The 51440-nt window shown below is 59.4% G+C and carries 45 protein-coding genes; 16 read left to right on the top strand and 29 right to left on the bottom strand.

The window, feature by feature from the left end; all coding sequences use genetic code 11:
• Window positions 1-257: 257 nt before the first annotated feature.
• From GOB85_RS12090 to GOB85_RS12075, 4 genes are all read right to left on the bottom strand, one after another.
• Window positions 258-860 carry a hypothetical protein gene (locus GOB85_RS12090; protein ID WP_173577670.1) on the bottom strand — a complete coding sequence of 201 codons (603 nt, stop codon included), beginning with the start codon at window positions 858-860 and terminating at the stop codon, window positions 258-260.
• Window positions 861-886: 26 nt separating this feature from the next.
• Window positions 887-1318: a hypothetical protein gene (locus GOB85_RS12085; protein ID WP_173577671.1), complete on the bottom strand. Its 432-nt coding sequence runs from the start codon at window positions 1316-1318 to the stop codon at window positions 887-889.
• 302 nt (window positions 1319-1620) lie between these two features.
• Window positions 1621-2262: an SGNH/GDSL hydrolase family protein gene (locus tag GOB85_RS12080; RefSeq protein WP_173577672.1), complete on the bottom strand. Its 642-nt coding sequence runs from the start codon at window positions 2260-2262 to the stop codon at window positions 1621-1623.
• Between the two features lie 86 nt (window positions 2263-2348).
• A complete protein-coding gene (locus GOB85_RS12075; protein WP_173577673.1) occupies window positions 2349-3566 on the bottom strand; it encodes an OpgC family protein in 1218 nt (405 codons plus the stop codon).
• A 213-nt stretch (window positions 3567-3779) separates the two neighbouring features.
• On the opposite strand from GOB85_RS12075, the gene GOB85_RS12070 reads away from it, so the two are divergent.
• Together GOB85_RS12070 and GOB85_RS12065 are read left to right on the top strand one after the other, a co-directional pair.
• Window positions 3780-4925 (top strand): Mrp/NBP35 family ATP-binding protein, encoded by a 1146-nt coding sequence (locus tag GOB85_RS12070; RefSeq protein ID WP_408737070.1) that lies wholly within the window; start codon window positions 3780-3782, stop codon window positions 4923-4925.
• A gap of 55 nt (window positions 4926-4980) precedes the next feature.
• Window positions 4981-6672, top strand: a complete 1692-nt coding sequence (locus GOB85_RS12065) for an ABC transporter substrate-binding protein (RefSeq protein WP_173577674.1) — start codon at window positions 4981-4983, stop codon at window positions 6670-6672.
• Window positions 6673-6758: 86 nt separating this feature from the next.
• Here the strand turns inward: GOB85_RS12065 and GOB85_RS12060 are convergent, their stop codons facing one another.
• The 3 genes from GOB85_RS12060 to GOB85_RS12050 all read right to left on the bottom strand — a co-directional run bounded on the left by GOB85_RS12060 (window position 6759) and on the right by GOB85_RS12050 (window position 9183).
• The gene (locus tag GOB85_RS12060) at window positions 6759-7052 is read right to left on the bottom strand and encodes a hypothetical protein (protein ID WP_173577675.1); all 294 of its coding nucleotides are present in this window, start codon (window positions 7050-7052) and stop codon (window positions 6759-6761) included.
• A gap of 308 nt (window positions 7053-7360) precedes the next feature.
• Window positions 7361-8335: an NAD(P)H-dependent glycerol-3-phosphate dehydrogenase gene (locus GOB85_RS12055; RefSeq protein WP_173577676.1), complete on the bottom strand. Its 975-nt coding sequence runs from the start codon at window positions 8333-8335 to the stop codon at window positions 7361-7363.
• A complete protein-coding gene (locus GOB85_RS12050; protein ID WP_242011481.1) occupies window positions 8332-9183 on the bottom strand; it encodes a 23S rRNA (adenine(2030)-N(6))-methyltransferase RlmJ in 852 nt (283 codons plus the stop codon). Before GOB85_RS12050 ends, GOB85_RS12055 begins: the two co-directional genes overlap by 4 nt.
• Before the next feature lie 184 nt (window positions 9184-9367).
• Here GOB85_RS12050 and GOB85_RS12045 point away from each other — a divergent pair, with 184 nt between their 5' ends.
• Both GOB85_RS12045 and GOB85_RS12040 read left to right on the top strand, forming a co-directional pair.
• Window positions 9368-9577, top strand: coding sequence for a hypothetical protein (locus GOB85_RS12045; protein WP_242011480.1), 210 nt, complete (start codon window positions 9368-9370; stop codon window positions 9575-9577).
• 1 nt (window position 9578) lies between these two features.
• Window positions 9579-10712 (top strand): nucleoside hydrolase, encoded by a 1134-nt coding sequence (locus GOB85_RS12040; RefSeq protein ID WP_242011479.1) that lies wholly within the window; start codon window positions 9579-9581, stop codon window positions 10710-10712.
• 367 nt (window positions 10713-11079) lie between these two features.
• On the opposite strand, the gene GOB85_RS12035 is transcribed toward GOB85_RS12040, so the two are convergent.
• Window positions 11080-12165, bottom strand: a complete 1086-nt coding sequence (locus GOB85_RS12035; protein WP_173577706.1) for a glycosyltransferase family 4 protein — start codon at window positions 12163-12165, stop codon at window positions 11080-11082.
• A gap of 192 nt (window positions 12166-12357) precedes the next feature.
• Here GOB85_RS12035 and GOB85_RS12030 point away from each other — a divergent pair, with 192 nt between their 5' ends.
• Complete coding sequence (locus tag GOB85_RS12030) at window positions 12358-13980, top strand: S10 family peptidase (protein WP_173577707.1); 1623 nt, start codon at window positions 12358-12360, stop codon at window positions 13978-13980.
• A 290-nt stretch (window positions 13981-14270) separates the two neighbouring features.
• On the opposite strand, the gene GOB85_RS12025 is transcribed toward GOB85_RS12030, so the two are convergent.
• From GOB85_RS12025 to GOB85_RS12010, 4 genes are all read right to left on the bottom strand, one after another.
• Window positions 14271-15656: a glycosyltransferase family 4 protein gene (locus GOB85_RS12025; RefSeq protein WP_173577677.1), complete on the bottom strand. Its 1386-nt coding sequence runs from the start codon at window positions 15654-15656 to the stop codon at window positions 14271-14273.
• 2 nt (window positions 15657-15658) lie between these two features.
• Complete coding sequence (locus GOB85_RS12020) at window positions 15659-16603, bottom strand: GDP-mannose 4,6-dehydratase (protein WP_242011478.1); 945 nt, start codon at window positions 16601-16603, stop codon at window positions 15659-15661.
• An 8-nt stretch (window positions 16604-16611) separates the two neighbouring features.
• Window positions 16612-17595, bottom strand: coding sequence for a GDP-mannose 4,6-dehydratase (gene gmd, locus GOB85_RS12015; protein ID WP_173577678.1), 984 nt, complete (start codon window positions 17593-17595; stop codon window positions 16612-16614).
• Window positions 17596-17722: 127 nt separating this feature from the next.
• Window positions 17723-18250, bottom strand: coding sequence for a hypothetical protein (locus GOB85_RS12010; protein WP_173577679.1), 528 nt, complete (start codon window positions 18248-18250; stop codon window positions 17723-17725).
• Window positions 18251-18528: 278 nt separating this feature from the next.
• On the opposite strand from GOB85_RS12010, the gene GOB85_RS12005 reads away from it, so the two are divergent.
• Window positions 18529-18918, top strand: coding sequence for a hypothetical protein (locus GOB85_RS12005; RefSeq protein WP_173577680.1), 390 nt, complete (start codon window positions 18529-18531; stop codon window positions 18916-18918).
• A gap of 59 nt (window positions 18919-18977) precedes the next feature.
• Here the strand turns inward: GOB85_RS12005 and GOB85_RS12000 are convergent, their stop codons facing one another.
• The 6 genes from GOB85_RS12000 to GOB85_RS11975 form a co-directional block, all read right to left on the bottom strand.
• Window positions 18978-19595: an O-methyltransferase gene (locus GOB85_RS12000; RefSeq protein ID WP_173577681.1), complete on the bottom strand. Its 618-nt coding sequence runs from the start codon at window positions 19593-19595 to the stop codon at window positions 18978-18980.
• Between the two features lie 31 nt (window positions 19596-19626).
• Entirely contained in the window at window positions 19627-20226 is a 600-nt protein-coding gene (locus tag GOB85_RS11995) for a PadR family transcriptional regulator (RefSeq protein WP_173577682.1), read from the bottom strand.
• Between the two features lie 582 nt (window positions 20227-20808).
• Window positions 20809-21342, bottom strand: a complete 534-nt coding sequence (locus GOB85_RS11990; RefSeq protein WP_173577683.1) for a 6-pyruvoyl trahydropterin synthase family protein — start codon at window positions 21340-21342, stop codon at window positions 20809-20811.
• On the bottom strand, window positions 21335-22066 hold the full coding sequence (gene queC / locus GOB85_RS11985; RefSeq protein ID WP_173577684.1) for a 7-cyano-7-deazaguanine synthase QueC: 732 nt from the start codon (window positions 22064-22066) through the stop codon (window positions 21335-21337). The genes GOB85_RS11990 and queC overlap by 8 nt, the downstream gene beginning before the upstream one ends.
• Before the next feature lie 2 nt (window positions 22067-22068).
• Window positions 22069-22704, bottom strand: coding sequence for a 7-carboxy-7-deazaguanine synthase (gene queE, locus GOB85_RS11980; protein ID WP_173577709.1), 636 nt, complete (start codon window positions 22702-22704; stop codon window positions 22069-22071).
• Between the two features lie 90 nt (window positions 22705-22794).
• Window positions 22795-23118, bottom strand: coding sequence for a YnfA family protein (locus tag GOB85_RS11975; protein WP_173577710.1), 324 nt, complete (start codon window positions 23116-23118; stop codon window positions 22795-22797).
• Window positions 23119-23734: 616 nt separating this feature from the next.
• Between GOB85_RS11975 and GOB85_RS11970 the strand changes: the two genes are divergently transcribed.
• Window positions 23735-24154, top strand: a complete 420-nt coding sequence (locus GOB85_RS11970) for a hypothetical protein (RefSeq protein ID WP_173577685.1) — start codon at window positions 23735-23737, stop codon at window positions 24152-24154.
• Window positions 24155-24433: 279 nt separating this feature from the next.
• Window positions 24434-25858 carry a Si-specific NAD(P)(+) transhydrogenase gene (gene sthA / locus GOB85_RS11965; RefSeq protein ID WP_173577686.1) on the top strand — a complete coding sequence of 475 codons (1425 nt, stop codon included), beginning with the start codon at window positions 24434-24436 and terminating at the stop codon, window positions 25856-25858.
• Window positions 25859-26164: 306 nt separating this feature from the next.
• Here the strand turns inward: sthA and GOB85_RS11960 are convergent, their stop codons facing one another.
• Window positions 26165-26518, bottom strand: a complete 354-nt coding sequence (locus GOB85_RS11960) for a carboxymuconolactone decarboxylase family protein (protein WP_173577687.1) — start codon at window positions 26516-26518, stop codon at window positions 26165-26167.
• 245 nt (window positions 26519-26763) lie between these two features.
• Here GOB85_RS11960 and zapE point away from each other — a divergent pair, with 245 nt between their 5' ends.
• From zapE to GOB85_RS11935, 5 genes are all read left to right on the top strand, one after another.
• Entirely contained in the window at window positions 26764-28011 is a 1248-nt protein-coding gene (gene zapE, locus GOB85_RS11955) for a cell division protein ZapE (RefSeq protein ID WP_173577711.1), read from the top strand.
• Window positions 28012-28312: 301 nt separating this feature from the next.
• Window positions 28313-31180 carry a 2-oxoglutarate dehydrogenase E1 component gene (locus tag GOB85_RS11950; RefSeq protein WP_173577688.1) on the top strand — a complete coding sequence of 956 codons (2868 nt, stop codon included), beginning with the start codon at window positions 28313-28315 and terminating at the stop codon, window positions 31178-31180.
• A gap of 223 nt (window positions 31181-31403) precedes the next feature.
• Entirely contained in the window at window positions 31404-32642 is a 1239-nt protein-coding gene (odhB, locus tag GOB85_RS11945; RefSeq protein ID WP_173577689.1) for a 2-oxoglutarate dehydrogenase complex dihydrolipoyllysine-residue succinyltransferase, read from the top strand.
• A gap of 167 nt (window positions 32643-32809) precedes the next feature.
• Window positions 32810-34561 carry a dihydrolipoyl dehydrogenase gene (gene lpdA, locus GOB85_RS11940; protein ID WP_173577690.1) on the top strand — a complete coding sequence of 584 codons (1752 nt, stop codon included), beginning with the start codon at window positions 32810-32812 and terminating at the stop codon, window positions 34559-34561.
• Between the two features lie 597 nt (window positions 34562-35158).
• Window positions 35159-36094, top strand: a complete 936-nt coding sequence (locus GOB85_RS11935) for a L,D-transpeptidase (RefSeq protein ID WP_173577691.1) — start codon at window positions 35159-35161, stop codon at window positions 36092-36094.
• 427 nt (window positions 36095-36521) lie between these two features.
• On the opposite strand, the gene GOB85_RS11930 is transcribed toward GOB85_RS11935, so the two are convergent.
• The 6 genes from GOB85_RS11930 to GOB85_RS11905 all read right to left on the bottom strand — a co-directional run bounded on the left by GOB85_RS11930 (window position 36522) and on the right by GOB85_RS11905 (window position 45602).
• Complete coding sequence (locus GOB85_RS11930) at window positions 36522-38771, bottom strand: beta-N-acetylhexosaminidase (RefSeq protein WP_242011477.1); 2250 nt, start codon at window positions 38769-38771, stop codon at window positions 36522-36524.
• Entirely contained in the window at window positions 38768-39535 is a 768-nt protein-coding gene (locus tag GOB85_RS11925) for a copper homeostasis protein CutC (RefSeq protein WP_173577692.1), read from the bottom strand. The genes GOB85_RS11930 and GOB85_RS11925 overlap by 4 nt, the downstream gene beginning before the upstream one ends.
• The gene (gene nagB / locus GOB85_RS11920; protein ID WP_173577693.1) at window positions 39535-40338 is read right to left on the bottom strand and encodes a glucosamine-6-phosphate deaminase; all 804 of its coding nucleotides are present in this window, start codon (window positions 40336-40338) and stop codon (window positions 39535-39537) included. The genes GOB85_RS11925 and nagB overlap by 1 nt, the downstream gene beginning before the upstream one ends.
• 4 nt (window positions 40339-40342) lie before the next feature.
• Window positions 40343-41650 (bottom strand): glucose/galactose MFS transporter, encoded by a 1308-nt coding sequence (gluP, locus tag GOB85_RS11915; RefSeq protein WP_338421718.1) that lies wholly within the window; start codon window positions 41648-41650, stop codon window positions 40343-40345.
• Between the two features lie 114 nt (window positions 41651-41764).
• Window positions 41765-44236, bottom strand: coding sequence for a TonB-dependent receptor (locus tag GOB85_RS11910; RefSeq protein WP_173577694.1), 2472 nt, complete (start codon window positions 44234-44236; stop codon window positions 41765-41767).
• A 208-nt stretch (window positions 44237-44444) separates the two neighbouring features.
• The gene (locus GOB85_RS11905; RefSeq protein ID WP_173577695.1) at window positions 44445-45602 is read right to left on the bottom strand and encodes an ROK family transcriptional regulator; all 1158 of its coding nucleotides are present in this window, start codon (window positions 45600-45602) and stop codon (window positions 44445-44447) included.
• A 139-nt stretch (window positions 45603-45741) separates the two neighbouring features.
• On the opposite strand from GOB85_RS11905, the gene GOB85_RS11900 reads away from it, so the two are divergent.
• The 3 genes from GOB85_RS11900 to GOB85_RS11890 all read left to right on the top strand — a co-directional run bounded on the left by GOB85_RS11900 (window position 45742) and on the right by GOB85_RS11890 (window position 49169).
• Window positions 45742-46758, top strand: a complete 1017-nt coding sequence (locus GOB85_RS11900; protein ID WP_173577696.1) for an ROK family protein — start codon at window positions 45742-45744, stop codon at window positions 46756-46758.
• Window positions 46759-46933: 175 nt separating this feature from the next.
• The gene (trxA, locus tag GOB85_RS11895) at window positions 46934-47260 is read left to right on the top strand and encodes a thioredoxin TrxA (RefSeq protein WP_173577697.1); all 327 of its coding nucleotides are present in this window, start codon (window positions 46934-46936) and stop codon (window positions 47258-47260) included.
• A 334-nt stretch (window positions 47261-47594) separates the two neighbouring features.
• The gene (locus tag GOB85_RS11890; RefSeq protein ID WP_173577698.1) at window positions 47595-49169 is read left to right on the top strand and encodes a 2-isopropylmalate synthase; all 1575 of its coding nucleotides are present in this window, start codon (window positions 47595-47597) and stop codon (window positions 49167-49169) included.
• Between the two features lie 111 nt (window positions 49170-49280).
• On the opposite strand, the gene GOB85_RS11885 is transcribed toward GOB85_RS11890, so the two are convergent.
• The 4 genes from GOB85_RS11885 to GOB85_RS11870 all read right to left on the bottom strand — a co-directional run.
• Window positions 49281-50039, bottom strand: coding sequence for a GIN domain-containing protein (locus tag GOB85_RS11885; RefSeq protein WP_173577699.1), 759 nt, complete (start codon window positions 50037-50039; stop codon window positions 49281-49283).
• A 3-nt stretch (window positions 50040-50042) separates the two neighbouring features.
• Window positions 50043-50627: a DUF1700 domain-containing protein gene (locus GOB85_RS11880; RefSeq protein ID WP_173577700.1), complete on the bottom strand. Its 585-nt coding sequence runs from the start codon at window positions 50625-50627 to the stop codon at window positions 50043-50045.
• On the bottom strand, window positions 50624-50959 hold the full coding sequence (locus GOB85_RS11875) for a helix-turn-helix transcriptional regulator (RefSeq protein WP_173577701.1): 336 nt from the start codon (window positions 50957-50959) through the stop codon (window positions 50624-50626). Before GOB85_RS11875 ends, GOB85_RS11880 begins: the two co-directional genes overlap by 4 nt.
• A 225-nt stretch (window positions 50960-51184) precedes the next feature.
• The coding region (locus GOB85_RS11870) for a transposase (protein WP_173577377.1) at window positions 51185-51440 on the bottom strand (256 nt) is incomplete at its 5' end.

Below are 51440 nucleotides of genomic sequence, written 5' to 3'. Positions count from 1 at the left end.
AGGGCTCGGGTCATACGGGCCGGCCTCCATACCGGCACATAGTATGAATCAGATTTCGACCAGTATGGGAATCCTTAAAATGAACCTATTAGATCGGATTGTGCTCTAGCGTTCATTGTACGACTTGCGCACGACAAATCTCCCCACCCGTCAAGCACAACGTCTAAGGCAGGCGGAGAAGCCGAGGCTCTTGGAGGCGTTCGAACTAACCGCCGAATGCCTGCCGCAGGGGCTCATACTCTTGCTCAAGCATCATTTTAACCAAAAGATCGGGGGGTATCGACAGATACCAGCTTTGTGACTGACATGTAGGGAAAAAACTCATTCACCGTCGCGAACGTGGGGATGATCTGATTATCGCCCAAGGTCGTTTCCACAGCCGCGCCGATCCAATCTTCGGGCAGAGGGTGGAGCGCATTGGGATTACGGATCAAGTCCGTGCCTTGGCGCCAATCTTCCGGTGGGGCAGTCGGGTCGCCGACCTCATACACGAACGATTTAGGTCTGATCGCCATAGGATCCCAGTCATAGTATGTGCCATATCGGAACATATGAAATTTGTTTGTCGCGTGTCCCCGCAACTGACCCATCCTGTTGAACTTGGCGACTGTTCCGCTATTAACGAAAAGTACAGCCGAAATGTATTCGGCGTTTTCCTGCAAGAAAAATCCCGAAGGAATTTCCTTCGAACCTACATGTTTTTCGACCCGCGACTTCCCGATATCGAGTTTACCGTTATATGCCTTGGACCAAGTTGCCTCCGCGCCGAATAGATAAGTGATAAGAGGAGAAGAGCTGATGGACAGCGACCCGTCAGTATGGAAATCCTCAATTGCGAGAACCAGCGGCTTGTCTTTCACATGGGGCAGTTCCCAGTATCTTTTTTTCAGCTTGGAATAGAGTGGGCACCCAAACGGATCGGGATTTCGTGTTGGTGGTAGAAGATCGCCTCGGTCATTGATCTTGGCTTGGGAAATGCCTGATAAGGTTTGCCACCTATACCGTCGGGAGGGTTGGCAGTGACGGCCTCAACAAAAACCTCGAAGCCATCTTTCTTGAGCAGGAAGTCTGGCCGGTCATAATTCCGGACGAGTTCATGCCCCTGCTCTTCGAACATGGCCGAAAGGAACAGTTCGAATGTACGTGCGTCGAACCCCGTGGACTGGAACTGCTCCACAAAATTACCGTCGACATCTGCGAATAAATTTGCAAGTTCGTCCATCATCGCGCGAGCTGGAGCGTAACCCAGCAAGTCCCGCAGGTTGACGTATTGCGGGTGTAATTTCTTGTCGGCGACGACCTGCCTGAATAGGTCCATACTGAAATCTTTCTGTCTTAACGATCTGCATCCTTACCACAGGGCCGATCATCGTTTTACTTTCCTCGATCATCAGACCGTTTCTGTTGATCTCGCCATTCTAATAAGCGGCAGTAGACCGTCGGCTGTCGGCCCAACTTGGTCAGGAGATCGCGCTGCTCATGTCCGCTATGGCGGCGGCTCTCTGAGGGCACGTATGACCGAGATGAGGCGAAAGCCGACATACTTTCTGAAGGTTTCCAAAGGCGCGCCTTTGGCGGGGTGCGGGGCGGAGCCCCCGCTTTCTTTCTTCCCGCCAGTCCTTAGCTCCCGGTGTCGCTCCCTGGGGCGCCGGTGAGGTCGATGATCCAGCGGGCGGTGGATTCACCGAGGAGTTTGTAGCCGAAATCGCCCATGTGGAGGTTGTCGGGGGAGAGGGTTTCGCGGGTGATGTTATATTCGGCGCACCATGATTTCATGTGGCGGTAGCGGTCGAAGAAGGGGACGCCCATTTCGAGGGCGAGGGCGGGGACGGCATCGCGAAAGGCGGGGAAGGATGGGGCGTCTTCCAGCATTTTGCACCATTGCGGGCCGATCATGGCGAGGTCGCTGCCGTGGCGGCGGAGGGTGCTGAGATCGTCGCGGGACAGGTCGATGAAGGTGGCGACCGGGGCGTTTCGCAGGACGTCGTTTGTGCCGCCCTGCCAGATGACGAGATCGGCTTTGTCGTCGATGACCTGCTGAAGACGGTCGTGCATTTCGTGGGCGCCGTTGCCGCCGATGCCGCGATTGATGACGGTGAGGCCGCCGGGGGCGTAAGGGGCGAAGGTGCGTTCGAAGACCGGGCCGAAGCCGTTTTCGGGGGTGCTGGCGCCGATGCCTTCCACGGTGGAGGAGCCGAACAGACAGATGCGGACGGGTTCTCCGGCTAAGAGCAGGCGTGTGAAGTGGGGAAAATGGGTCATGCTGAGGGGCTCCTCGGAATGGGGCGGGCCTGTTTATTATTAATCAATTTTGCAGGGCGGGCGAAGTTTCTGAGGCCGGAGCGACATCAGGCTGCGGCTCTGGCGCGGGCGCGATCCCGGTTGCGCTTGCGTTCATAGACGACGGTGACGCCGTAGAGGATGGCGAGTCCTGCGATGTTGATGGTGATCTGGAGCAGCCAGGCGTCGCCGAAGGTGGTGAAGATCAGGCGGCCGAACAGATCGAGGATGGTGCCGACGGTGAACACTTCGAGTGAGTGGCGTCCGCAGAGTGCGAGGGCCTGACCGAAGCGGGTTTCCGCGAAACGGCGGGCGAGGGTGGAGGACTGCACGAGGTAGAAGATGGCCATGACATCCAGCAGGCGCAGCGGGGCGAGGGTGCTTTTGTCGGGCGAGGGCAGGGCGAAGGGGGTGAGGGTGGGGAGATCCCATTGTGCCCAGGGGAAGGCTTCGATCAGGGAGAAGGTGAGGTAGAGGCCGCAGAGTGCTTTCAGCCAGGTGAAGGAGGGCAGATCCCCGTTGTGGCGGCTGGCTTCGATGGCGCCGGAGGCGCCGAGGACGAACAGGAACTGCCAGGCGAGCGGGTCAAAATACCAGCCGTCGGGGTCGAGCCAGTTGGGGAAATTGATCCCTGGATCGATGTTGATGAGCGCCCAGAGGGCCATGCTGAGGGCGAGGGCGAGGAAGCGGTTGGCGCGGATGAGCAGGTAGATGAGGGGGAACGCTGCCAGCAGCACCATGTAGAGCGGCAGGATGTTGAGATTGGATGGCAGGGCGTCGAGCACCATGACGCGCCAGAAGCTGTCGAAGCCGTGGGCGAGTTCGGGTTCGAGGAAATCGACGGGGACGGGGGAGTAATTGCGCCAGGTGCGGATGGTGACGACGCAGACGATGAGCATGAGGGTCTGGGCGAGGTAGAGCCGGCCGCATCGTTTTGCGATGCGGATCAGGGTGACGTTCGCGCCGTTTTTGGCGAAGCCGCGTCCGTAGGCGAGCCAGGAGGCGTATCCGGCGAGGAGGACGAAGATTTCGGCGGCGTCGGCGAATCCGAGATTGCGCAGGGTGAACCGGTTGAGGAGGTTCTGCGGCATGTGATCGACGAACATCATGAGCAGGGCGATGCCGCGGAGGGCATCGACCCGATGGTCGCGGGTGTGGGCTTTGCCGGCGGTCTCTGATGTTGCCTGGGTGGCGGTGCGTATGCGCGCGCCTGCTGTCGCATCCGTCTGGCTGCCGGAGCGGTCTGTTTCGAAGGTCTGGGTAGCGGAGGAAGACGTGACTGTCATATCCTGTCCTGCACGGTGCCCTTTCCGGTCGCGGGCGGGGAGGCATGATGTCTATCGGGCTCTGGCTCATGGATAGCCAGCGTAGTTTCGCTTTCTTACACTACGGATCATGCGCTGATGGCCCCATATTGCACGCAGGGCTGTTAAGCGCGGGTGGCAGGCGGCTGTAATTTTCGCCATACACCGCAGATGACACAGAAAAAGGGCAAGGTCATGACGGAGATGCACGGTCCTGCACGGGAAGACGTTGAGCGTGTTCTTGGCGGGATGATCGACGGGGCCATCGGAAAGCGGTTGCCGGATCTTGCCCGGGTTGAGGCCTGTTCTGTTGCGGATGGCCGGCTTCGGGTCACGCTGGCTGTGCCGGCTGATCTGGCGCCGCGGCTTGGCGAGACGGTTGCGCGGGCGGAGGATGCTCTTTCGACGGCATTCGCGCCGCTGACGGCCTCGATTCTGCTGACGGCTCATCGGGAGGCTCCGGGGGCGGCGGCACCGGCGCAAGGTGCGGCACAGGGCGGCGGCGGGCACAGGCCGCTGGGTGGTGTGGGACGCAAGCCGGCGGCGGGCGAGCCGGCGCGGCTTCTGGAGCATGTTGGCGTTGTGATTGCGGTTGCGTCCGGCAAGGGTGGTGTTGGCAAATCCACGACGGCGGTTAATCTGGCTGTCGGGCTGGGGATGGAGGGGTTGTCCGTCGGGCTGATGGATGCGGATGTTCATGGTCCTTCGCTGCCCCGGATGCTGGGCACGGTCGGGCAGCCGGAGGTGCGTGACGGTTTGCTGATTCCGGTTCAGGCCTGGGGGATCAGCGCCATGTCGATCGGCATGCTGGTGGATGAGACGCAGGCCATGATCTGGCGCGGGCCGATGGTGATGGGCGCGATCAGTCAGTTGCTTGGCGATGTGGCGTGGGGGGCGCTGGATGTTCTGGTGATCGACATGCCGCCGGGCACGGGTGACGCGCAGCTGACGCTGGCGCAGAAGGCGGTTCTTACGGGGGCGATCATTGTATCTACCCCGCAGGATATTGCGTTGCTGGATGCGCGGCGCGGCATTGCGATGTTTGAGAAGACCAGGGTGCCGGTGCTCGGTCTTGTCGAGAACATGTCGTATTTCTGCTGCCCGAATTGTGGTCATCGGACGGAGCTGTTTGGTCATGGGGGGGCTCGGGATGAGGCGATGCGGCTGAATGTGCCGTTCCTGGGTGAAATTCCGTTACTGGCCGATATTCGGGCGAGTGCTGACAGTGGTGTGCCGATTACGATCGGGGCGCCGGAGAGTGAGGCGGCGCAGGCTTACCGGATGCTGGCGGCGACGGTTGCCGGCACGATCAGGCGTGTGAGCCGGCTCCCTCCTGTGTGAGGGGGAGGGGCGTTTTGTGGCGGGTGTTGCGGTGATCAGAAAGACGGATTGGTGAATGAGGCGTCGGCCTGACTTCAGAAAGTGCTGTGTCGCGGGGCTGGCTCTGGTTCTTTGCGGGGTTTCTGGCGCGGGGATGGCGCAGGACGCCAGCGGGTCGCATCGCGGGGGGACGCTGAAGCTGGTGGCCTCCGGCTCTGCCGGGACACTTGATCCGCAGATCAACTATTCGGCGCAATATATTGATCTGTTTGCGAATGTTTATGATGGTCTCACCGGATTTCGGAAGGTGCGCGGAAAGGGTGGCAACGATGTCGTGGCGGATCTCGCGGAGGCTCTGCCTGTGCCGCGGGATGGCGGACGGACATGGGTGTTTACGCTGCGCCAGGGGGTACGGTTTTCGAACGGGCGTGAGGTGACGGTTGCGGATGTTGTGGCCTCGATGCGGAGATTGTTTCGTGTCGGGTCGCCGACGGCGGGTGCGTTTTACTCCGCGATTGCCGGTGCTGATCTTTGCATGAAGGAGGCGGCGCGCTGCACGCTTGAGAGGGGTGTGGTCGCGGATACGGAACGGCGCACAGTGACTTTTCATCTGATGCAGCCTGACAATGAATTTTTGCAGAAGCTGGCTTTTATTCATGCCAGTATTCTTCCGGCGGAGACGCCGGATCATGACGTTGGCAATGTGCCGGCGACTGGCACGGGGCCGTACCGGGTTGTCTCCTATGATCCGAATGGCGGCATGAAGCTGGAGCGCAACCCCTGGTTCCGGCTCTGGAGCGAGGATGCGCAGCCGGACGGGTATGCGGATCATATTGACTACAGCTTCGGGCTTCCGGATGAGAGCGCGGTGACGGCGGTTGAGAATGGCCAGTATGACTGGATGTATGATCAGTTGCCGCTGGACCGGCTTGGTGAGCTTGGGTCGCGTTTTACTGCCCAGACCCATGTGAGTCCGCATCCTGTTGCGTATTTCGCACCGCTGAATGTGAATATTCCGCCGTTTTCGGAGGAAAAGGCGCGGCAGGCCGTGAACTATGCGATGGGTCGCAGGGCGATGGTCATTTTCTATGGGGGGACGGCGCTGGCCAGGCCGCTCTGTGACATGATTCCGTCGGCGATCGAGGGGCATACGGACGCCTGTCCGTATTCCCGGGATGCTGATGCGGATCATCCGGCGGCGCGGTGGGAGGCGCCTGATCTGGAGCGGGCCAGGCAGCTTGTGCGGGAAAGTGGCACGGCTGGTCAGAAGGTGACGGTGGTTGTGGCGAATGGCAGTGTGGATCTCGCCATGGGCAATTACATGCGGAATACGCTGGAGGAGATCGGCTATAAGGCTTCGGTCAGGCCGCTCAGTCCCGGGGTGATGTTTCCCTATATTCAGAACAGTTCAAATCATGTTCAGATTTCTCTGAAGAGCTGGGCGGCGGATTATCCTTCGCCGTCGAATTTCCTCGATGCGCTGCTTGGCTGTGAGAATTTTCATCCAGGTTCGGATAGTTCGATCAATATGCCGGGGTTTTGTGACAGGACGATTCAGGCGATCATGGATCGGGCGAAGTCAGATGTGTCGCTTTCACCGGAGCAGACGCTTGCTCTCTGGCGTCAGGCTGATGAGCTGGTGATGCGGCGGTCGCCGATTGCGCCGGTCATTGAGATGAATGTTGTATCGCTGACATCCCGGCGTCTGGGTAATTTCTTCTATACGAATGTTTATGGGTTGTTGTTCTCGAAAGTCTGGGTTCAGTAAAACCCGGCCCTGAAAAAAAGACCGGGCGAACCCGGCCTTTCTTCACAGTCATCCACGTTCAGGACGGGATATCTGTTCTATTGGTATCAGTTGGAAGAAGACGACTCAGGCGTGCTGGTTGCGGCGGCCTTTTCTTTCTTCTTGTGGTGATGGTGCTTGCCGTGATGCTTCTTCTTTTCCGTGGACTTGCCGGTTTCGTCTGTCGCGGCAGGGGCGGTCGTTGCTGTGTCAGGTGCGGCTGCGGTCGGCGCGGCAGGCGGAACGGCCGCGGCGGCTGGTGCAGCGGCCGGGGCCTCTGTGGTCTGCGCGAAAGCCGGAACTGCGGTTGCGCCGGTCAGAGCGATCAGGGACAGCGCCGCAAAAAGGCGAGATGACTTCATGGAACAGTCTCCAGTAAACAAAACCAGGCTCCGATGGTGGTCGCGGAAGCATCCGTGACGGTCCGGAGCCAGTTACAATCGGATTTACCATGCGGATTTGGTTCTGTCTCGAATTAATTTTTCATTATGGGGAGTGTTTTCAGAGGGAAGCGCCTTAATTTCAGCGTAATCATAGTATGGCAAGGTGCGAATTCATTGCAGTGCATATGTGATTATTTTAATTACAGGATGGAAATTAAAAAGAGTGTCATCTGTTGATGAATGAAATCAATGGGTTATTGTTTCGTAACTGGATTGAAGTGCGGGGTTCAGGCTTCTGTGCCAGCCGGGCGGGCGAGCAGGCGCGCGATCGCGTCTTTCACGGTGAGTTCGCCTGCGACGAGGCTGGCCACGCTGTCGATGACGGGGACCGAAACATTTTTCCGGTGTGCGAGTTCGGCCAGGGCGCCGGCTGTGGGGACGCCTTCCGCCACGCCGCCGAGTGTGGCGAGGGTTTCGTTCAGTGTCAGGCCGGAGCCAAGTGCGGCGCCGGTGCGAAAATTGCGTGAGGCTTCTCCTGTGCAGGTCAGCAGAAGATCACCCATGCCGGCCAGTCCTGCGATGGTCGCGGGCAGTCCGCCGGTTGCGGCGGCCAGTCTTCCGATCTCGGTGAGGCCGCGTGTGACGAGCGCGGCGCGGGCGTTCTCACCGAGGCCGGCACCGATGGTGGCGCCTGCGGCGATGGCGATGACGTTTTTGGCTGCACCGCCAAGCTGCACACCTGCTGTATCCGTGCTGTCGTAGAGTCGGAATGTGAGGGTTCCGAGCCTGTCGGCCAGTGTGCGGGCGAGGGCGGGTTCTTTTGAGGCGATGACGGAGGCGGCGGGGAGGCCGGCGGCGATTTCATGGGCGAAATTGGGCCCTGACAGCACGGCGCCGGTGAGATCGGGGCGGATGTCGTGCAGGATATCGAGCGGGAAGCGCAGGCTGTGGGGTTCGATGCCTTTGCAGCAGAGGACGACCGGCGCTGTGGTTTCAAGCTGCGTGAGGGTGCTTCGGAGATACTGCGTGGGGACGGCGACGAGCACCATGCCAGTGTTTTCGGGGCCTGCGTTTTCGGGCATGTCGTTGCTGACCGTCACCTGAGCGGGGAGCGGGTGGGCGGGCAGACGCGGCATGGCGCCGTTCGGGAGGCGTGACGCGGGGTTGCGTGCCCGGAGGTGGACGGGGGCACCGGTTCTCGCGGCCTGGAGTGTCAGCGCCAGCCCCCATGATCCCGCACCGATGACTACGATCTGTTTCATTCCGGCACGACCCATTCGACGGTGGCTCTGGTTTCGGTTTCACCGAGATATGGACACAGGGCGTTGAGAATGGAACGGGCGTCCTCCTCAAACTGGTATGGCGGATTGGCGATGAGCAGGCCGCAGCCATTCAGTCGGGTCGGGTCGAGCGGCGGACGGAGGGTGAGTTCGGCGGTCAGCAGGTTTCGTTGTCCGGCATCCTTCAGGGCGTGGAGGAAGGCTCTCGGAGGTGCGCCGTGTTTGATCGGATACCAGGCGGCGACGATGCCGGCGGGGAAGCGGGTCCGGGCTTCGATCACGGCGTGAGTCAGGCGGGCGAATTCGTCCCGCTGTTCAAAGGGCGGGTCCATCAGCACGAGGCCGCGTTTCGCGGTGCGGGGTGGGAGCAGGGCGGCGATGGCGGCGTAGGCGTCGCGGCCGTGGACGGAGACGGCGGGGTTGTTGCGGAACAGGGATTTCAGGCTGCGCTGGTCTTCCGGGTGCAGTTCACAGCAGGTGAGGGTGTCGCCGGGACGGAGGAGTTTTGCGACCAGTTCGGGGGAGCCGGGATAGAACAGTTTTCCGTCATGCGCCCGGATGATGTCCCGCACGACATTGAGCCAGGGTTGCAGCGACGCCAGAGCCGGTGTGGCGGGGTCGGTGTCGAGCAGGCGGCCGATGCCGTCGCGCCACTCGCCGGTTGACTGAGCCTGCGGGCCGGAGAGGTCGTAGGTGCCGATGCCGGCATGGGTGTCGAGCACGGAGAAGGGCGTGGACTTGCGGCGCAGGGCGCTGATGAGGGCGGTCAGCAGCGCGTGTTTCATGACGTCCGCGAAGTTTCCCGCGTGGTAGGCGTGTCGGTAGTTCAACGTTTTTTATCCGGGCAGGCTTGTCGCAATGGCGTGAGTATACACCCTGTGCGGGGTCATCACGAAACCAGTATGGTTTCGGCTTGTGAACGGCCTGTTCCTCGGGCATCGTCGGGGCCGGATTATGGCCCGAAACGGTGTGTCGCGGGTCTGGACTGATCCTCATGCAAAGAGGCCTGCCGCAATGAAAACAGTGTTTTTCGCCGGATTTATGGTTGTTGTTACTGCGACGGCAGCCGTTGCGCCGTCCATGATTGTGAGCACTGCCGTTGCGGCTTCGTGTCGGGACGACAAGGGCAAATTTATCAAATGTCCGCCGCAGAAGCCGGTGAAGTGTCGTGATGCTAAAGGGCGTTATACGAAATGCACGACAGATGGCGGCAGCGCGGGCTGATATGAAAAAGATGAAACGGCTGGCGCTTGGGCTGGCTCTGGGCGTTTGTTTTTCCGCGTTCGGTGTGGTGACGGCCGATCGGGCCGATGCTGCCGGTCAGGCCCGCAAGGTGATTGTGGATGATGACGGTTTTGGCATCGCGCAATGGCTTCTTTTGCAGTCGCCTGACGTGGATGTGCTGGGTGTTGCCGTGGTCAGCGGTGATTTCTGGCGGGATGAGGGGGTTGCACAGGCTCTGCGTGGTCTGGAGCTTGCGCACCGGACGGATGTTCCGGTTCTGAAAGGGGCGGTTTATCCGCTGCTCAATTCTGAAAAGCTGACGGATCGCTGGGAAGCGCTCTATGGCAAGCTGGTGTGGAAGGGCGCGTGGATGAAGCGCTGGGTTGAGCCGACCGCGCAGGCTGCCCCGCCTTATCATGCGGCTGATGTTGTGCCTGATCTTCCTGAGGGCAACCCGACCACGAAGGCTTCGGGTGAGCCGGCCGTTCTGTTCATGATCCGGAAGGTTCATGAGTTTCCGGGACAGGTCACGATTATTGCGACTGGTCCGATGACCGATCTCGCACTGGCGCAGCGTCTTGATCCGTCTTTTGCCGGGCTGGCGCGGGAGCTGGTTTATATGGGGGGCAGCCTCAATCCGCAGCGGGTGCGCAATGATCTCGATGCCGTGCAGTTTGCGCGCGAATTCTCGAATTCTCCGCGAAGGGAGTTCAATTTTCGTTTCGATCCTGAGGCGGCGAGTATTGTGTTGCGGGCGCCGTGGCGGCGGATTGTCGCCATTCCGGCTGATCCTTCGACGGCCACGGAGCTGACGCCTGAGTTTCTGCGTCGTCTGGCGGCGGCAAATCCGGCGTTTGCGGACGTGCTGAAGAAGCGGGCGCCTGGTTTTCCGCTATGGGATGAGATTGCCGCGGCGGTCTGGCTTGATCCGAAGCTGATCACGAAGAGTGAGGAGCTTTATGTTGATGTGAACAGCCAGTTCGGGGCTGGATATGGGGACACGTTGTCCTGGCAGCCGGGGTATCAGCCGGATCTGGATGAGCAGAAAGAGACGGTTGTGAGGACTGTTGATGTGCGCGGGCTTGAGCAGAAGATTGTTGATATCCTGAGTCGCAGGGTGCCGCCGGCGAAGTGATGCCGGTGGGTGCGGTTCGTCTTCAGTTAAGTGTTGTGATGTGAGGCAAAGCGCGCCTTTGCCCCGAAGCCCGGCAAAGGTCGCAGACCTTTGGAAAGGCGCTGTTGTTGTTACGTGTTGGCTCCCTCCCAGGGCTTTGCCCTGGAACCCACCAAAGGTCACAGACCTTTGGAAACCATTTTATTATTAATCAATCGGGGTGCAGGGGCCTGCGGTCCCTGGCGGGTTCGGGCAGAGCCCGGATTCTGCTAACCCGTTGAAAAATCACAGATCAACACGTAATAACAACAGAGCCTATGCAAACAGTTTGATTTTAACAGACCGGGGTGACGGGGACTGCGGGCCCTGCCGGGTAAATCTGATGCCCTCAGGCTGGTGAGCTTTGTTCAAGCCGCTCAAGCAGCGAGAATCCTGTCTGTCTGAATGTTTCCTCGCCGTAACGCGACAGCACCAGGTTTCGCGCGCTGGTACCCATTTCTGCGAGAGCGTCTGGTCTGCTCAGGGCATGATGTAAGGCTGATGCCAGAGCTTCGGGATTTCGGGGCGGGACATGCCAGCCGGTGACGCCGTTCTCGATGGAATAAGTCATCTCACCGACTCTGGAGCCGATGACGGGAAGGCCGGCAAGCATGGCTTCGTGGGCTGCGATGCAGAAGCCTTCCCAGCGCGACGGTTGCAGGTAGAGATGAAGGCTGGTCAGAAACTGCTCTGTGTGGGCTGTGAAGCCGGGCAGATGAACGCGGTCGCTGAGACCGTGCTGTGTGATGAGGGTTTCAAGCCGGGAGCGTTCCTGGCCTTCTCCGGCGATGATCAGTTCGAAGCGGGGGAGATCGGCGGTTTTCAGCAGGGCAAGGGCCTGGAGCAGTTCGGCATACCCTTTCACCGGGTGCAGGCGCCCGAGGGAGCCAAGGCGCAGGGGCTCGCCCTGTGTCCAGGGAGTGGCTCTGGCCGTGGAGGCTTTCGCGCAGAAAATGGGCCAGCAGGCGAGGCGGGACGGGGGAATGGACAGGGATTGTCTCGTGATTTCGGTGACGTAGCGGGAATCGCCGATCCAGAGGCACGACAGGTTGCGCGTCATGCGGAGGAGCAGGCGGTTGCCGGGTTTGAGGCGTGCGGAGTGCTGCCAGCTAGCAACGGGAACTCTGAGGCGTCGTCCGGCCAGCTGGCCGAAAATTGTGGCGCGGGTCAGCGAGGTCCAGAGATGCGTTGGCTGCCAGGCTTTTAGCGTTTGCATGAGCCAGCGGAAGGCATCGAGGTGGTCGTGCGGACTGGCCTGACACGTGAAGACGTCCAGCCCGGCGGCCCGCATGGGAGGTTCGGCGAGTCCGTCACGTCTGGTGAGGGCAAAGATCGCGACGTCGTGTCCGGCTTCGCGAAAGACGCGGGTGATGGACGGAACGGGGAAGGCTGCGCCCCCGCCTTCAAGCGAGTTGATCACATAAGCGATACGCATGGTCGGGATTGGCACCTTCGGGGGGCGTGAAGTCAAGACCGTGCGGCACCGTATAACATTGCTCTTTCGATTTCATCCTGGCGGCGGGCGGTTTATAGGGTGGGGCAATTACGGGGAGTTCGGTCATTGTCTATACTGCGTTCGCGTCGTTTTCCGGCGGCAGGTTTGTCTGCCTCTTTTCTGTCTCTTCTGATGGCGGGGTTTTCTCTTCCCTGTTTTGCGGCGGAGACAGCGGGGACTGCCGCTCACCAGACGGAGGGTGATCCGGCAACTGATATGGCGCGCGCGATTCCGGCGCGGCATGAGACATCAGGCAGCGTGACGGTCGGGGGGAAAGCGATCAGCTACCGTGCGGTTGCGGGGACTCTGATTGTTCATCCGCAGGGTTGGGACGATTCTGACGGGGTTATTGCAGCGCGAACCGGGGTGAAGCCGGACGTGAAGCCGGATGCGAAGGCTGATGACAGCAATCCCGATGCGACGGCGGCGATCTTCTATGTGGCGTATTTCAAAAAGGATGCGAAGGCGGAGGACCGGCCGATCACGTTTGTTTATAACGGAGGTCCGGGTTCGGCGACTGTCTGGCTGCATATGGGGGCTTTTGGTCCACGCCGGATCGTGACGATGAACGACACGCATGATCCCGCGGCGCCTTATAAGCTGGTGAACAATGACTCCAGTCTTCTGGATGTCAGTGATCTTGTGTTTATTGATGCACCCGGCACCGGGTTTGGCAGGGTCACGGGCAAGGACAGGAAGAAAGCGTTCTGGGGTGTGGACGCTGACGGACGGGCGTTTGCGAATTTCATTACGCAGTTTCTGGCTGTTTACGGACGTTATAATTCACCGAAATTTCTGTTTGGTGAGAGCTATGGCACGATGCGGTCGGCTGTCGTGGTGAATGATCTGCAGAATGACGATAATATTGATTTCAACGGTGTAATCCTGCTTTCGCAGATTCTTAGTTATGACAACGATGTTGACGAACCCAGGATGAATCCTGGCAATGATCAGCCTTATGTTCTGGCGTTGCCGACCTATGCCGCGACGGCCTGGTATCATCATCGTCTGCCGGCTCATACGGGGGCGCTCAGGCCGCTCCTGAACGAGGTCGAAAAATTTGCCAGTACGGATTATCTTCTGGCGTTGCAGCAGGGATCTGATCTGAGCGTGGATCGGCGCAGGGTGATTGCGGAAAAGCTGCACGATTACACGGGGCTTCCCGTGGATTATATTCTGCGGGCTAATCTGCGGATTGATGGTGGTGAGTTCGAGAAGACGTTGCAGGGGGATTCCGACATGACCACGGGCCGCCTCGATACGCGCTTTTCGGGGCCGACGCTTGATCCGATGAGCGAGAGTTCGGAATATGATCCGCAGTCATCAGCGCTCAGTTCAGCCTATGTTTCGGCTTTTAATGATTACTCCCGCAAGGTTCTTGGATTTGGCCAGGGGCAGACCTATGTGCCCGGGATCAATATAGAGTGGGAAACGAAGCATGCGGTTCCTGGCATGGAGCACTCTGATGGCGCACCGAATGTGATGCCGGATCTGGCTTATGCGATGAAGACGAATCCGACGCTCAAGGTTATGCTGAATGCTGGCTTCTATGATCTTGCGACGCCCTATTATGAGGGGATTTACGAGATGAAGCATGTGCCGATTCCGGAAAAGCTGCGGTCGAATATCGAATTTGCGCAGTATGAATCGGGGCATATGGTTTATGCGAACGAGGCGGCGCTGAAGCAGCTTCATGATAACGTGGCGGGGTTTATTCGTCGGTCATCGGGTGGAGTTGAGGCGGGGAGCCACTGAAGCGGGCTCTGTCCGTGCCCGGAAGGGGGCGGACCCCTTCACCCCGATCAGTTGAGTAACAGGCTGGTTTCCAGAGGCTCTGTTGTCATTAAGCGTTGATCTGTGATTTTTCAAAGGGCTGGCGGAATTCGGGCTCTGCCCGAACCCGGCAGGGACCGCAGGCCCCTGCACCCCGATTGATTAATAATAAAATGGTTTCCAAAGGTCTGCGACCTTTGGTGGGTTCCAGGGCAAAGCCCTGAGAAGGCGCCGGCACTTAACGCGAACAGAGCCTTTGCCTGAGCCCGAAATCAGAATGCCGTCAGAATCTGTCGGGCTGCGTCTGACCATGTGATCGGTCTGAAGCCGTCTGTAACCCGGCGTTCCGCTGTTGTCAGTGCGTCAGTGTCAAAAAGAAGTTGGCTGATTTTTTCCAGAGCCTCTGTGGCATTATCCGGATCGAAGCTGTCCACGAGGCCTTGTCCGGCTTCGGGCAGGGATGAACGGTCTGAGATCAGGCAGGGACGGCCGCATGCGAGGCTTTCTGTCACAGGCAGGCCCCAGCCCTCGTAGAATGAGGGAAAGACCGTGAACAGGCAGTGTCGCGAGAGTGCATCGATGACGGCATCGGAGGGAGAGCGGATGAGGACGAGGTGGCCGTCCAGAAAATTGCTGTTACGGATCTGCTGAAGCAGATCGTCCACCAGCCATCCGGGTGAACCGGCGAAGACGAGTTTCGGAATCTCTTTTCCAGGGTTGTCAAGAATCAGACGGCGCCAGACACGAAACAGCAGGGCGTGATTCTTGCGGGCTTCCATGGTGCCGGTCACGAGAACATAGCGCCCGAGATCTGACGCAATCTTTCGGGCTGCGGGATCATCGGCGGGGCGTTGCGTGAAGCCGCTGGCCATGGGGATGACACTGACAGGGTGACGCAGCGTGACGGATGTGCGGGACGCGTAAGCGACGATGTCGCGTTGTGTTGAGTGCGAGACGGCGAAGATCCTGTCACATTCAGGCAGGAGCGCATCCAGCCATCGGCGGAACACGCGTGGCAGGCCGGGCTGGCACCATTCGGGCCAGAGCAGCGGGATCAGGTCGTGGATGAGGAGGCCGGTTTTCATCCCGTGTGTCTCACGGTATTTCTGAAACAGGCTGGCGTAGGATGAATGGGACCAGGGGGCGCCGAGGGAGAGGAGAACATCGCCTGGAGAAGGGGAAAACTCCTGCTGATCCGATGACTTTTCTTTTTCGCGGGCGGCGTCGCGCAGGATTTGTCCGGATGCCCGCAGCATGGCGCTGGCATCTTTCGCGGCCTGGGTCTGGTGTGCGATGAATCGCCCGAGCGGCACGCGCAGCAGGGTTGGCAGGCGAAGGGCGAGACGGCGGAGGCGTCCGGGTTGCTGCTGAACAGCACTGCCTGTTTCGATGACGGGTGGTGTGCTGGTGTCGGCTGTCAGATGGCGATACAGGGCGAGCACATCGTCCCACGGGACGGTGACGAACCCGGTGCCGCTGACGGTGTGACGCAGAAATCCGATGCGATCCCGAAAGTCATCCTGTGCCTGCATGGCGAGATAAATCTCGAATCCGACGCGCTGGATGCCGCTTGGTCGCGCGTTGCCGCGCGCATAGTCGAAGAGATCCTCGACATCGATCCAGAAGCGGGGTGTGCCGGTGATTGTAAGGCTGGCCATTGTCAGGCTTCGTGACGGATGCGGGCGCGCCAGTCATCGAGCACGGCGCGGAGCGTGTCATCCCATGCAGTGGAGGGGTGCCAGTTCAGTGTGGCCGCAGCCTGCTGTGCGGAGCCTGCTGCGCGGGGGAGATCGACGGGGCGCAGTTTTTCCGGGGCGATCCGTACGGTGACGCTGGTTCCTGACAGGCGGATCAGATCGTCCACCACGCTGCGGATCGATCGGGTCTGGCCTGAGCACAGGTTGAAGATCGTTCCTGGTCTGATGTCAGCGGCGTGGCGGGCGCAGGCGAGATAGGCGGCGCAGATGTCCCGGACATCAAGAAAATCGCGTTCGGCGTCGAGATTGCCGACGGAGAGGACGGGGTCCTGGAGTCCGGCTTCGATGCGGGCGATCTGTCGTGCGAAGGCGGGGACGACGAAATCGGCGGTCTGGCCGGGGCCTGTGTGATTGAAGGGGCGCAGCCGGATGGTGCGGAGGTCTTCATGGGCCAGGGCGCCGAGGGCCAGGTCGGCGGCGGCTTTTGTCGCTGAATAGGTGTTGGCGGGGGCGAGAGGGGCGGTTTCATCGAGCGGCAGGCCGCTGCGGAAACTGTCGCCGTAGGCTTCGGCGCTGGAGGCGAAGACGAAGGTCGCGCCGGGATTGATGCGGCGGAGGGCGTTGGCGACCCGCAGCGTGCCGTGCAGATTGACGGTCCATGCTTCATCGGGATCGGCGCGGGCGGCACCGATGCTTGAGATGGCGGCGAGGTGGAAGCAGAGATCCGGGCGGGTGCGGTCAAGCACGGCTGAGACCGCGTCCGGGTCCGTGATGTCGAAGCGGGCGGCCTCGATCACGGTATTGGGCACGGTATCGGGCTGGGCGTTGTGGCTGGTGCTTCTGAGGGCATGGAGCAGGTGGTTGCCGACGAAGCCCTGCGCGCCTGTGACCAGAATCCGCATTGTCATGGCCGCCTTCAGCCGAGGGGCTTCGCGCGATGGCGGGCGAGGTCGGCTTCGACCATCTCCGCGATCATATCTTCCAGCGGGGTTTTTGCGGCCCAGCCGAGAACCTTTTTCGCTTTGGAGGCGTCACCGAGCAGGACATCGACTTCAGCCGGGCGGAAGAAGGCCGGATCGGTTGTGACGTAATCGGTGTATTCGAGGCCGACGTGACTGAAGGCGATGCGGCACAGGTCGCGGATGCTGGTGGTGCGGCCGGTAGCGATCACATAATCGTCCGGCTTGTCCTGTTGCAGCATGAGCCACATGGCTTCGACGTAGTCCCGGGCATGGCCCCAGTCGCGGGTGGCGTCGAGATTGCCTAGGGAGAGGGATTTCGCGAGGCCGAGTTTGATGCGGGCCACGCCGTCGGTGACTTTGCGTGTGACGAACTCGATGCCGCGGAGGGGGCTTTCGTGATTGAAGAGGATGCCTGATGAGGCGTGGAGACCGAAGCTCTCGCGGTAATTCACGGTCATCCAGTGCGCGTAGAGCTTGGCGACGGCGTAGGGGGAGCGCGGATAGAACGGGGTTTTTTCTGACTGTACCTTATCCTGGATCTTGCCGAACATTTCCGAGGAGGAAGCCTGATAGAAGCGGATGCCCGGATTGACGATCCGGACGGCTTCCAGAACGTTGGCAGCGCCCATTCCCGTGACATTTCCTGTCAGGAGGGGCTGCTGCCAGGAGGCGGCGACAAAGCTCTGTGCGGCAAGGTTATAGACTTCATCCGGCTGAACATCCTGCACAATGCGGATCAGGCTGGAGAGGTCGGTGAGGTTGCCGTCAACGAGTTCGACTTTGTCTGCGATGCCCAGCCAGTGCAGGCGCAGACCGACGACATCCGCGCTGGCTGACCGGCGGAGGAGACCGACCACGCGGTAGCCTCTGGAGAGCAGGAACTGGCTGAGATAGGCGCCATCCTGGCCAGTAACGCCGGTGATCAGGGCTGTAGGCATCGGAAACTCCAGGCTGCTTTGGACATCCCTGACAACGGCGAAGTGTGTGCTGTCAGGGATGTTCTGCATAGTCGAGCCGTGGCGACAATGCCAGCCGGGCAGGGGGGTAGTGTGTCCTGGTCCGGTATCAGATGCCTTGCGCGATAACGTTCTGGGCCTGGGACGGTGTCATGGTCGTGGAGACGGAAACGGCGCCGATCAGGGTTTCGAGCGCAGGAAGGAGTGCTGCGACGGCCTGGATGATGAGATTGACCTGCGACGGCAGCAGGCTCTGGAAATCCTGCAGGATTCCGATCGCGACTTCCACGGCGCTTTCGGCTGTTGCGATCCAGTTCTGCGCGACGGTGAGGCTGACGGTGCTGGCGGCCGTGGCGGCGACTTCACCGGTGACCTGGCTGACGGTGTTGATGACGCTGGTGATTTTTGTTGCGTTGGCTGTGCCGATGATCCCGGTGACGGTGGAGGACGTGGCGATCTGTGTGAGGCCGGACTCGATGCTGCTCATGAGGGACAGAAGTCTGGTGACATTGACGGTGTAGGTTGTTGAGCCGCCGCTTGTCGTTGTCGTGCAGGCTGCGAGTGCGGAGGCGGCCCCGAGCGCGCCTGCTGCACGGACGGCCGAGCAGAAAAGAGTTCGGCGGGAAATGCTGGACATAAAATCTCCTGAAACCATTCTGAATGAAAATCGGTCTGAAAGCTGAAATGACGGCGTGACCTCTGGTCCCGTGGCAGGCGGCGGGGCATGACAGTGATCGCATTGTGGTGAATGAAAACTCAGGATTTCGGGTCTCGCCGCGCACAGTCTATGTGTCTCTGACGTTGTTCATGACGGCGTGACATGCTGATGAAGCGCTTCCCCGCGCTTCATGATGAAGTTAAAACAATTCTCAGTAGGCGGGTGACCGCGCAACTGACCTGTAAAGAGGCCAATACGTGAAAGCCCGTTTGTTCAGCCTTTGTCTGATTGCTACCTGTTTTTCTTCGCCCGCTCTGGCTGAGGAGGAGTTGTCGGCGGGGCACGCCGACGCTGTGCCTAACGCGCAGCTTCAGAAAGAGCTTGGCGTGCTTCAGACGACACCGGATCAGGCCAGCGAGGCCTGTATCAACTCGCTGAAGGAACTGCACGAAACCCAGGGCAAGCTCGAAGCTGAGCAGGAGCGGACGAAAGATCAGGACCTGGCGGTTGCTCAGGACGTTCTGGAGTCTGATTACGAGAATGCCATTGAGATGTGTGGGCCTGATGCGCGTCGTCTGTGCGAGACCCGGAATCCGTCGAACACGCTGGCCCATGCCTGTGAGACACTGGGCAGCGTTCCGGACTGATCGCTGTTTGCGACAGATGTGTGAGAGATGCGTTTTTAAGGGGCTATTGACACAGCCTCTCAGTCTGCCCGGAAGCGACTGACTTCAATGCCGGTGCCGACTGGTAGCAGAACACTGCTGATACCGGGTTTTGCGCGGATGGCGCGGGCATATCGTTTTACGTCTTCGGTGCCGGGCCGGATCATGTTGTCGGCGACGATGATCGCGCCGGGTGCGAGCTTCGGGTAAAAGGCGTCGAGGCAGGGGACGTAGAGATCTTTCCAGAGGTCGACGAAGACGAAATCGACCGGTTCGGTCAGATCACCGATCATTGCGACGGCATCTCCGACGCGGAAGTCGATCTGTCCGGCGAGGCCGGCTTTTTCGGCCATCTCACGGGCATAGGCTGATTTGTAGCCGTGCAGTTCCATAGTGATGACTTTGCCGCCGGTGCTCCGGGCGGCTTCGGCGAGCCAGAGGCCGGAATATCCGAAGGATGTTCCGAGTTCTAGGATTACCGGCTTGTCGAGGCTTCGGGCGAGGATGTTGAGCAGCCGGCCCGTATCCGGGCCGATGGCGCGCATCCGCTGATCCTGCCCGCCATCACGGCCTCCGGGCGGTTCGGTGCGCGGCTGACTCCGTTCAGCGCGCATTCGCTCATGATAGAGATCGAGGACGGAAGATAATTTTTCATCCATGACCGGTCTCCTTTCTGTGGTTGTGCCGGGTTTAGCTGCGCTCGACAGCGCCTGCGGCTTCATCGAGGGCTGCGGCGATTTTTGTGGCGGTATCCTGGCCGATCTGTCCCTGTCTCATGCGTAGCCGCATGGCCAGTTTGAGGTTTTCCATGGCCCGGATGATGGGGGCTGGTGCGTTTTCACCGCCTTTTCGATCCTGAGGCACGGAACGGGAGAGGACTTCGTCGGCGGCCTTGCGGTTTTCGACGAGGAAGGTCTCGCCTTCTTTTGTGATGTGATAGCTCTTGCGGTCGCCTTCCACGACCATGCTGGCATAGCCGGAATCATCCAGCCAGGAGAGGGTCGGGTAGATTACACCGGGGCTGGGTGTGTAGCTGCCGCCGAATTTTTCTTCGATCGCCCTGATGAGTTCGTAACCGTGGCGCGGCTGTTCCGCGATCATGGCGAGGACCAGCAGGCGAAGCTCACCGTAATCGAACAGTCGGTTGCCGCGTCGGCCGCCACGGCCACCGCCGCCATGCGGGCCTTCGCCGCGGTGGCGCGGATGGCGTGAGCGCCCGCCTGCATCGCCGGTTTCAGGGGAGAAAGTGTGACGGTGACGACCGTCTGCGTGTTTTTGTTTGTTTCTCATGTCACCCGATATAGGTCACGATATATCTTACGTCAAGATATATCTGAATTTATATCGGAAAAAGGTTTTTGAATGAGGAGGGTTCTGGTCGTCTGAGGGGAGTTTTCGGGCTTTGAGTTTCTGTAACATGACAGATTCCCGGGCTTTTTCGATTGTTGTGGATCGGTGTGTCGAGGCTTGTGCTGTAAAACGAATCGGGATTCGTGAGGCTGCTGCTGACCGGATGCAACCAGTGAAGACGCTTTGATGTGGCATAAAGCGGGGCGCTGCACCGAACCCCACCAAAGGTCACAGACCTTTGGAAACCATTTTATTATTCATCAATCGGGGTGCAGGGGCCTGCGGTCCCTGCCGGGTCCGGGCAGAGCCCGGGCTTCTGCCCGCTCTTTGAAAATTCAGGCTTCAACACGTAACAACAACAGAGCCTTTGAAAACAGGCTCGTTATTCAACAAATCGGGGTGAAGGAAGCTGCGACCCCTTCCGGGCGCGTGCAGCGCCCGCATCACTTCCCGGTTTAACGGCGTGCCTGCGGGACGCGGAGCCCTGCGATATCAGAGGACGCTGATCAGTCAGCCGTCGATTCAGGGGGTATCGTCGGAAATGCTCATATCGGGCCGGCGCCACCAGCAGTGTTCGGGCGCGCGCGGGGTCGGGAGCATGTCGAGCGGGTTTCCGGTGAACTCGACGGTGTTGGTCGGGGTTTCCTGAAGGGTGATGGTCGTGCAGTGCAGGAGATCCCCATCCGCGGCGAGCATGGCGTCGAGTTTGGCCTTCATCAGACAGGCCATGAGCTCTGTTGTGGGATCGCCGGGCGTGACGATGATCCGTGCGGCGCGGGCGGGTTCATGGGCGCGGAACCAGGCGAGGAGCGGATCGTCGCCGGCGAGTTGCAGGGCGTGGTCGAGCCGTTCGTCGACGAAACGGTGCCAGGCGCTTTTAGCGCGCTGGAACGAGACGGGCATGTTGCTGTGACCGTCGAGCGGACCGGTTGCTGTCGGCTCAAGACGGATGGTGACGAACTCGTTGTGGCCGTGGGGGAGGGCGCAGCTTTCGCTGGCGCCGTGGATCAGGCGGTGCCCCATGGAAAACCGGCGTGTGAAGATGAGGTCAGCCATGGGCATGTCCTGTCAGGCTGGCTTCGTATTGCTCCCAGCCGCTGCGGCGGAGGGTGCAGGCGGGGCAGGTTCCGCAGCCATGGCCCCAGGGATGCAGCGTGCCGCGTGTACCGAGATAGCAACTGTGGCTTTCGTGGTTGATGAGGGTGACGAGAGGCGCGCCGCCCAGGCTTTCGGCGAGCGCCCATGTTTGTGCCTTGTCGATCCACATCAGCGGCGTGTGCAGGACGAAACGGGTGTCCATGCCGAGATTGAGCGCTACCTGCATGGCTTTGATCGTGTCATCGCGGCAGTCCGGATAGCCTGAGTAATCGGTTTCGCAGACGCCGGTGATGATGTGGCGGAGACCACGCCGGTATGCGAGGGCGGCGGCGAAGGTCAGGAAGATCAGGTTGCGGCCGGGCACGAAGGTGCTGGGCAGGCCGCTTTCGCTCATGGTGATTTCGGTTTCGCGGGTGAGGGCGGTTTCCGAGACTTTGCCGAGGGCATCGAGCGTGACGGTGTGATCCGGTCCGAGGGCGGTTTTCCACGACGGGTTCAGTTCGGTTATGCCGGTGCGCAGGGTGTCACGGCAGGCGAGTTCGACGGCGTGACGCTGGCCGTAATCGAAGCCGAGCGTTTCCACGCGGTCGAAGCGGCTGAGGGCCCAGGCGAGGCAGGTGGCGGAATCCTGTCCGCCGGAGAACACGACGAGGGCGCTGTTCTGGTTTGTGGGGATGGTCATGATCAGGGGATTCCGATCAGCTTATGGGTTTGCAGTGAGAGGCGCCAGCGTGGGTTTTCGAGACAGTAGCGGGTTGCGGCCTCTGTATTTGCCTTCTGGTCGGGGCCATCCATCGGCTGGAGCCAGAACTGTTCGAAGTCGAGGGCGAGAAAGTCCCGCGGATTGAAACTGGTCTGCGGGTAGACGAGTTTCAGCTCCTGTCCGTGTTTTTGTACGAGTGTGCTGCCGGCTTTCGGGCTGATGCAGAGCCAGTCGATGCCTGGCGGGGCGGCGATGGTGCCGTTGCTTTCGACGGCGATGGTGAAGCCCTGCTCATGCACGGCGTCGATCAGTGCGCTATCGAGCTGGAGGAGTGGTTCACCACCGGTGAAGACGACGAAGCGGCGGTCTCTGCCGGGTGCGGGCCAGGTGCCGGCGATGGCTTTGGCGAGGGTGGAGGCTGTGTCGAACCGGCCGCCGCCGGGGCCGTCGGTGCCGATGAAATCGGTATCGCAGAACTGGCAGGTTGCCTTGTCCCGGTCGGCTTCGCGGCCTGTCCAGAGATTGCATCCGGCAAAACGGCAGAACACGGCGGCGCGGCCGGTCTGGCCGCCTTCGCCCTGCAGGGTGTGGAAGAGTTCCTTCACGGAGTACGTCATGGGCGGTGATGTCGGCCAGAGCGGGCCGGAAGGCAAGGGGTTTTGCCGGTGTATCGGGCTTTGAGGGCGGGAAAACGCGGGGTGTGCTGCTCAGTTTCTGTGTGGCGCGAGAAGAATCACGGCGGCGCCGGCGAGGGAGAGGAGGACGCCGGCGATATCGGCCCGGTCGGGGCGGATTCCTTCAGCGGTCCAGAGCCAGAAAAGCGCTACCGTAATGTAGATGCCGCCATAAGCCGCGTAAGCGCGGCCCGCGGCGGCGGTGTCGATCAGTGTCAGAAGCCAGGCGAACAGTATGAGTGAGGCGCAGCCGGGGATCAGCCAGAGCGGGGAGCGGCTGAGGCGCAGCCAGGCCCAGAAAGAGAAGCATCCGCCGATTTCGGCGAGGGCGGCTGCTATATAGATCAGGAGGGTCATAGGGGCTCGCTGCGGTATGGAGACGTTACGACGTGGCTGAATAGCAGATTCTGTCTGCCTGCGCATGTGGCGTTCACCGGGCGGCTGATTGCTATGATTCTTCCGGGTGGCGCTTAACGATGACAGAGCCGCATCGGGAATTGTTTTGTTAACCGGGCGGAAGATACAGCGGATCTTTGGTTTCTGCCTGCTTCGGGTCGGTCATGATGGAGGGAATAGCTGACGATCGTTCGGCAAAGCCATGTTTCGCGTGCGGGAGGCGTAGTTGATAGCGGCCAGGATTTGTCGGCGTTCTGTGCCGTTCAGGTGTGATTTTCTGTATTGAATTGTAGTTTTCTATATCTTGTATTCTGTTTTTGAGTGGTTTGTTTATTTTAATGTCGTGTATTATAATACAGTACAGTACAGTACAGTATTGTATTTTATGGTATATTTATCTGAATTTATGATTTTTTTACATAAATTTTTATGTAATTGAGAAGAAAAATCTCAGGATGACTCAGTAAATAATCTCAGCGTTAACGGTTTATTATCTTGGGATATTTCTCCGCTGGCTGTTACACGAGCTTCATCGGATGAACCTGAAAATATGCTTCAGACAACGGGATAAAACATAATGTCCACAATGCGTGAACTTTCTGCACTTGAGCTTGATACTGTTTCCGGTGGCTGTGGTGGTCAGGGCGGCGGCTGGTCCCATTCATCCTGCAATCCGCAGCCTTCCTGCGGGTCTTCCGTTTCCACGGCCGGCATGATTGGAGCGTATGCGGGTTATCTGGCCGGCATGTATAATGTTGCGGCGGATTACTTCAATCATGCCAGCTGCTCCACGATTGCCAGTGCCTGGCAGAATGTCGCGAGCGATATGCAGATCGGTTATGCTGACACGAAGGGCATGTCGGTGTCGGGTGCTCAGAGTTTCCTCAAGCAGACGATTTCGTCCATTCAGGGCGCTCAGAGCTATGGAAATTGTGGCGCTCTGATTGCCGCCTCGACGATTGCCTTCCCTGCTGTCAACACTGGCGGCCTTGGCTGATTTGCGGCTCTGACCGTTTTGCCATCCCGGCATGTCTGTGCATGTCGGGATGGTTTTGTTTTCAGACATGAAACGTAATATCAGAAAAAAATACGCTCGTTTGTTGTCGTGTTTATAAATCTGGTTTGTATTTCAGTATATTTTTGAACTTTGAGAGAAGTTTTTTCTTCTCTGCCCGATCTGTTTGACTGAAACAGATGTCGCTTTCCGGTGCAGCTGCCTTTGCGGCAACCCTGAAGCTGATGGCGCGTCTGATGTGTGCAGCATCAGGAGAAGCCTGTGACCGGAACCCGGGATTACGATATTGTTGTGATAGGCAGTGGTCCTGCCGGGCGCCGTGCTGCGGTGCAGGCGGCGAAGCTTGGTCGTTCGGCTCTGGTGATTGAAAAGATGTCCGGGGTGGGGGGTGTCTGCGTTCACACCGGAACCATTCCGTCAAAGACGCTGCGGGAAGCGGTGCTCAGTCTGACCGGCTGGCGGGAGCGTGGGATTTATGGTTCCGGCTGGCGGGTCAAAAAAGATATTACCGCAGCGGATCTCAGGGCGCGTCTTGATCAGACCGTTGAGCGTGAAGTGGATGTGCTTGATCATCAGTTTGCGCGCAACGGGGTGACGGTTGCGCATGGCGCTGCGCGGTTTGTCGATGGTCATCATGTTGAAATTGCTTCGGGTTCCGGGGAGCTTTTGCGTGTTGTTTCCGCTGATCGCATTCTGATTGCCGTGGGTACGCGGCCTTTCCGGCCGGATGATGTGCCGTTTGACGATCGTATTGTGGTCGACAGTGACAGTATTCTGGCACTGGAGAGGCTGCCCCGGTCGCTGACTGTGATTGGTGCCGGGGTGATTGGCATTGAATATGCGACGATTTTTGCGGCTCTGGATATTCAGGTGACGCTGGTTGACGCGCGGGAGACGATTCTCGATTTCGTGGATCGGGAAATTATCGCTGATTTCATGCATGATCTTAGCGATTATGGAATGGTTCTGCGGCTTGGGACGCGGGTGAAATCCATTCGGAAGAACGGCGATCAGGCTGTCGCGGAACTGGAAGACGGGCGGCAGGTATGTTCGGACATGCTGCTTTATACAGGGGGCCGCACCGGGGCGACGGATGGACTGAATCTGGAAGCCTGTGGTCTGGCGGCCGATGCGCGGGGCCGGCTGAAGGTTGATCCTCAGACATTGCAGACGGCGATGCCCGATATTTACGCGGCGGGTGATGTGATCGGGTTTCCGGCTCTCGCGGCGACGTCGCTGGAGCAGGGGCGTCTCGCGGCGTGTCATGCTTTTGGTTATGAACTGCCTGCGCCCGAGCCGGTCTTTCCGTATGGTATTTATGCCGTGCCGGAAATTTCGACGATCGGGCTGAACGAGGAGGAGGCACGTGCGAAGTCCATTCCTTATGAATGTGGGATTGCGCGGTTTCGGGAGACATCACGCGGGCATGTGACCGGGCCGGGCAGTGGCATGCTGAAGCTGGTGATTTCACTGCAGACGAGAAAGCTGCTTGGGATTCATATTGTTGGCGAGAGTGCGACCGAGCTGATTCACATCGGGCAGGCTGTTCTGACGCTTGGTGGCACCTTCGATTATTTTCTGAATGCCACATTTAATTATCCGACGCTGGCGGAGGCCTATAAAATAGCGGCTCTGGATGCGTGGAACAGAATGATGCCGCGTCGGGACGGGCGGGCGCCGCTTTAGCGGGTTACGTTAACAGTCAGAGGTCTCAAAGGGGCGGTGTCTTTTGAGGCGATGCATAAAGCGGGCTCTGCCCGCGCCCGGAAGGGGTCGCGGACCCCTTCACCCCAATCTGTTGATAAATAAGCCGGTTTCCAAAGGTCTGCGACCTTTGGTGGGTCCTGGGCAAAGCCCAGGGAAGGTGCCAACGCCTAACGACAACAGAGCCTTTGCAAACCATGTTATGATAACAGATCGGGATGCAGGTGCCTGTGGTCCCGGCCGGGGTTCGGGGCAGAGCCCCGGTGCCGACGATCAGTGTCTCCGGTTTCAGCCTTCTTTCTTCGCGGCATCGAAAGCGTCGAGGATGCGGGTGGAATAGACGAGGGCGGCTCCGGCGTTCAGGGCGATGGCGACGCTCAGGGCTTCTCCGATTTCATCGCGGGTTGCGCCTGCCTTGACGGCTTCAGCGGCGTGGATGGTGATGCATCCGTCGCAGCGCGTCGTGGCCGCGACGGCGAGAGCGATCAGTTCCCGTGTTTTTGCATCGAGATGGCCGGTTTTTTCTCCGGCGCTGTTCAGGGCGAGTACACTGGAAACGGTGTCGGGCGAGAGCGCAGCATAGCCGCCGATGGCTTTACCGAGATGCTCGCGGCGGGCGTTCCAGTCTGTCCAGTCGGTCATGAGGCAATGCCTTAATTCTGAAGCGGGTTTCGGTGCCCTTGCAGGCGGTCAACGCGCTCTGTTGAGGAACGGCTGCTCTGACCATCCGTTGCCGGAGGCCAGAGCACTTTTTTAAGGCGTAACGCGGTGTGGGCGGGGATGGACAGTGCCGATTTCTTCACCTGCGCGTGATCGTGTTTTCACGAGACGGTGTGAGCGGGTGCCTGAATCTTGCTGACAGTCGCCGCGCTCGCTATCGGCTGAGTATGAACGCCATCAATGACAACTCCTCCGACCGTGTTTCCGATCAGGTTTCAGCTTCTGCGGTTGTGCCGCAGGATGCCGGACCGCTTGCGCTCTATGAAGCGCGTGTGGCGGAGGGGCTGCTCAGGCCTGATCCGGATCAGGAGCGTGTTGCAAGACGGCTGGACCGGTTGTGGACAGAGCTGAAAACATACCGGCCACCTGTGGTTGTGCCTGAGCCTGTGAGGAAAAAGAGTTTTCTGGCGTCGGTGGTGAACCGTCTTCCGGCCATGCTGCATCGGGAGGAGGAAATGGCTCCGCCGCCACGTGGCGTCTACATTGTCGGGCGTGTCGGGCGCGGCAAGACGATGCTGATGGATCTGTTTTTCTCCTGTGCGCCGCTGGCGAAGAAGCAGCGGATTCATTTTCTGTCATTCATGCAGGAGGTTCATCAGCGGCTGCGGCAGCTGAAGCTGGAGAACCCTGGCATGTCGGATCCGATTCCGCCGCTGGCGAAAACGATCGCCGCTGATGCGACGCTGCTGTGTTTTGACGAGTTTCAGATCAACGACATCGCTGATGCGATGATTCTCGGGCGTCTGTTTCAGGCTCTGTTTCGCGAGCGCGTGATTATTGTGGCGACATCGAATACGGTGCCGGGCGATTTGTTCCAGAACCGGCCGGGCGCGGATGCGTTCAAGCCTTTTATTGCGATCATCCACAGCAATCTCGATACGGAGACTCTCGACTCGGAAACGGATTACCGGCGCGGACGTGAGCAGGATGACACGACGTGGGTTGTCCCTGCGGATGAGACCGCGCGTCACCGGCTGGACAAGGTGGTTATGCGTTATGGTGAGGGTCATAAGCCGCAGGAGGTAACTCTGGAATTCAGCGGCCGGACTCTTCCGGTCGATCATGCGCAGGGACCGGTTGCGCGGTTTGACTTCACTTCTCTGTGTAGCCGTCCGCTTGGGCCGGGCGATTTTCTGGCTGTTGCGAAGCGGTTTCCGGTAGTTGTGATTGACGATATTCCGGCGCTTGGTCCGGACGATGCCAATGTGGCACGGCGGTTCATCACGCTGATTGATGCGCTCTATGACAACGGCAATCTGCTGTTTGTCTCGGCTGACGCGACGCCGGATCAGCTTTTTCCTGCGGGCGAGGGGGCGGATGCGTTTGCGCGCACGGCATCCCGGCTGGTGGAGATGAGCAGTGAAAGCTGGCTGGCCCGCGCTCATGCTCCCGGTGGCTGCCTCTCCAGACCGTGACAGCCGGCGACCTTGTCCCGTCTGGTTACGGGGGCTAGCAAATTCGCCAGCGGTCCGGTGCTTTCCGGGCCTGAGTCGAGTGGCTGACCAGACAATCGGGGGAGGCGGGTATGTGTTCACATCTGAAGCTGTCGTCTCTTTCGAAGGGATTTTCCTCAGCGGAAGTGCCTTGCGGTCCGGTCATCGGATTTTCAGTTTTGCGGACAACAGTCATGCGGGAACGGCCTGTGGACCGGCTTCTGGCAGCAGTGCCTGAAGCTACTCCCGCGGACTTGCGACAAGACAAGGGAGTGTTCTGATAATGGCGGGCACCGATCTCCTTACGGCGGCGCTGAGCGGTAGCAATATTGCTTATGTCGCAGATCTCTATGCACGATGGGCGGAGGATCCGAAGAGCGTTGATCCGTCGTTCGCGACCCTGTTCGGTTCGCTGGACGATGAGGGCGCCTCGATCCTTCAGGATGCGTCCGGTGCCTCCTGGGCGCCGCGCAAATCGATCATCACGGGTGATGAGCCGGCTCCGGCTCCTGCTGCGGGCAAAGGCGCCGGCAAGAGTTCCGGTCTGGCCGCGTCTGACAGCCTTGCTGTCGCGCAGCTTATTCGCGGTTTCCGCGAGTTCGGGCATCTTGAGGCGAAAACCGATCCGCTGGGTCTGAAAATTCCGAAACCCGCGCCTGAACTTGATCCGGCGACATATGGTTTTGGCTCAGGCGATCTTGATCGTCCGGTTTATATCGGCACGGTGCTGTTGCCGCTTCTGTCCGGTCGGGACACGGCGACGGTTAAGGAAATCGTGGCGGCGCTTCGTGAGATCTATTGCGACGCGATCGGGGCGGAATACATCTATGTGCGCTCCGAGGAGCAGCGCGAGTGGTTCCGGTCCCGGATCGAGGGTGACAACTGGCGGTCCGGTGTCACTGTTGAAGAGCAGAAATCGATTCTGAAAAACCTGACCGAAGCGGAAGGGTTCGAGACGTTCTGTCAGAAGCGCTACGTTGGTGCGAAGCGGTTTGGTCTTGAGGGTGGCGAGGTATCCATTCCGGCGCTGCATGCCGTGATTGACCAGGTGGCGCAGCAGGGCGTGAAATCGGTGGCGATCGGCATGGCCCATCGCGGGCGGCTGAACACGCTGGTGAACGTGGTGCGCAAGCCTTATGTCGCGATTTTCAGTGAATTTGCCGGCGGGTCGTTCAAGCCTGACAATGTGGCTGGCTCGGGTGATGTGAAGTATCACCTGGGATCTTCGACGGATGTCGAGATTGGCGGACATGCCGTTCATATCTCGTTGCAGCCGAACCCGTCTCATCTTGAGGCAGTTGATCCTGTTGTCTGCGGCAAGGTCCGTGCAGCGCAGGATGACGATGGCGACACAGAGACGCGCCTGTCGCATATGGCGATCCAGATTCATGGCGACGCGGCATTTGCCGGCCAGGGCGTGGTTTATGAGACGCTGTCGATGTCGCAGCTCGTCGGCTATCGCACGGGTGGTTCGGTCCATATTATCGTCAATAACCAGATCGGTTTCACGACCAATCCGGTGAACGGGCATTCCGGCATCTATGGTTCCGATATGGCGAAGGCCATTGAGGCGCCGGTTCTGCATGTCAATGGCGACGATGCTGAAGCGGTGGTTTATGCCTCGCGTCTGGCGGCCGATTACCGGCAGAAATTCGCCAGCGATGTGATCCTGGACATTGTCTGCTATCGCCGTCATGGCCACAACGAGCTTGATGAGCCGGTGTTCACGCAGCCGGTCATGTATAAGGCGATTGCGACTCATGTGACGCCGCATGCGCTGTATGCTGATCGTCTGGTGAAGGCTGGCGTGGTCTCGGAAGACGATGTCAGATCGCAGTGGGACGCCTTCGAGTCCAGGCTCGATGACGATTTCAAGGCGGCTCAGTCCTACAAGGTGAACAAGGCGGACTGGCTGGAAGGCGCCTGGTCGGGTCTTGAAGCACCGCAGACCGGTGATCGGCCGCAGCCAAAAACGAGCCTGCCGGTCGATGTGCTGAAGAAAATCGGCGCCGCGTTGACGACTGTGCCTGAGGGCTTTGATCTCAACACGAAGATTGTTCGCCAGCTTAAAGCCAAGACCAAAGCGATTGAGACCGGTGAGGGCATTGACTGGGCGACCGGTGAGGCTTTGGGACTGGGATCGCTGCTGCTTGAGAAGCACCGCGTCCGGTTCTCGGGTGAGGATGTGCAGCGCGGCACATTCAGCCAGCGTCACGCGGTCGTTTTCGATCAGACGACACAGGAGCCTTACACGCTGCTGAACCACATTGAGCCCGGTCAGGCAGAGGCGGATTTCTGGAATTCGCATCTTTCCGAGTTTGGTGTGCTGGGCTTCGAGTATGGCTACACGATGCATAACCCGAACACCCTTGTGGTGTGGGAAGCGCAGTTCGGTGACTTCGCGAACGGCGCCCAGGTGATCATTGACCAGTTCGTCGCCTCCGGTGAGACGAAATGGCTTCGGATGTCCGGCCTGGTGATGCTTCTGCCGCATGGGTATGAAGGGCAGGGGCCGGAGCATTCCTCCGCGCGTCTGGAGCGGTATCTCCAGCTTTGTGCTGAAGACAACATGTTTGTCTGCAACATCACGACGCCCGGGAATTACTTCCATGCGCTGCGGCGTCAGCTGAAGCTGTCTTATCGCAAGCCGCTGATCCTGATGGAGCCGAAGTCGCTGCTGCGTCATAAGCTGGCAGTATCGGCGCTTTCGGAATTCGAGGGTGACACGACCTTCCTGCCGGTGATCGGTGAGATTGATCCGATTGATGCGGGCAAGGTGGATCGTGTCGTGATCTGCTCTGGCAAGGTTTACTATGATCTGTTGCAGGAGCGTCGGGATCAGAAGCGCGATACGACGGCGATCATCCGTCTGGAGCAGTTCTATCCGTTCCCTGAGGCGGAGCTTGCGGCTGAGCTGAAAAAGTATCCGGCGGCGAAAGACGTTGTCTGGTGTCAGGAAGAGACCCGGAATGCCGGTGGCTGGACCTTTGTCGATCACCTGATTGAGGAGACGCTTGGGAAGGCGGGTCACAAGGTCGGGCGTCCGGCTTATGTGGGCCGTGCGGCGGCGGCGAGTCCGGCGACGGGTCTGGCGAAGACGCATGCGGCCGAGCAGGCTGCTCTTGTGAAGAAAGCACTGGGGCTAAACTGAGGCTCCTGATGAAAAGCCGGGCAGCCATGAGGTTGCCCGGTTTCTTTGTTGCGCGCTGTTTATGCCTGCCCTGTTCTGTCGGGATATGTCTCGCAGACGTGATGGCAGGTCGCTGGCGAGTGAATTCCGATAGCCGCAGATTGGCGGCATAACGCGATGAGGGCGCGTCGCGGGCCGGTCTGGCCTGTAAGGCGTGGATTCGAAAAGGGAAGTGGGAAGCGAGATGTCAGTCGAGATCAAGGTGCCTACGCTGGGCGAGAGTGTCACCACGGCGACTGTTGCGAAGTGGCTGAAGAAAGCAGGCGAGGCGGTAACGGCTGACGAGCCTGTAGCCGAACTGGAAACTGACAAGGTGACGGTTGAGGTTCCGGCGCCGCAGGCTGGTGTTCTGGAAAATCTTGTCGCCAAAGAGGGTGATGAGGTTGAGGTCGGAGCGTTGCTGGCGACGCTGAACCCGAACGGCAAGGCGTCGGCGAAGCCGGCGGCTCCTGAAGCTAAAGCGCCGAAAGCCGAGGCACCGCAGCCTGCTCCGGCCGCTGTTGCCAAGTCGGCTCCGGCTCCTGTGAAATCCGCTCCGGTGGATGCTGGCGCTGCTCTGCCTGCCGCGCGCAAGATGATGGCGGAAAAAGGTGTTGCCGCTGAACAGGTGGGCAGCGGAACGGGTAAGGACGGACGCATTACCAAGGGTGATGTGCTGGCGTTCCTGTCGCAGCCGCCTGTTGCCGCTGCGCAGGCTGCCGCGAAGCCGCCCCGCAAGGACGATCCGCGTGAAGAGCGTGTGAAGATGACGCGTCTGCGGCGCACGATTGCGCGTCGTCTGAAGGATGCGCAGAACACGGCGGCGATGCTGACGACGTTCAACGAGATCGACATGACCGCCGCGAAAGAGATGCGTGTCGAATTTCAGGATCTGTTCGTGAAGAAATACGGCGTGAAGCTTGGCTTCATGTCGATCTTCTCGAAAGCTGTGATTGCGGCTCTGGCTGAATTCCCGGCGATTAACGCCGAGATCGACGGCGATGACGTGGTTTATCGTCACTTCGTCAATCTCGGTATCGCTGTTGGCGGGCCGAACGGGCTGGTCGTTCCAGTAATTCGGGATGCGGAAAAGCTGAGCCATGCCGAGATCGAGAAGAAGATTGCCGGTTTCGGCAAGGCGGCTCGCGAGGGCACGTTGAAGATCGACGATCTGGCGGGTGGCACATTCTCGATCACCAATGGCGGCATTTACGGTTCGATGCTGTCCACGCCTATTCTGAATGCGCCGCAATCCGGTATTCTGGGCATGCATAACATTGTTGATCGTCCGGTGGCGGTGAACGGCAAGGTTGAAATCCGGCCGATCATGTATGTCGCGCTGTCTTATGATCATCGGATTGTGGATGGTAAGGAGGCTGTCAGCTTCCTGGTCAGCCTGAAGAAATACGTCGAAGATCCGCGCAGCCTGCTGCTCGGACTCTGAGTTTCGGAAACCTCCGCAGGGAATTGCCCTGCGGAGGTTTTTTGATTTTTGCGGCTATTCGGTAGAATTGCTGCGGCTTCGAAATATTGGGGCACGAACCGGGCGAGCGGCGTGTGGGTGCGGATCGCACAGGACATGCCGGTCGGCTTCAATCGGGACGGGGAAATATGGCTATCGAGATCAAGGTTCCGACGCTGGGTGAAAGCGTGACGTCTGCCACTGTTGGTAAATGGCTCAGGCAGCCGGGTGACGCGGTTGCTGCTGACGACCCGATCGTTGAACTTGAAACGGACAAAGTGAGCGTTGAGGTTCCGGCCCCGGCTGCGGGCGTGCTGGAAAGCCATGTCGTTAAAGAGGGCGACGAGGTTGAGGTTGGTGCGGTTCTGGCGATGCTGGATGCGGGCGCGAAAGGCGGCAGGACCGCGTCGAAGCCTGCTCCGGCTGCGGAGAAGAAAGCGGCGCCCGTGCCGGCAGCGGCTCCTGCTGCCGCAGCCAGGCCTGTTCCTGTCGCGTCTGAGCCGCCGCCTGCTGAGACGGACTACGATATCGTGGTGATCGGCGCAGGTCCGGGTGGTTACATCTGTGCGATCCGTGCCGCGCAGCTTGGCTTTAAGGTTGCCTGTGTTGAGAAGCGTGCGACGCTTGGGGGCACCTGCCTGAATGTTGGCTGTATTCCGTCCAAGGCTCTGCTGCATTCTTCCGAGAATTTTCACGCGGCGGGGCATGAATTTGCCGTGCATGGCGTCGATATCGCCAGTGTGAAGCTCAATCTTGCTCAGATGCAGAAGCGCAAGGCGGGCATTGTTGAGGCCAACGTCAAAGGCGTTGAATATCTCTTCAAGAAGAACGGCATCACCTGGCTGAAGGGTGAGGGCAAGGTCCAGGGCACCGGGCGTCTGACGGTTGCCGGGAAACCTGTTACGGCGAAGCACATCGTCATTGCTTCGGGCAGTGACAGTGCGGCGCTGAAGGGCGTTGACGTTGATGAGAAGGTGATTGTCACTTCCACGGGCGCGCTCGAACTGTCGGCTGTGCCGAAGCGGCTGGTGGTGATCGGTGGTGGCGTGATCGGTCTGGAACTGGGCAGCGTGTGGCACCGTCTCGGGTCAGAGGTGACTGTTGTCGAGTTCCTTGATCGTCTGGTTCCGGGGACTGACAACGAGGTTGAGGCTGCTTTCCGCAAGATCCTGGTCAAGCAGGGTTTGCAGCTGAAGCTGGGTCACAAGGTCACGAAGGCTGAGAAGACCGGCACGGGCGTGGTGCTGACGGTGGAGCCTTCGAAGGGGGGGACGCCGGAAACGATCGAGGCGGATGTCGTGCTGCTGGCGATTGGTCGCACGGCTGCCAGTGAGGGGCTTGGTCTGGATGCGGCGGGTATCGCGCTTGATAACCGTGGGCGGATTGAGGTGGACGAGCACTATGCCACCAGTGTTCCGGGCATTTACGCGATTGGCGACGTGATCAAAGGTCCGATGCTGGCGCATAAGGCCGAGGAAGAAGGCGTTGCTGTGGCTGAACTGCTTGCTGGTCAGGCTGGTCATGTGAACTACGACGCGATTCCGGGTGTGGTTTACACCTGGCCGGAGCTGGCGACGGTTGGTTTCACCGAGGAGCAGCTCAAAGAGAAGGGCGTTGCTTACAAGGTGGGCAAGTTCCCGTTCATGGCCAACGGGCGTGCGCGGGCGCTGGGCATGACGGACGGGTTTGTGAAGGTGATTGCCGACGCGACGACGGATCGGGTGCTTGGTGTTCATATTCTTGGCCCGGCTGCGGGCGAACTGATCGCGGAGTGCACGATGGCGATCGAGTTTGGCGCGTCGTCCGAGGATATCGGGCGGGTCTGCCATGCGCATCCGACGCTGAGCGAGGCGGTAAAAGAAGCCGCGCTTGGTGTGAATGGGATGTCGCTGAACATCTGAGCGTCTTCGCCGGCGCTGTGACGCGCCTGTGTGTCTGAAGAATGCGCTGCCGGGATTGTCCTGGTGGCGCATTTTTTGTTGAGATGGCGGCGTGATGCCAGCCCGAATGAAGACTGGTCGTCATGAAGAAAGATTGGGTTCTGCCCGAACCCGGCAGGGACCGTCACGCGACGGCGTGCTGCGCACGACGACCCCTGCACCCCGATCTGTTTAACAAAATGGTTTCCAAAGGTCTGAGACCTTTGGTGGGTTCCAGGGCAAAGCCCTGGGAAGGAGCCAGCACTTAATGACAACAGAGCCTCTGAAAACCGGCCTGTTACTCAACTGATCGTGGAGAAGGGGGCTGCGACCCCTTCCGGGTGCGGGCAGAGCCCGGATGCTCTCCATGCACAGGTCAGTTTTCATGGCCTTTGGTATTATCTGCGCCTGGAATGGTCGTTTCTTTGCTGGTCCTGGAAATCAGCTCTGTCGTTATGGCGTGGTTTACCGTTCATGAAGGGGGCGCGGGCAGAATAACGGGCCGGAATTGTGTTTCATTCCGGAGAAATACGGTAAACCGCAAACCGGATGATCGGGCTGAGAGGAATGGGACTGAGTATGAAGGGGCTGATGGCGGCTGTGGCCGCAACTGTACTGGGGTCCCTGGCCTGTTCTCTGCCGGCTTTGTGCCAGGACAATGCGTCTGTACGGCCTTTGGCTGATCCTGCCGGGGCAACGCCGGTGAATCCGGCCGGAACGGCCACGGAACCGGTCTATCCTGAGTCAGCGCCGGTTGTTATTCCGCCGCTTCCGTCTCTGGACGATGCTGCCGCGCGGGCGGAGGCTGACCGGCTTCAGGTGGCTTTGCAGCGTGAAGTCCCTCATCTTTTGCCGCTGACACTGGCGCAGCGTCTGCACTGGGTGCTCCTGGCGCGTAACATGGTCGTCGAAGCCGGGTTTGCCATTACGCGGGCGCAGGTTCTTGTGGTTGTGGATCGTAATCCGGCGGTGCAGAAGCTGGCGCTCATTCTTGCGTTGCCCGATTCATCCGACTGGCATGTCATTGGCAGCGTGAAGGTTTCGACCGGCACGCGCGGGCGTAAATATTACTTCGTGACGCCGACGGGGGTGTTTCCGAACACCACGGACCGGCTGGGGTATCGTGCCGAAGGGACGAAGAACGAGCATGGGATTCGTGGCATCGGGGCCAAAGGGATGCGGGTCTGGGATTTCGGCTGGCATACTGCGGTGAAAGGCTGGCTGAGTGCTGGTGAGACCGGGGATATTCGTCTTGAGATGCACGCGACGGACCCGGACTTTCTTGAAAGCCGCCTCGGGCGTCCCGCATCGGAAGGTTGTGTGAGGATTCCGGCGGCGTTTAATGTCTTTCTGGATCATCATGGCCTGCTGGATGTCGAATATGAGCAGGCCGCGAGTTATGATGGTCGGTTCAGGGCCTTGCTGCCGAAGAACCGGGTGCCGTCACCGATTGCGGGTGAGGCGCTGGTTGTTGTGGATTCCGGACAGCAGGATCAGGCGTCGGGGCGTTCGTGAGCCGCCTGATTTCAGAGAGGTGGTGGAAAGTCGGGCTCTGCCCGCACCCGGCAGGGGTCGCGGCCCTCTGCACCCCGCTCTGTTGATCAACAGGATGGTTTCCAAAGACTCTGTTGTCGTTAAGTGTTGATCTGTGATTTTTCAAAGAGTTAGAAAAAGACCGGGCTCTGCCCGAACCCGGCAGGGACCGCAGGCCCCTGCACCCCGATTGATTCATAATAAAATGGTTTCCAAAGGTCTGCGACCTTTGGTGGGTTTCAGGGCAAAGCCCTGAGAAAGGACCATTACGTAATGAGTGCAGAGCTCTTTACAAAACCATGCTGCACAACGGCAGGGGCGCTGGGCTTGTGGTCCCTGCCGGGTCCGGGCTGAGCCCGGCGTTTCTTTTGCTCAGGAGGTTGTCTGTGACGACAGGCCTCCTGGCGTGTCAGCGTGCTGTGGAGACGAGTGCGTGAATGCCTGGCAGAATGGCGATCAGCAGTCCTGATGGTGGCTGCGGATTGGCATAGGAGGCCACGGCTGTGGCGCAGGCGGCGAAGGTCTGATCCTGGAGCGCGAGCTGCTCACGGGCTTTTTTTCGCCATGCGCGACCGTGGTGGCGTGGCTGCATGGCTTCCTGTCCCAGGACTGCCAGAGCGGAGAGTTGCTGCGAGACAGGGCGCGCGGCCTGCAATGCCGGTGTTGTGGCGATCTGCTCATAGGCGCTGTCATTGCCGGCGTAGCGCCCCAGGAGCATCTGAAGGTCAGCGGCGACACTCAGGTCTCCTGCCGCATAGCGCTCCGCGAGGTGGTTGAAGGTCATTGCCTCGAAGCTGTCAGGAGCGGCGACGGCGACCGGTGCTTTCAGCATTTCGTCACCGGTGCGGGAGGCGAGCCGGTTAAGGGCATAGTTGCGGACGGGGCTTGTGACAGAGGTCAGGATGGCCAGAGGTGAGGTGTTGGCGGGTGACATCTGGTCGATCATACGCTGCGTATTTTCGGTTGCCTGGAGTCCGGTTGTTTCCAGCTCCTGCTGGATGGCGGGCAGACGGCTTTCCATGTCAGCGACATCCCTGACGGTTTCCGGCGACCAGTATCTTTCGGCGATGGCGGCGGAGCGTGGCCAGAGACGGGCGTCGGCCATCTGGTCTGAGACCAGTTCGCTCCACAGCGGGGCTTCTCCGCCCAGCACGAGATGTTTCTGTGCGTCATCAAGAGGAGGGGCATCGGGGTCGAGAGAGAAGGCGTCTGCCAGCGCGGCGGAGTGTTTTCTGGCACGCGCGGTGTCTGCGGCTGACAGGCCGACGGCTTTAACGTCCAGCGGATCGATTTTGTAATGTGTTGAGGAGGGCGTCAGGAGATCGAGATAATAGCCGGCGGACACGACGACCGGATGGCCTGCCCGTGTTGCGGAGCCGATCCATTTCGAGCCGCGCCAGGTTTCGACGACGACCTCTTTTGGGATCGGGGCTTCACTGACTTCATCCCACCCCATCATGATCTTGCCCTGCTGTGCCAGAACTTTCTGCACCTGCGCTGTGAAGGCTGCCTGCATGGCGGGAGCGTCGGCATAACCGTGGCTTTTCATATACGCGGCGATTTTCGGGTTTCCCGTCCACTGTGACGGCACCACTTCATCGCCACCGGAATGGAAATAGCGATCGGGAAACAGCCTGCCCATTTCGGCGTAGAGTTCACGGGCGAAGTTCAGGACTTCCGGGTTGCTCGGATCAATGGCGGCATTGTTGTAATTGAAGACTTTTTTGCAACTTGCTGTCGTTGTGTCACCGCCGGTGGTGACATCGCATGTCTGCTTCCAGTTTTTGCTGAACGGCACCGGCTGCTGGGCGGCCAGCTCAGGGTAGGCTTCCAGAATGGAGAGTGTGTGGCCCGGGATATCGAATTCAGGGACGATTCTGATTCCACGATCACCAGCATAGGCGATGACGTCGCGGATCTGGGCCTGGGTGTAAAACTGATGATGACCGCCCGTTGTCTGCAGTTTTGGAAACCGTTTGCTTTCGACGCGAAAGCCGGTGCCATCGCTGAGATGCCAGTGCATGACGTTAAGTTTCGTCAGTTCCATGGCGTCGAGCTGGCGCTTGATGGTTTCGACGGACATGAAGTGACGCGAGACATCGATCATGAGGCCGCGCCAGGGGAAGCGCGGACTGTCGGTGATGTCGGCGAGGGCGAATTGCGGGCCGGAAGCGCCTGGCCCGATCAGCTGGAGCAGCGTGGCGAAACCATGGACCACGCCGTCAGGGCCGTCGGCGGTAAGGACGACACCGGTTGGGCTGACGGCGAGGCTGTAGCCTTCTTTTGCATCGACAGTGAGCGCGCCGGAATCTTTGCTGGCGTGGATATGCACAGGAATGGCGGAGCCGGCATTGCCTGTGACCGGACCGAGGCGTGAGGAGATGGCTTCAGCGCGCGTTGTGAAGCGTGCGGCGGCACGTTTCAGCATGGAGGACGGTTTTGTGTCCCAGATGATGCTGATTCCGCCGGAGAGTGGCAGACCGCCGGTCGAAAACTGCACCGAGGCGGGCACTGGCATCAGAGCGGGGAAACTGGCCGGGGCCGGAACAGGAACTGTTGTGGCCGGCGTTGCGTGAGCGGGGAGCTGTGTGGCGGCGAGTAAGGTTGCCGTTCCCATCAGGGCAGTCTTCAGACCTGAAAAAAGGCGTCTGCTTTTCAATGTTTTTCTCCACTGATTACGATGCTGTCGATGGCGGCACGCAGAGCGCGCACGACAGATTCGCTGGTCCCGGCATGATGTGTTCCGAAGCCAAAATCCCGCATGCGCGGGGAGGGTGCGGTGTGAGGGGGCGTCGTAGTCCGGCAGGAAGCGTGGAGTTCGTTCACGCCTGTCTCTGTCAGAAGCGACACGGCATTGGCGGCGGTAACGCCGCTGCCTGCCATGATGGCGATACGGCCCCGGGATTTTTCACAAAGTGTGCGTAATGTTGAGGCTCCGGCTTCCGCCGTGGCAGCGCCTCCTGACGTGAGGATGCGTTCGAAGCCGAGGGCGATGGCCTCTTCCAGCGCTGCTTCGGGATCGGGGGTGAGGTCGAACGCACGATGCAGTGTCGCGTGATGGAGGCCTCTGGCGCGGGCATGGTCGAGGAGACGGCGCAGGCAGGCGGTATCCAGGCTGCCATCGGGTTTCGAGGCGCCCAGAACCACGCCGGCAAGAGCGTGCCCGGCGACGGCATTGATATCCTGGTGCATGGTGTCTTCCTCATCGGAGGAAAAGACGAAATCTCCTGCACGAGGGCGGATCATGACGAAAACCGGAGTGGACTGGCATGCGGCGAGGGCGAGCAGACCGGGTGAAGGGGTGAGGCCGCCGAGGGCGAGTGCGCTGCACAGTTCGATCCGATCCGCGCCGCCATCGGCTGCGGCGCGGAGGCTGGACAGGCTCTCCACACAGACTTCGAGGGGGATGGTCTGCCCTGGCATCAGCTGGACGTGGCGGTCAGGAGATCGGTGAGTTCCGGGTCATGCCGCATCTGCCAGTCAATCATGGCGCGTTGCGTGAGACCGGAGGCTGCGGCTTCATCAAGAATGACGAGGCAATGCTGATGGAGTTGCAGGGCTGAGCCGGGGACCAGAGCGCTGACGGGGCCTTCGACGACGCGGGCGAGGATGTCAGCTTTGGCGGCTCCGGTGACGACCAGGAGCGTCTCGCGGGAGTCGAGGATGGTGCCGGTGCCCATGGTCAGGGCTCTGGTCGGGACTTTTGTGGCGTCACCGCCGAACATGCCGGCGTTCTGCTCAAGCGTGGCGCAATCGAGTGTTACGACGCGGGTGCGTGAACTCAGAGCGGACAGGGGCTCGTTGAAGCCGATATGGCCGTTTTCTCCCAGACCCAGAAGCTGGAGATCGATGCCGCCACTTGCGGCGATGCTGGTATCGTAGGCTTCGGCTTCGGCATCCGGATCGGAAGCGGCGCCGTCGGGGACATGTGTTTGCGCGGTTGTAACGTTCACATGATCAAAAAGATGAGTCTGCATGTAATATCGGTAGGACTGGTCATGTGTGCCTGGGAGGCCGACATATTCGTCAAGATTGAAGGTTGTGACAGCGGAAAAATCGAGACCATGTTCGGTGTGTTCGCGGGCCAGAAGGCGGTAGATGGCCTCCATGGTGCGTCCGGTGGCGAGTCCGAGAACAGAGGCGGGTTTTTTTCTGATCTGGTGCGAGATGACGCGGGCTGCGACCTGGCGGGCGGCTGTTGCATCGGGGCAGATAGCGAGTTTCATGGTGTCAGTCTCCGGCCGTGACAATCGATGCTTTCGGAGGAGATCCGGCGGTCCGGCCGCAGATGACGATCATCCAGGCGGCGATGAAGAGATAAGACGGAATGGCCAGAGTCATGAAAGCGTTTGCTGTACCGAGTGAGGGCGCAAGGTGAACGAAAAGCTGCGGGAGCACGGCGCCACCGGAGTAGGCCATTATCAGCCAGGCCGTTGCGCGGGCTCCGTCAGCGCCGGCTTCGGCCAGAACGACCGGGAACAGCGCCGGGATGATCATGGCGTTGGCAAAGCCGAGCAGGGCGACGCACAGAACCGGGACTGAGCCGGACGTAATCATGGCCAGAACGCAGATCATGATACCGACGGCGCAGGACAGAACGAGGTAGCGCTCCTGGGTAAAAAAGCGGGGTACGACGATCATGCCGGCAATGTAGCCGGCCATCATGGACGCCAGGGTCATGGCCGTGAGGTATTTCGTGACATCGAGCGACAGCCCGAGCGAGCGACCGTAAAGGCCGATGGCGTCACCGGCCAGGACTTCGACGCCGACATAAAGAAACATGGCGAGGACACCGGTGGCGAGCCGGAGGGGGTGCGCGCGGCGGGGGGGCGTGGCTGCTGAAGCGGTTTCGGCACTCTCAAGAGAAATCTCGGGCAGAGACGAGCGGGCGACGAGAACGGCGAAGATGATGAGCAGAAGCGCCATCGTTTCATAAGGCGCATGTACGGCGTGGGTGAAGCGCAGCAGAATGGCTTCACGGTCCGGTCCCGGCGCTGCATCACGGATGCTGGCCGCGACTTCGCCGACATGCGGCATGACAACGACGGCGAACAGCGCCGGGGCAAGGATACCAGCGAATTTGTTGGCGACGCCCATGATGGCGATGCGCTGTGCGGCTCTGTCGTGATCGCCCAGCAGGGTGACATAGGGATTGATGGTGATCTGGAGAAGAGAGAGTCCGGCGCCGATCACGGTCAGCCCGCTGAGGGCGCCGGCATACCAGCGGGCATTGACGCATTCGCCGAACAGCGCGGTGCCGGCAGCCATGATGACAAGAGCCACGATCAGCCCGCGACGTAGACCGATGCGGCGGGAGAGCAGTGTGGCGGGCAGGGGAAAGAAGAAATAGGCCAGATAGAAGCAGACCGGCACGAGGAAGGAGGCGACATCGCTCAGGTTGAAGGCGACCTGCACGAAGGTGATGAGCGGGCCGTTCAGCCAGGTGACAAAACCGATGCTGAAGAACAGCGCGGCCATGATGAAAATGGGCCGCCAGCCGTAATGGCCGGCCGGGCTTGCGATCGGAAGCCGGAACAAGGCGTGCTTTTCCTTTCATCAGATCCGGTCAGACTGTTTCTGCCTGGGCAGGAACCGGTCTGACCGGACTGTGTGACGCGGTGTGGTTTGTCAACTCCGGGCTTCTGCCATGGATCAGAAGCCGGTGGAGACGGACACCATGGCAGCGAAATTTCCGCCGACGAGGTAGGTCGGGGCGCTTCCCGCTACGACCGTGCCGTTCGTCTGTTTCTGTGCCTGGGCGTTTGAGGTGTAGCTCGAACCGGACAGATAATGGTTGTCGCCGATATTCATCAGATTGAGCTGGATCTGGGGATGTTTGATTCGTCCGAAGGATTTCATGCGATAACCGAGGGTAATGTCCGACGTCAGGTAGGCTGGCATTTTTTCGTCGTTCATGAACGTTGTGTACTGCGTATCGACATAGCGGAGCTGGAAATTGCCGAAGTATGTCCCGTCATCGTAGTTCAGGCCGATGGCACCGGTGAATTTCGGGGCGCCGACAGCGATTTTTCCTGCCGTGGGGAGAACACCCGTTCCGGTGTTGAAGTTGTTATCGAACGTGGAATGGAGGAACTGGCCCGAGAAATACGGGCTGATATGGTGCCAGCGGCGGAAACCGAGTTCTGCCGTTACGCCACGGGATGTCTGACCGCCAATATTGATGGGCGAGGCGACCATCAGATTGGTTCCGGGAATATAGCCCGTTGAGGTCACCTGATGGTTTGTCATGTTGTAGTTAAACAGCGACATGGCGAAATTGTAGAACGAACCGTGGTGGCGATAGCCGATTTCTTCGCCGATGGAGTATTCCGGCTTCAGGCTTTGTGGCTGCATCACGGCATGGGCTGAGTTCGGATCGAAAATCTGCGAGTAGGCTTCGACGGATTCCGGCGCGCGGAAAGATGTGGTTCCGTTGATATAGATCTGATCTTTATCCGTGATCTGATAGTTGGCGGAGAATTGCGGCAGAGGTTCGAAATAGTTGCCCTGCATCTTGTAGGGGTTGGCGCCCGGGATAAGGTTGGTGCCCTGACGCGACACCATAGCGACACGGAAGCCGGCGCTGATGGTCAGCTTGTCGTTGAGGAGACGCTGCGTATCCGCGATGAACAGCGTATTGACCTGCTGCATAAAGTTCAGGTCATAGCCAGAAAGAATCTTGCCATTGACTTTGATGTTTTCGTTCGACCAGCCCTGACCGTCCGGGTAGACCGGGCTGAAATCGGAGAGTTCTTCGTGGGTCGTGTAGGCATACCAACAGCCGAACGAGAAGGTATTGGAACGGGTGATGTTCCAGTCGGCCGATGCGTTGATGCCACCGGTTTTCTGATTCCACGGATCACGGCTCGAAGTCAGGATGTTGCCGTTGACCACTGTGCCCGCTCCGGGGTTGAGTGTGCCGTATTGTTGCGTACCGTAATAACCGCCTGATGCGGGGATGTTCTCGCCACCCAGGGATGGTCCGAACTGATGGACATAATAGGGTGAAACGTGCAGCTTCAGCCGGTCAGCGAGCGTAAAGTGCATTGGCAGCACGACGAGCTGACTGTTGATGTTCGACTGATTGAGTTTGTAATAGGCGCTGTCGCCCGGAGTAAATTTCGGGTCGTAGGCAAAACCGATGCCGTACTGGTCCCACTGCGCTTTGGTGGGCGAGCGCCATGATGTCGCCTGTTGTCTGTTATAGGAGAAGATGGCGGAAATGCTGTTGTCATCTCCCCACTCCTTCACGAATTTTGAATCGACGTGGTAACGGAACATTCCGCCGGGACCGCGGAAGTTATTATAGCTTGTGTGCGAGAAAGAAACGAAACCACGCACGCCGGAGTTTCCGATATCGCCTGTTTCAAGGCGGATAAATTCTTTGTTGGCGCTGTGCGTTCCGCCGCCCACATCCAGAAAGCCGCCCATTTTATGGGCCGGGTTCATTTCGGTTGCCGTAATCTGGCCGCCGACAGCGTTGTAGAACGGCGCGTTCAGATCCGGCGATCCCTGCGAGACCGTGACGGAGCCGAGATTCTCTGAGTCCACAAGCATTGAAGTATAAGGCTCGTAGTTGATCGGATCGGCCAGCGGCGCTCCTTCGAAAAGATAGCCGATCTGGCTCTCATTCATTCCGCGCATGGTGATGTGATCGCCCGTCATGCCCAGCGGGTCCTGACTTGAAAACGTCACGCCCGGCAGGGCAGCGATCAGGGACGAGATGTTGGCTGTCGGGGACTGTTTGGCGATGTAGTCACGCGTGATGCCGCTTTGTGTGCGGGGCGCGGTCTGTACGGGCATCAGCCCGCCACCCGGCGTGCGGTTGGTTACACCCGTTGCCGTCGCCATGTTTCCGCGAACGGAGATTTCTTCGGGAGCCGCGGTGAACTGCCCGAGAACAGAGGTGGACAGCCCCGATGATGACGCTTTGCGCGGGGCCGCTGCTTCGCCTTTCGGGCCAGTCGGTTTCGCCGCAGCGGCAGGCGGCTGTGTGGCAGAGTGGTGAACTGCCGTGCTGTCGGCTTCTTTTGCGGTGCTGCTGGTGCGGGCTTCAGCATGCAGGGCATGCAGACCGATGAAAATGCTACAGGAAACTGAAATCTGGCGAAAGGATATACGCATTATATCAATTCCTCTGGCAGGCTCTGGCGGACAGGAGCGGGTCATTGCGATGTGTTAATCAGAATGACCAGATTTCATTTGTGTGCAATAGTTACAAAAATATGGCTATTTATTTTATACGGTGAACAAACGGTTTTCGTATTTTCCTGGTAATATTGTTGCGGAAAAGACACAAATATGACTGTTCCCGCAGTTTATCATTCCGGGGTCAGCCGGCTTCGGGGCCAAAAATAAAATACCGTGCGGCCAGACTTGCGGCGCCAGCCGCGAATCCTTCCGGCGCGAAATCACGGAAGTGGATCATCGTTTTGACACCGGTTCGGTGTAAAATGTGAGATTCAGCCTCATTCATGAGTGCGTGGCCGAAAACGCTGTCGTGAAGTGTGTGATCGAGCATGACCACGACATGGCTGGGATCAAGCATCTGGATCAGTTGTGCTGTTGCGATCCCCATTGCGGAGCCGGCCTGATGCAGAATGGAGAGCGCATCGGGCTGACCGGCTGCTGCCAGATCGGCCAGCTCTGCGATATCTGTGGGCAGTTCCGCGCGCCGGGCGGCGTTGCCGATTGCCAGAAGCGAGGAAACGGTTTCAAGGCAGCCTTTGTTGCCGCAGCGGCAGGGCAGGGCGCCGAACCCGTCGATGGCGACCGGCGCATGGGAAATTTCACCGGCTCCACCGGAATTTCCGCGCAGAAGCCGGCCATTGACGATATGGGCGCACCCAATACCGTGGCTGACGAAAAGCATGCTGAAATCAGGACTGCCGCGAAGTGGACCGAACAGTTCCTCGCCGAGAATGAGGGCGTTCGCATCGTTTTCCACCCAGGTGGGTAGTCCGGTGCGTTCGGCCAGAGCCGTGCCGATATTCACGTTTTTCCAGCCGTGAGCGGTGCTGGTGATGCAGGTGAGACGGTCGCGGGAGACGAAACCTGGCAGGGCGATGCCGATGCCGGAAAGACGATCCGCGGCGTCTCCCCCCTCTTTTTTAAGGCTCTGAATGCCGTTTGCGAGGCTTTCAACGGCTTCATCCGGGTCTGAAAGGCGAGGAAGTTCGAGGCGTGCATGGACGGTGCCGTGCAGATCGGTCAGCAGCAGAACGGCCGGATCCTGCTGAAGCGAAATTCCGATAAAACTCGCGGCATCGGCGCGCACGGCCAGGGAAACTGACGGGCGGCCGATTCCGAAAATGAGCTCCTGTTCACACAGGATATTCTGTTCCAGAAGATCGCGTACCAGGCCGGAAATGCTGGCCTTGCTGAGACCGAGCAGTCCGGCCAGTTCCGTGCGGCTCCTGGGGCCTTCCCGGCTGATTGCGCTCAGAATCTGGCGATGGCCTGCTGAGAGCGTTGCGGATCCGGGCACCATGGAATGTCCTGACAAATTTAAATACGCGGCACCGACCATCGTGCCGGCTGGTTTTTTTAGAGGGTAAACCATCTTGCCGTAAATATCAGTCGCATATTTACAAAAGGGCAGGCGCCTGGTAACCGGAGATGACGAGGATGTGGATGGTGAAGCGGTGGACGGCCCGGCAGTCTGCCGCGGTATCACGAGCCCTGTTTCCGGCATCCGGTTGCAGACGGAAGCAGGCATGATTCTCTGTGCGGATATTGGCGGCTCGTTTATTGATTTTGCCGTTGCCTCTCCTGATGGTCATCTGACACATCGCCAGGCTGCTCCGACGCCTGTTGCCGATCTCGACTCCTTTGTCGGAATTCTTGCTGATCTCTGTGCGCCCTGGCCGGGTGTGCCTTTGCATATCGCGATTGCAGGAGTGGAGAATCCCGCGACGGGTGTTGTGCATGCGGCCAATATTCCCTGCCTTGCGACGACGGATCTGTCCCGGTTGCTGAGTGTGAAGACGGGGCGGACGGTTCTGATTGCCAATGATGCGGACTGTTTCGCGCTTGCTGAGGCGCGTTTTGGTGTGGCGCGCGGGCATAGCAATGTGTTCGGCATCATTCTCGGCACGGGTGTTGGCGGAGGCCACGTTATCGACGGACGCATTGTGCAGGGACTGGGGGGTGTGACGGGAGAGTGGGGGCATGGCCCGTTCATCATCCCGCCGCCCCGTGTGCCGGCCGGAATGGATCTGTCTGCGGTGATCCCGTCTTTTCGGTGTGGTTGCGGGCAGACCGGCTGCCTGGACACGATCGCCGGAGCGCGGGCGCTTGAGCGGCTGCATGTGTGGGCTGGCGGGGCGCCTGCTGACAGTCGTGCGATCCTTTCCGCGTGGGAAAGGAAGGATGCGCAGGCTTCCCGCACGATGGATTTTTATCTCGGGTATCTGAGTTCGGCTCTGGCGCTTGTTATTAATGTCACGGGCTGTACTGTGATTCCTGTTGGCGGAGGACTTGGAAATTCTGCCGCGCTGGTCAGGGCTGTTGATCTTGCTGTACGCGAGCGGATTCTTGTGAAAGAACCCGGTGTTCTCGTGAAGCAGGCTGTTCTTGCGCGCGATGCGGGATTGCTGGGGGCGGCATGTCTTGTGGCTGTTCATGACAAGGGCGCTGAGCGGTAGCGACGGGTCGTTTGCTGCGTGGACTGCCGGGCTCGGCTACGTCAGGTGATATAAGCCTGTTGTTGTTTCCCTGTGCGGCTTCTGACAAATCATCTGTGGATGTCTGTGTGCGGGGGCTTGACCTGGAGCGCGCTCAGACCAACTCTTCAGTCACACCAGATTTAGGAAGATCATCATGAGCGAGAACACTGTCGCTGTCAGCGATGCCACTTTTGAGACCGATGTGCTTAAGGCGTCCGGACCCGTCCTCGTGGATTTCTGGGCGGAATGGTGCGGTCCCTGCAAGATGATCGCTCCGGCTCTTGATGAGATCGGCGCGGAATTCAGGGGCAAGCTGACGGTCGCCAAGGTCAATATTGACGAGAACCCCCAGACGCCGACGAATTTTGGCGTCCGTGGGATTCCGACATTGATTCTTTTCAAGGACGGCAAGCCGGTCGAGACGAAGGTTGGTGCGCTGCCGAAGAGCCAGCTTAAATCGTGGGTTCAGGGGCTCGTCTGAGCGCGTTCCGGGAGTAACCGGGGCAGGGCTGGAGCTTTGTCCCGGCCCGGACTGTCCCGGTTGCATCGTTGCGGTCTTTATCATAAAAACAACTCATGGTTTTTGCCCGCGCCCTTTCTGAGTCGATGCCGCGCTTCAGCGCGCCGATGATGTGCGCGCGCAGCCAGTCTCTCCTTTCCCGACTTCTTCTTCGACTTATCTGCCCCTGAGCGAGCAGGCTGACGCGATGTCAGTACGCTTAGGGGGTAAATGGTAAAGTGTGTTTCGTGTCACTGGTGACCGAAACAGGGGAACGGACTGTCATTGTCCGCACAGACAGACATTTGAGGCTTCCATGACGACCTTCGATCATCCTTCTTTCGGTCGCGTCTCCGACGACCGGGTGTTTATTTTCGACACCACTCTGCGTGACGGAGAGCAGTCTCCTGGTTTCTCGATGAATCTCGAAGAGAAGCTGCGTATGGCGGAGGCTCTTGCCGATCTCGGGGTGGATGTGATCGAGGCCGGTTTCCCCGTCGCTTCCAAAGGTGATTTCGAGTCGGTTGCCGAGATTGCCCGTGTTGTCCGTGGTGCGGTCGTCTGCGCGCTGGCCCGTTCGGGCGGGAAGAATGACATCACGGCTGCCGGGCAGGCTATTGCACATGCTGAGCGCGGTCGTATTCATAACTTCATCTCCACCTCTCCGCTGCACATGAAATATAAGCTGCGAATGGAGCCGGAGACTGTTCTGGAGATTGTCACGGCTGGAAACGTGGCGGCCCGGAACCTGACGGATGATGTTGAATGGTCTGCCGAGGACGGCTCCCGCACGGAGCCGGATTTCCTGGGTCGTTGTGTTGAGGCCGCGATTAAGGCCGGTGCCACCACGATCAATATTCCGGATACTGTCGGTTATGCCACGCCTGAGGATATGGAATGCATCTTCGCGATGCTGAAGAGTCGGGTGCCGGGTGCTGATAAGGTGATTTTCTCAGCGCATAACCATAACGATCTCGGGCTGGGGGTTGCCAACACGCTGGCTTCGCTGCGTGGCGGAGCGCGTCAGATCGAATGTACCATCAATGGCATTGGTGAGCGTGCCGGTAATGCCGCGCTGGAAGAGATCGTCATGGCGCTCCGCACGCGCCACGATCAGTATCCGTTCACCAACCGGATTCAGACGGAAAAGCTGCTGAAGCTGTCGCGGATGCTTTCCACGACGACGGGTTTTGATGTGCAGCCGAACAAGGCGATCGTGGGTCGCAATGCCTTTGCGCATGAGAGTGGCATTCATCAGGATGGCGTGCTGAAGAATGCTGCGACCTATGAGATCATGACGCCTGAGAGTGTGGGCTGGTCGAAATCGTCGCTGGTTATGGGGAAGCATTCCGGCCGGGCGGCATTCCGCGATAAGCTGGCGGCCCTGGGGTATACGCTTGGCGATAACCAGCTGAATGATGCGTTCGCGCGGTTCAAGGATCTCGCGGATCATAAGAAGGTGGTTTACGACGAAGACATTGTTGCGCTTGTTGACGATGAAGTTCGTGATCATCAGCGGATACGCTTTCTGTCGCTGGATGTCAGCGCCGGCTCCAGACGGCCGGCTGAGGCAACACTTGAACTGGAAATTGACGGTGAGCTGGTGGAAGCCACGGCGACGGGAAATGGTCCGGTCGATGCGGCGTTCAATGCCATCCGTAGCGCTTATCCGCACACGGCTCGTCTGGCGCTGTATTCTGTTGGCGCTGTGACGGAAGGCACCGATGCTCAGGCGCGTACTACGGTCCGTCTGGAGGAAGATGGAAAGCTGGTTGACGGTCAGGGGGCAGATGCTGACACGGTTGTTTCTGCGGTCCGTGCCTATGTTCATGCGCTGAACAAGTTGCTGGTCAAGCGTGCCCGGACAGAGCCGGAAGCGTTGCCGGCCTGAAGTTCCGCTACCGGGGTCTGTGGAGAGTGACCCATTGGATCAGAGTATCCGGGCTCTGCCCGGACCCGGCAGGGACCGCAGGTCCCTGTCACCTGATCTGTTTATAATAAATCAGAGAGATACGCCGTCATCATCTGCACTGCTGCTGGTGTTGTCAGCAGGTTTCGGAGGGACCGAGACTGAACCGACGCCCGAGATATGTTTGTCGAGTGTTCGGGGATAGCGCGTCAGTTTCACTGATCCGACGCCGTCAATTGAAACGCTGGCGTGCCCGGTCGGTCCGACTTTCACTGATCCGGCACCGGCGATGCTGATATCAGCATCTTTTACGGTCATATCGGACAGATTCACGCTGCTGGCGCCATCGGATGACAGAACGATCCGGTCAGCGCGTCCGTTTCCGGTAATGCTTGCGGCACCATCGACGGACAGTCTGAGTTCTGGCAGAGCGATGTCGTTCAGGTGTACGGAGGCAGCAGAACTGATGGCCAGGTCGCTGACCGCCGGGGCTGTTATTCGCAGCGTGACACCGTCATGGTGGCCAGACCGCCAGTTCCATTGATGGCCCGTTCCGCTGATGACATTGCCCGATAACGTGATGCCGCTGATCAGATCCTGAGGGCCTTCAACACTGATCGATGGTGCCGGACCCTGTGTGTAAATCACGTTTGCAGGAAATGAAATTTCAAGCCGGGTTCCTCCCTGCCATGGGATGTCCCGCCGGGCCATGGGGCCGTGATGATGACTGCCCGTCGTCGCGGATTCCAGATAGTCTGTCATAGAAACAGGGCCGAGGGCGTGCATCACCGAAAAGCAGCCCATTGAGAGAACAGCACCGCCAACAGCGGCGACAACAAGACCACGGATCATGGATCATACTCCTGCTGAGAGGGAGGCGCCTGGAGAAATCAGGCGGAAATGGGCGCGTGCATATCGTGAGACCAGATCGGTGAGGCCGATCAGAAACAGTGCGCAGAACGCGGTTCCCGAGACACCTGCGCTGAAAAGCCCCAGACCGATCAGAATATTCTGCAACCAGCTTCCGTCCGATGACGGGAGGATATTGAGTATGGCGAACGGAAGGATGACCAGGCCGGCGAAACCGATGCAGACGGCGGCGAGTGCCAGGCAGAACACGACGATAAGAATAGTGATCAGAACGGGGATAACGATGAACAGATCCAGCGCGGCCAGCCCGAGCAGGCCGACGATGGCGCCAAGAGCGGCTGCCATGCTGCGTTCGTCTTCCCAGCGCCGGATGCCGGCTTCGGCGCGAAGCTCCCGCGCCAGTCGCGCCGGATCACCGAGTTGATGGGCTATGTCGGCATCGCTGCGGCCGGCGCGGCGTCCCTCCCCGAAATGTCCCTCATAATCCTGAAGGATATCGGTGGCGGTGTCTTTTGGCATGCCACGCAGTCCTCCGGCGAGACGGCGCATGAAGTCGTCTTTTTCGTTCATGATGTTCCATCCTGGCCGGCATCCAGCACGGCGTTTACGGCCTGGGTAAAGTCTGTCCAGGCCGCCTTCTGGCGCAGAAGACTTTGCCGTCCTTCTTCTGTCAGGCGGTAGTATTTTCGTGGTGGTCCGGAGGGGGATTCCACCAGATAGGTGGAAACCAGCTGCTCTTTCTGCATCCGTCTCATCAGCGGGTAGATCGTGCCTTCCCCCATATCGATTGCGTCTGCCAGGCGGCTTGCGATTTCATATCCGTATGCGTCGGCGCGTTCGAGAAGTGCGAGAACGCACAGATCCAGAACGCCTTTTCTGAACTGGACAAGATTTGGCTCCACGGAATGGGGGACTCCCTGCTCCTGGTTCCGGACAGGAACCTTGCATTAACAGGTAGCATGCGGTGCATGGTTCCATGCAACATTTTTTTTGCGTTTATCGATAAATTTTTCCGACCGGATATTGGGATGGCGGTTTCAGGAAGTGTGTGAGCCGGAGCTCCGCACCCTGATTTGTTTAAATAAAATGGTTTGGAAAGGCTCTGTTGTCATTAGAGCGTGATGATTTTATGTTGGTCCATATCCTGAGTTGGTGAAGTAGTTGGCGCATTCGCTGGGAGTGTAGCTGCGCAGGAGTTCGCCGATGGTTGAACTGACTGCGTCTCGGCTTCGGGCTGCGGCCTTGCGGAGGAGGTGCTTGAGCTTGGCAAAGACCTGTTCGATCGGGTTTAGGTCTGGCGAATATTTTGGCAGGAGGATCAGGCGCGCGCCGACCTGTCGGATAGCTACCCGTGCTGCCTTGTTCTTGTGGCTGCCGAGGTTG

Source organism: Acetobacter fallax (assembly GCF_011516735.1).
Lineage (GTDB): Bacteria > Pseudomonadota > Alphaproteobacteria > Acetobacterales > Acetobacteraceae > Acetobacter > Acetobacter fallax.
The sequence above is the reverse complement of the archived record's forward strand: the minus strand, read 5'-3'. Positions and strand labels throughout refer to the sequence as shown.

Bases quoted from the DNA above. Each gene is read 5' to 3' on its own strand.
- GOB85_RS12085 (WP_173577671.1), bottom strand. From the start codon at position 1,318: ATGGACCTATTCAGGCAGGTCGTCGCCGACAAGAAATTACACCCGCAA.
- GOB85_RS12080 (WP_173577672.1), bottom strand. From the start codon at position 2,262: ATGACCCATTTTCCCCACTTCACACGCCTGCTCTTAGCCGGAGAACCC.
- GOB85_RS12075 (WP_173577673.1), bottom strand. From the start codon at position 3,566: ATGACAGTCACGTCTTCCTCCGCTACCCAGACCTTCGAAACAGACCGC.
- GOB85_RS12070 (WP_408737070.1), top strand. From the start codon at position 3,780: ATGACGGAGATGCACGGTCCTGCACGGGAAGACGTTGAGCGTGTTCTT.
- GOB85_RS12065 (WP_173577674.1), top strand. From the start codon at position 4,981: ATGAGGCGTCGGCCTGACTTCAGAAAGTGCTGTGTCGCGGGGCTGGCT.
- GOB85_RS12060 (WP_173577675.1), bottom strand. From the start codon at position 7,052: ATGAAGTCATCTCGCCTTTTTGCGGCGCTGTCCCTGATCGCTCTGACC.
- GOB85_RS12055 (WP_173577676.1), bottom strand. From the start codon at position 8,335: ATGAAACAGATCGTAGTCATCGGTGCGGGATCATGGGGGCTGGCGCTG.
- GOB85_RS12045 (WP_242011480.1), top strand. From the start codon at position 9,368: ATGAAAACAGTGTTTTTCGCCGGATTTATGGTTGTTGTTACTGCGACG.
- GOB85_RS12040 (WP_242011479.1), top strand. From the start codon at position 9,579: ATGAAAAAGATGAAACGGCTGGCGCTTGGGCTGGCTCTGGGCGTTTGT.
- GOB85_RS12035 (WP_173577706.1), bottom strand. From the start codon at position 12,165: ATGCGTATCGCTTATGTGATCAACTCGCTTGAAGGCGGGGGCGCAGCC.
- GOB85_RS12030 (WP_173577707.1), top strand. From the start codon at position 12,358: ATGGCGGGGTTTTCTCTTCCCTGTTTTGCGGCGGAGACAGCGGGGACT.
- GOB85_RS12025 (WP_173577677.1), bottom strand. From the start codon at position 15,656: ATGGCCAGCCTTACAATCACCGGCACACCCCGCTTCTGGATCGATGTC.
- GOB85_RS12020 (WP_242011478.1), bottom strand. From the start codon at position 16,603: ATGACAATGCGGATTCTGGTCACAGGCGCGCAGGGCTTCGTCGGCAAC.
- gmd (WP_173577678.1), bottom strand. From the start codon at position 17,595: ATGCCTACAGCCCTGATCACCGGCGTTACTGGCCAGGATGGCGCCTAT.
- GOB85_RS12010 (WP_173577679.1), bottom strand. From the start codon at position 18,250: ATGTCCAGCATTTCCCGCCGAACTCTTTTCTGCTCGGCCGTCCGTGCA.
- GOB85_RS12000 (WP_173577681.1), bottom strand. From the start codon at position 19,595: ATGGATGAAAAATTATCTTCCGTCCTCGATCTCTATCATGAGCGAATG.
- GOB85_RS11995 (WP_173577682.1), bottom strand. From the start codon at position 20,226: ATGAGAAACAAACAAAAACACGCAGACGGTCGTCACCGTCACACTTTC.
- GOB85_RS11990 (WP_173577683.1), bottom strand. From the start codon at position 21,342: ATGGCTGACCTCATCTTCACACGCCGGTTTTCCATGGGGCACCGCCTG.
- queC (WP_173577684.1), bottom strand. From the start codon at position 22,066: ATGACCATCCCCACAAACCAGAACAGCGCCCTCGTCGTGTTCTCCGGC.
- queE (WP_173577709.1), bottom strand. From the start codon at position 22,704: ATGACGTACTCCGTGAAGGAACTCTTCCACACCCTGCAGGGCGAAGGC.
- GOB85_RS11975 (WP_173577710.1), bottom strand. From the start codon at position 23,118: ATGACCCTCCTGATCTATATAGCAGCCGCCCTCGCCGAAATCGGCGGA.
- GOB85_RS11970 (WP_173577685.1), top strand. From the start codon at position 23,735: ATGTCCACAATGCGTGAACTTTCTGCACTTGAGCTTGATACTGTTTCC.
- GOB85_RS11960 (WP_173577687.1), bottom strand. From the start codon at position 26,518: ATGACCGACTGGACAGACTGGAACGCCCGCCGCGAGCATCTCGGTAAA.
- zapE (WP_173577711.1), top strand. From the start codon at position 26,764: ATGAACGCCATCAATGACAACTCCTCCGACCGTGTTTCCGATCAGGTT.
- GOB85_RS11950 (WP_173577688.1), top strand. From the start codon at position 28,313: ATGGCGGGCACCGATCTCCTTACGGCGGCGCTGAGCGGTAGCAATATT.
- odhB (WP_173577689.1), top strand. From the start codon at position 31,404: ATGTCAGTCGAGATCAAGGTGCCTACGCTGGGCGAGAGTGTCACCACG.
- lpdA (WP_173577690.1), top strand. From the start codon at position 32,810: ATGGCTATCGAGATCAAGGTTCCGACGCTGGGTGAAAGCGTGACGTCT.
- GOB85_RS11935 (WP_173577691.1), top strand. From the start codon at position 35,159: ATGAAGGGGCTGATGGCGGCTGTGGCCGCAACTGTACTGGGGTCCCTG.
- GOB85_RS11925 (WP_173577692.1), bottom strand. From the start codon at position 39,535: ATGCCAGGGCAGACCATCCCCCTCGAAGTCTGTGTGGAGAGCCTGTCC.
- nagB (WP_173577693.1), bottom strand. From the start codon at position 40,338: ATGAAACTCGCTATCTGCCCCGATGCAACAGCCGCCCGCCAGGTCGCA.
- GOB85_RS11910 (WP_173577694.1), bottom strand. From the start codon at position 44,236: ATGCGTATATCCTTTCGCCAGATTTCAGTTTCCTGTAGCATTTTCATC.
- GOB85_RS11905 (WP_173577695.1), bottom strand. From the start codon at position 45,602: ATGGTGCCCGGATCCGCAACGCTCTCAGCAGGCCATCGCCAGATTCTG.
- trxA (WP_173577697.1), top strand. From the start codon at position 46,934: ATGAGCGAGAACACTGTCGCTGTCAGCGATGCCACTTTTGAGACCGAT.
- GOB85_RS11890 (WP_173577698.1), top strand. From the start codon at position 47,595: ATGACGACCTTCGATCATCCTTCTTTCGGTCGCGTCTCCGACGACCGG.
- GOB85_RS11885 (WP_173577699.1), bottom strand. From the start codon at position 50,039: ATGATCCGTGGTCTTGTTGTCGCCGCTGTTGGCGGTGCTGTTCTCTCA.
- GOB85_RS11880 (WP_173577700.1), bottom strand. From the start codon at position 50,627: ATGAACGAAAAAGACGACTTCATGCGCCGTCTCGCCGGAGGACTGCGT.